The organism is Massiliimicrobium timonense (assembly GCF_002160865.1).
GTDB lineage: Bacteria > Bacillota_I > Bacilli_A > Erysipelotrichales > Coprobacillaceae > Allocoprobacillus.
Window position 1 is genome coordinate 1 of sequence record NZ_NFLJ01000018.1, and the last position, 55,585, is coordinate 55,585.

Here is a 55,585-nt window from a genome sequence, read left to right on the forward strand (position 1 = left end):
ATGAATGCAGATGATTTTGGATTTTCTAGAGGAGTGAATTTGGCTATATTAGAAGGATTTCAACATGGCATTTTGACTTCTACAAGTTTAATGGTTAATATGCCCGGATTTGAACATGCCCGTCTTTAGAAGTTATCACTATATTTTTTAGGGCTTCTTTTTAACCAAATATTAAATTGTGCCGATTTTGTCGGCTTTTTTTGTGTTTTTGTATTTTTTTAAATTATTTTTTATGTTATAATATTAATAGTGATAGTAGTGTTATATATTTTGGAGGTATTTTTATGGCTTATTTTCTTAAAAAAACTACTTTAAAGGGCAGGACTTATCTCTCTATCGTTGAAAGTTTCTATTCTCATGAAAAGCGCGGTGCTGCCCATCGTACCTATAAATCTCTTGCTTCTGTTGAAACATGGAAAGCCAAAGGCATCGAAGATCCTATCGCCCACTTCCAGAAGGAAGTTGATGAACTGAACAGTCAGCGCAAAAATGAAGGTGTTCCTAAAATCTCCACTGTTTCCCCTGAACTTTATCTTGGTTATTTTCCTTTTGTTTCTTTAATGAATAAAATGAATATTAAAAAATATGTTGATTATTTCAATCTTTCCAATTCTTTTGAATTTGATCTGTATGAACTGCTTTCTTCTCTGATCTATGCTCGTCTTGTGAATCCCTGCAGTAAACATAAAACTTTTCATGAAGTTCTTCCTCAATTGAAAGATACCGCTCATTTTTCTTATGACCAGCTTCTAGACGGTCTTGCATTTATGGGCAATGATTATGGCAAGTTTATTGAGATTTTTAATGAACAGATGAAGAAAGTCTATAATATCAATACTTCAAAAACTTATTTTGACTGTACTAATTTCTATTTTGAAATTGACAGAGAAGATGATTTCAGACGTAAAGGTCCTTCAAAAGAAAATAGAAAAGATCCTATTGTTAGTTTGGGTCTATTGCTGGATGCCAATCAGATCCCTATTGGCATGAAGTTGTTTCCTGGCAATGAAAGTGAAAAGCCGATTTTAAGGGACGTGATTCAAGGCCTTAAAAAGAAAAATCAAATCGCAGGAAAAACTATACATGTAGCTGATAAAGGACTGAACTGTACTCAAAACATTGCTTTTTCTAAAGAAAATGGAGATGGTTATTTATTTTCTAAATCCGTCAAGACTCTACCTGAAAAAGAAAAAAAGTGGGTATTATTAGATAATGAAGACTGGAAAGAAATAAAAAATGATGAGGGTGCATTATTATATAAATATAAGTCATGCATTGATAAATTTCCTTATCGTATAGAGATTGACGAAAAAAAGAAGACAATATATTTTACTGAGAAACGAGTAGTGACTTATAATCCAAAACTTGCATCTAAAAAAAGATATGAAATCAATAGACAAGTTGAAAAAGCAAAAAAATTATGTTACAGCCAAGCAAAAAGATCTGAATATGGAGATCTGGGAAAATACGTTAATTTTACTGATGAAAATGGAGAAAAAGCAAAAGCAACAATCAATGAGGACATCATAAAAAAGGAACTTGAACTAGCAGGCTATAATCTATTGATTACATCAGAAACAGATATGAAATCAATAGACATCTATAATACCTATCATAATTTATGGAGAATAGAAGAATCATTTAGAATAATGAAATCCGATTTAGATGCCAGACCAGTATTCCTGCAAAAAGAAAACAGTATAAAAGGACATTTTTTGATATGTTATTTGACAGTGTTACTGGAAAGAATATTCCAGTTCAAAGTCTTGGATAACAAATACAGTACTCAGGAAATCATAAAATTTGTAAAAAGTTTTAAGGCAGTAAAAGGAGAAAGTAAATATATTAACGTGACAGCATCGAGCAAATTCATAAAAGAATTTGAGCAAATGACAAAATTACCACTAACAAATTATTACCTGACAGAAAGACAGATAAAGCAAATATTCAACTATAAAGTATAAAAAAACAGTAGTGATCAATTAAAAGATTACTACTGTTTTCAGTTAAACTATCACTATGTTTTAATGCTGGATACCAAAGTCAGGTATTATACAACGCTTTGCTGATAGTTACGAGAATAAAATGATGTTTTAAAAATAAACCTTTTTTATAAAGATACAAGATGATTTTGTGTTATGATAAAAGAAGAAAGCGAGGAATATCTTATGAAAGTGATTATGAATGCAGATGATTTTGGATTTTCTAGAGGAGTGAATTTGGCTATATTAGAAGGATTTCAACATGGCATTTTGACTTCTACAAGTTTAATGGTTAATATGCCCGGATTTGAACATGCTGTTTCATTAATGAAACAATATCCAGATTTATTGCATGTAGGTATTCATTTGGTGACAACAGTTCAATATTCTGTGGTCAAAGGGTTAAAAACTTTAACGGATGAAAATGATCATTTTTATCGTGATCCAGAAATTATTGAAAAAAGTGATCAAAGTGAATTGGATAAAGAATATCAGGCACAGATGGATAAGTTTTTAGCGACAGGGCTTAAACCTGATCATATTGATTTCCATGTTTGTACGACACCAAAACAACTTAAGGCAGCTATGAAATTAGCTCAAAAATATCATTTACCTATGCGTGCTCAAGATCAGCAGATAGAAGGTATTTTAAAAGAACATGGTATTGTCTATGCACCATGCCATATTCCAGATTTTTATGATCATGGAACAGTTAACACATTATTAAAATTATTTGAGAAAGCTCTTGATGAAAAAAGAGAAATGATTGAATTGGCTTTACATCCTGCTTATGTTGATCAGACTTTATTAGATTTGAGCAGTTATCATGTTCAAAGAGCAAGAGAATTTGCTTCACTCATGAACCCAGAGGTAGCTACATTTATTCAACAACATGATATAGAACTGATTTCTTTTGAAGATTTATAAATATATATGATGAAAAAGTCTATTTTTAAAGATAGACTTTTTCATTATGGCTGATTATTGGATAGCTGGAATATAAATCAGTTGATCATTTTCTATACCAAACTGATAAACAGGCTGGTAATATCCTTTTGAATCTTCTCTATATACAAGTTTGATTGAATGAATAATGATTTCGTTATCTAAAGAGAGCATCCAATCTTGATTGAATTGTCCTTCTTTAATATATTGGAAAGCCTGTTTTTCGGAAATAATTGGATAAGATTTATAAATATCGTAGGAGTTTATTTGATAAGAAAGAGAGGAAAGAGAATGATCTTGATTGATTTGAACGGAAATATAACCTTGAATATATTGTTGACTTGTGTTTGTATTTATTGAAAATTCATAGGTGCCTGTATCTATTTGTGTAAAAGTTGCTTGTTCTGGAATAGAAATGCCTTCCTTTTCAATGATTTTTTTCACTTCTTGCCAAGATAAGTTTTGCGTGTTTGGTTGAAATTCTCCAGGATAGGTAATATCCATAGTGGCTTCTTGTTTATCAATAAAGATGTTTATGTCTTTGTTTTTGGATACAAAAGAAATGTTATGATTGTTTATTTCTGTTTTCTTGTCATCTATGATGTCCTGATGCTTTTGAAAAATAGTCTTTGCGAGAGTGTTATAGTCTTCATCGCTATATGTTTTGATTTTATAAACGGGTTGTGAGCTTGTTTGATGAGAGAGTGGAACATGACTTATGACTTCGATATGTGACATATCTGCTTTTTTATAATAAGCTTGTGTTAAATTGCCTAATTCCTGATATGAATAAGATATAAATATATAAACAAAAGATAGGATTGTTAAAATGAGAGGAAACTGAGAAATAATGACAGGTCTTAATTTGATAGGTTTTTTCTTTGCTTTTTGGTATAAAGTATGACTTAAAATAAACAAACCAAAACCAATCATACATCCCAAAGTATTATTCAAAATATCATCCATTTCAAAAATACCACGATGTGTGATCAGTTGTGTTGTTTCAATTAATAGTGTAAACAATAGTCCTGAAAGATATGTCAGCCACCAATGCCTCATTTTTTCAAATAAACATGGTAATAAGATGCCTAAAGGCACACCCATGATGATATTTAAAATGATATTACGCCATTCACGTAGTTGAAAATGATTGATAGCCATACGATAGGAACTGAATAGTTCGAAACTGAATTTTTGTTCATAAGAAAAATGAGATCTACTGGTCAGTGTAGCCAGAATCACAACAATCACATAACCAATAAGCATACCACTTAAAATCAATTTTTTGATTGAACAATGAATATCTTTACCCTGCTTTTTTTGATAAAGAAGATAAAATCCATATATTCCTCCCACGATCAAAACAATCAATCCTGCTAATCCTATTGAAGGAATGGCTAATCTTAAAAACTCTGTTAATCCCATTTGCATTCTCCTTTTTTATAGTGTCAAAATTATAACATATAATGATTTTATGAGGAAGTTTTAAAATATTGATTGTATTTTTATGATAATGTATGTCTATTAATGGAGATTATGTTACAATAAGGATGGGGAAGGTGAATAATTATGAAGAAAATATTAAAAGTTTTCATGCTTGTATTGACTGTTTTTTTATTAACAGGTTGTATGAAAATGAAAATTAATTTTGAAGTGAATGCAGATAAAAGTGCTACAGGATCAATGGACTTGTTGTTTGAAGAATCTTTATTGTCAATGTCTGGGACATCGGCTGATGAGGCTATTGAAGATTTGAAAAATGAAATGTTGTCATCTGAGGATATGAAAGATGCCAAGATCACAACGATTGAGGAAAGTATTGATGGTAAAGATTGGGCTGGAGTTCATATTGAAGGAGCTGACATGACATCGAGTGAAATGCAGGCGATGATCAGTGAAGAAACAATTGATGGTGAAGAATGCATTGTTTTTAGAATGCCTTTGGATGATTTTAAAAACGAGATGGATGCACAATTGTCTGATGCTGCAGGTTATTCAGTAGATAAAATGAAGGCTTTAGGATTAGAAATGGTGATCAATGTCAAAATGCCAGGCAATGCCAAATCTAACATGGGAACAGTGGATGGACAAAATGTCACTATTGATTTATTGGAATTATCAGCTAATGGACATCAGGATAATGAACTTGTTATTTCATCTCCTAAATCAGTAGGAATGAATATGACATATGTTTATGTAGGTATAGGTATTCTTGTTGTGATTGGAATTATTGCTTTCATACTTAAAAATAAAAAGAAAACAAAACAAACTATGATTGAGGATTATACAGATACTCACCCACAAGATGATATTCAGACTGAAACAATTGTACAAGAGACATCTCAAGAACAGGATGATGAAAATAACGGCTAGGCCGTTATTTTTAATATGCAAAGTGGTAATAAAGAATCATAATGATTAAAGTGAATAAAAAGATGGATAGGATTTGGTTGATTTTTTTAAACATATATTTCATAATGTCACCTTATTTTAATATATGTAATTCGTTTAAAAGACTTTTCATTATATTAAAAAAATGTTAATATATTTCAAAAAGATGAGGTGAAAAACATTGAAATTTACAAAGATGGAAGGCATTGGAAATGATTATATTTATGTTGATGGTATTCATCAGGATGTCATTATGACACCAGCATTTATATCACGTATCAGTGATCGCCATTTTGGAATTGGCAGTGATGGGATGATTGTGATTCTTCCTTCTCAAAATTATGATTTTTTGATGCGTATGTTTAATCGTGATGGCAGTGAAGGAAAGATGTGTGGTAATGGGATTCGCTGTTTTGCGAAATTTGTTTATGACCATCATTTAACTGAGAAGACTTATCTGGAAATTGAAACATTGGCTGGAGTTAAAAGAGTCTGGTTAAAGGTTGAAAATGGAACGGTGCAATCTGTCAGAGTAGATATGGGAAAACCATCATTGGATGTGAAAATGATTCCTTGTCTTTTTGAAAAAACGGAAATGATTAATGAACCATTGCAAATTAATCAAAATATTTATTATTGTACCGCTGTTTCAATGGGAAATCCCCATGTTGTGACTTATGTTGATCAACTTGATTTTGCGATTGAGGACATTGGTCCTTGTTTTGAAAAAAATCAGATGTTTCCCGAATCTGTTAATACAGAATTTGTACAGGTCGTAAGTCCAGAGCGTTTAAAAATGCGTGTCTGGGAAAGAGGTTCAGGAGAAACAATGGCATGTGGAACAGGTGCCTGTGCAGTGATGTATGCCAGTTATGTTAATGGCTTATGTGGAAGGCAGGTTGATGTGGAACTGTTAGGTGGAGTATTACATATTGATTATGAAGATGGTCATATTTTCATGGAAGGACCAGCAAGAACGGTATTTGAAGGAATCATAAATGAGGAGGATTTTAAAAATGTATAGTACAGCACAAGAAATCATTCAATATATCAGAGATGCAAAAAAACAAACACCAGTAAAAGTTTATGTCAATGGACATGACTTACCTTGTGATGAATCTATTCAAGTTTTTGGAACAGGAACAAGTCGTGTTTTAATTGGTGATTTAGAAAATGTTGAAAAATATTTAGAAACATATCAAGATCAAATTACAGATACTTATTTAGAACAGGATCGTCGTAATAGTGCGATTCCAATGTTGGATATGCGAAATATCAATGCACGTATTGAACCGGGTGCATTTATTCGTGAAAATGTGACAATTGAAGATAATGCGGTCATTATGATGGGGGCTGTGATTAATATTGGAGCGAAAATTGGTGAAGGTTCAATGATTGATATGGGTGCTGTTTTAGGTGGACGTGCTGAAGTTGGAAGACATTGTCATGTTGGGGCCGGAGCAGTTTTAGCAGGTGTTATTGAACCACCTAGTGCCAAACCAGTTGTATTGGAAGATGATGTTTTAATTGGTGCGAATGCAGTTGTTGTAGAAGGTGTTCGTATTGGTAAAGGGGCTGTTGTTGGTGCAGGAAGTATTGTATTAAATGATGTGCCAGCTGGAGCTGTTGTTGCAGGAAATCCAGCACGTATCATTAAAGAAGAAAAAACAGATGAAACAAAAGAAAAGACACAATTAATGGATGATTTAAGAAAAATTTAAGGTGAAATTATGGAAGATGTCAAACGTTGGAGGAGAGAGCTTCATCAGATTCCTGAACTGGGATTAAAAGAATATGAAACAGCAAAGTATTTGCGTCATGAATTGGAAAAAATGGGATATCAATGGGAAAGTATTGTGGATACTGGAACAATTGTTTATATTGATAATGGCTGTTTATCGACACTTGCTTTTCGCAGTGATATAGATGGTCTACCGATTGAAGAAAAAAATGAAGTCGATTATGTTTCTAAACATTCTGGATGTATGCATGCCTGTGGGCATGATGGACATATGAGTGCATTATTGGGATTTGCAAAACGTTTAAAAATTATAAAAGAACCATTGAATTATAATATTCTTTTGATTTTTCAACCTGCTGAAGAATCACCGGGAGCTGCTCGTTTTGTCGTTGAATCTGGTATTTTTGAAAAATACAATGTCAAAGCGATTTTTGGTATGCATTTGATGCCATTGATTGAAGAAGGAATGATTGCCTGTAAAAAAGGACCATTGATGGCAATGTGTGGAGAACTGGATGTCACTATTCATGGAAAAGGGGCTCATGCAGGATTACCTCAAGATGGTGTTGATAGTATTATGATAGCCAATCAGGCCTATATGCAATATCAGACAATGGTTTCTCGTCAGATTTCTCCTTTTCAGCCAGTTGTTTTGAATATTGGCCAAATAGAAGGAGGAACAGCCCGTAATAGTGTAGCGACACAAACAGTGATGCATGGAACTTTGCGTTGTTATGATGAATCTCTTTTTCACCAAATGACAAAACATATTCAAGCGATTCATGAAAGCTTAATGCAAAGTTATCAATGTCAAATTGAGTGGAGTTGTCCACCAATGTATCCACCAGTCATTAATTCTTCATCGTTGTATTTACAATGGAAAAAATGTGTTGATTTAGATCATTATATGGAATTAGATGAACCTTTGATGTTAGCGGAAGATTTTGCTTTTTATCAAAAGGCTGTTCCAGGTATTTTCTTCTTTCTTGGAACAAAGTGTGATCGTTATCAAAGTGGACTGCATACGGAAACATTTAACTTTCATGAAGATGTATTAATCAAGGCGATTGATTTATATGAAAGAATTGTCAAAAATATAAAGGGGGTTTAATGATGGAAGGTTGGTATACAAGAGGGGAAGAAGCTTTTTTAAAAGCTTATGGACGTTATGATATTGTTTTAGAAAAAGGTGAAGGTGTTTATCTTTATGATACCAAAGGACGTCGTTATTTAGATTTTTATGCCGGGATTGGTGTCAATTCGTTAGGTTATCGTTATCCAGCCTATGTTGAAGCATTGCAAAAACAAATAGATACTTTAATGCATGTTTCTAATTATTTTTATACACCAGTTGCTGTGGAGGCGGCCGAAGCAGTCAAAAAAGCCACACAGTTAGATGCTGTCTTTTTCTGTAATTCTGGAACTGAAGCCACAGAAGGGGCATTAAAACTGGCAAGAAAGTATTATTATTTAAAACATGGAAAGGCAGATAGTGAAATCATTTCTTTTCATCATTCTTTTCATGGGCGTTCTACCGGTTCAGTGAAGTTGACAGGAAATCCTGCCTATCAAAAAGCCTTTGGACCATTAATTGAAGGAGTTCGATATGCCACTTTGAATGATATTGAAAGTGTTAAGAATCTCATCAATGAACGTACTGCTGCTATTATTGTGGAACCTGTTCAAGGTGAAGGTGGCGTTTATCCTTGTGATCAGGCTTTTATGAAAGCTTTAAGAGCACTTTGTGATGAACATGATATCTGTCTGATTTTAGATGAAGTGCAAAGTGGTATGGGACGTACTGGAACAATCATGACATATTTTCAATATGATATCATGCCTGATATTGTTTGTCTGGCTAAAGGTATTGGTTGTGGGATTCCAGTAGGTGCTTTTGTCGCAAACCAAAAATGGGCACAGGCTATGCAACCTGGTGATCATGGAAGTACTTATGGAGGAAATCCATTAGCTTGTATGGCTGTGAAAACTGTTTTTGAAATTTTGGAAAAAGAACACCTTTTAGACCATGTACAGGAAATTTCACAATACCTGATTCAGCGTTTAGATGAAGTTGTCAATGAATTTGATTGTGTGGTTGAACGTCGAGGTTTAGGTTTGATGCAGGGACTGGTATTGAATCAAGAAGCAAAACCAGTTGTGCATTCTTTATTGGATGATGGTGTGATTGTTGTGACAGCGGGGACAAATGTAATTCGTATGTTACCACCATTTATTATTCAACGTGAACATGTCGATGCATTTATTGATATTTTGAAAAAAAATTTAAAAAAATTGTCATAAAAAGAAGAAAAACCTCTTACTTTTTGCGTATATAAAAGTAAGGGGGTTTTTCTATGTACAAATATCCAATAGAATTACAAGATGAAGAAAAAGCATGTGGTGCTTATTGTATTGCGATGATTTTAAAGTATTATCATTTTCATGATGAAATCAAAAACATTAAAAAGAAAGCCAGATTGAATCAAAATGGTATTTCAATCAAAGGAATGATTGAATGTTTAAAAAGCTATCAGATTGAAGCTAAAGCCTATGAAGCACATTTAGATGATGTGGAAAAAGAAGTAAAATGTCCTTGTATTTTATATATGATTGAAGCAGGACTAGGACATTTTGTTGTTTTGTATGAAATCAAAGATGATGAGTTTATCATAGGTGATCCAGCCAGAGGGTTAATCACTTTGTATCGTGAAGATGTGGAAGACATTTTCGGGCGTTTTGTGATTGTGATTAAACATGTTGGTCGTGTTCCTGAACTACGTTATAAAAGTTATTTTCAGTTTTTAAAGGAAATGTTTTTGTCTTATCAAAAGTATCTGACATCCTTTTTATGGAAAGGTTTATGGATTGCGTTGATTGGTTATGGCAGCAGTTACTTTTTTCAAATTTTAATTGATTATATTGATTTAAAGACACCTTTTTTCTATATGGCTGTGCTTTCTTTAGGTTATTGTTTTTTAGAAATGATGCGTACATATCTTTCTCAGTTAAAAATGAAAGAAATGATTCATTTACAAAAAGCAATGGATGAAGATTATGTTTTTCAGTCTTTTATGAATATGTTGAAACAACCAGAAACTTTTTATCGTCAAGATGATGGTGTTATTCAAAGTCAATTATTAAGTTTATTTGAATTAACAGAAATGAGTTTAGAATGTTTTGAAAAGTTTTTTTTAGATGGTATGTTTTTTGTTGTCTTATGGATAGGAATGTGGTTTTTAAATATTTGGATGACATGTATTGTGAGCGTTGTTTTATTGATTATTGTTTTGATGAGTTATCGTCGTTTAAAGGATTTTCAGACTTTGAATAAAAATTATCTGGAAGCCCATTTTCATTTTGGGCATCATGTCTTGGAATTGATTGAAAACCACCGTTTGATTTGTTATTTTGATTTGTTTCAAAGACAAAGAGAAAGAAGTTATCATATTTATTTGGATGAAGCTTTATTAAAAGAAAAACAGGCATTATTCTTAAATCAATTTCATTCTCTTGTCCAATATATGATTGTTTTGTGTTATGGAATGATTTTATGTTTAGGATTTTATTTCTTTTCTCAAAAAACAATGACAATGGGGCAATTGATGATGTTTTATATGCTTGTATCTTATTGTATTCAACCAGTTTTAAATATCGTGACACTAGCAAGTCAGTATAAACAGGTCAGTTTGATTTATGAAAAATATAAGAATTTTGAAATTGATGAACAACCTTCTTTAGAAACCTTGAATCAGTCTATTACATCTATTCGTTATGATGATGTTAGTTATGCCTATGGGTATCAAATGCCAGTTTTAGAACATATTGATTTAGATATTCATCATCATCTTTGGATTAAAGGGGCAACCGGTAGTGGAAAATCTACACTTTTAAAACTGTTGATGGGACAGGATGATACATATCAGGGAGATATTTATATGAATGGACAGGAATTAAGACAGATTGATTTATCATCTTTACATCAGCATATTGGTTATTTAAATGAAACACCAACTTTTTTACATATGACTTTAAAAGATAATTTTTTATGTCCTGATGAAAAGAAAATTCAATTTTATTTAAAAACTTTCAATCAAGAACAGCTTATAGATATGTTTCATATCGTCTTAAATGAAGATGGAAGTCCTTTGTCTTTAGGGCAAAGACAGGTTGTTGCGTTGATTCGTATGTTGTGTCGTGAATGGGATGTTTTGATTATGGATGAAGCTTTTTCGCATTTAGATACCCGTCTGGCTAATAAGATTTTACGATATTTATTGAAAAATGATGAGGGAAAGATTTATATTATGGTGAACCATCAAACAAAGATAGTGAACAAGGATATGGAATGTGTTATAATTGAAAAAGGAAAAATAAAGAAATAAAGGGTGAGAAAATGAATATTGATTTTGTATATGAAGATGAAAAACATTTATGTCAAGAAAGTTATGAAGATGTTTTTAAACAAATTATTGAAACAACTTTAAAAACTTTACAGTTGGATGATGATGTTGAATTATCTTGTGTGATTGTTGATGATGGGCAGATTCATCAAATCAATCGTGATTATCGTCATATTGATCGTGCGACAGATGTGATTAGTTTTGCCTTAGAAGATAATGAACAATATTATGTAGAAGGAATGCCAAGAAGTTTAGGAGATATTTTTATTTCTTATGATCATGCTTGTGCTCAAGCCAAAGATTATGGACATTCTTTAAAGCGTGAAATGTGTTTTTTGATGACGCATGGTCTTTTGCATTTATTAGGATATGATCATATGAATGAAGATGAAGAAAAAGAAATGTTTAGTTTACAAAAAGAAATTTTAAATCAGTTAGGAATAGAAAGAGGTTAAATATGGATTATCAAAAACTTGTAGATGAAGCGTTTGAAGCTTCTAAGAATGCTTATGTTCCTTATTCACATTTTCGTGTGGGAGCGTGTCTGTTGTTAAAAAATGGACAGAGAATATACGGGACAAATATTGAAAATGCAGCTTATGGTTCAACTATGTGTGCAGAGCGTAATGCGATTTTTCAAGCTTATTGTCAAGGATATCGTCAAGATGATATCGAAGCTTTAGCGATTGTGGGAGATTGTACACCTTTAATCTCTCCATGTGGAGCCTGTCGACAGGTACTGGCAGAATTAATGAATCCTCTCACACCTATTATTTTAGGAAACAAAGATTATTATGAAGTGACAAATATGCAGACGTTATTACCACGTGCATTTACAGGAGAAAGTTTATGACATTTAAATCAGGATTTGTAAGTATTGTTGGTCGTCCCAATGTTGGAAAATCAACGTTATTAAATCATATATTAAAAACAAAATTGGCGATTACATCATCAACAGCTCAAACAACACGTAATACCATTCAAGGGATTTATACGGATGATGAGGCACAGATTATTTTTATGGATACACCGGGTATTCATAAACCACAGGATGGTTTAGGTTCATTTATGAATACTAATGCTTTAAATAGTATTTATGGTGTGGATATTGTTTTATTGATTGCGCCAGCTGATGAAAAGATTGGTAAGGGAGATCGTTTTATTGTCAATCGTTTAAAAGAAGCTGATGGACCTGTTTATCTGATTTTAAATAAAATAGATTTATTGTCTAAAGAACAACTGGTTCAAAAATTGGCACAATGGAAAGAAATGTTTGATTTTAAAGAAATCATTCCTATCAGTGCATTAAATGGAGATAATGTAGAACATTTATTAGAAATTATTAAAAGTGATCTTCATGAAGGTGTGATGTATTATCCTAAAGATCATATTACAGATCATCCAGAACGTTTTATTATGGCTGAATTTATTCGTGAAAAGATTCTTTATTTTACGCATGAAGAAGTTCCACATAGTGTTGCGATTGTGATTGAAAGTATGACAGAAGATGAACAGGGAGTGCATGTCATGGCAGCGATTGTCGTGGATCGCCCAAGTCAAAAAGCCATTCTTATTGGAAAACAAGGCAGCATGATAAAAAAAATCAGACAAAATGCTCGTCGTGAAATGAAACGCTTTTTACAGACACCAGTAACACTGGAATTATTTGTGAAAGTGGAAAAGAACTGGCGTAATAAACAAAAGTATTTAAGAGAGTTTGGTTATGATGAAAACGACTATTCATGAGGAAACAGTCGAAGCGATTATTTTAAAGAAAACACCTTATAAAGAAAATGATATGATTTTACATGTTTATACCCGTGAGTATGGAAAAATCAGTGTTCTGGCACGAGGCATTAGAAAGATGACAAGTAAAAATGCAAGAGGATGTCAGGAAATGATGTTAAGTGAGCTGACGATTCATCTTAAAAAAGGACTCAGTTCATTGATGAAAGCTTCACCCGTGAATTATTTTCGACATATTGAAGAAAACCTTGAAAGTGAGATTGTTGGACAATATATTTTAGAATATTATTATCGTTATGTAGAAGAAAATCAGCCTTTAGAAAAAGAATATGAAATCTTATATGAGGCTTTACATGCTTTAGATGTTGGTTATATGCCTTTGTTGGTTTATCTTGTTTTTAATGTTTTTATCTTAGATCATAATGGTGTTTCTTTAGATGTTGATGGATGTGTCTTTTGTCGTTCTCCACAGGTTGTTTCTATTTCATTAGAAGATGGAGGATTTGTCTGTCGTGAACATCTGGGTCATCACCCATTATATTCTCATGAAGTTCTTAAGGCTTTTCGTCATATCCATAAAATTCCAATGAAAGCTATTGATCATATTCATGTATCTTCATCTGTTATTTCTGTATTGGTTCCTTTAATGGAAACACTGATAGAGGAATATACGGGAATTCAGTTGAAAACATCACGTTTTATTCATCAAATTGTGTAGAATTTCTACACAATTTTATTTTTCTTCAAAACAAATTGGTGTATAATAGGAACAAGTGAAGGGGAAATGATATGGGACAATTTTTACCAGTGACAAGAGAAGAAATGTTAGAAAGAGGTTGGCAACAGCCTGATTTTGTTTATATTAGTGGTGATGCTTATGTAGATCATCCATCCTTTGGTGCAGCGATTATTACACGAATTTTAGAAAGTCGTGGTTTTAAAGTGTGTATGTTAGCCCAGCCAGACTGGCGTCGTTTAGATGATTTTCAGCGTTTTGGTAAACCACGTCTGGGATTTTTGATTTCCAGTGGGAATATTGATTCAATGGTGAATCATTATAGTGTATCGAAAAAAAGAAGAAAGAAAGATAGTTATTCAAATAATGGTGAAATGGGACATCGTCCAGATCGTGCCGTGATTGTTTACAGCCAAAAAGTACGTCAGGCTTATCCCGATGCGACGATTTTAATTGGTGGAATTGAAGCCAGTTTAAGACGTCTGGCACACTATGATTATTGGGATGATAAAGTCAGAAAGTCTATTCTTGTAGATGCAAGGGCAGATTTATTAATGTATGGTATGGGAGAAAACAGCATTATAGAGATTGCAGAAGCATTGGATTCGGGATTAGAGGCACGTTATTTAACATATTTGGATGGAACGGTTTTTAAAGTGAAGGATTTATCTATGATTTCACAAGACTATGTCATGTTACCTTCTTATCATGATATTACTCATGATAAAAGAGAATATGCGAAATCTTTTGGTATTCAATATCGCCATACTGATCATTACAATGCGAAAACATTGGTAGAACCTTATGAAGGGTTTTACATTGTACAAAACCGTCCAAATCGACCATTAACACAGATGGAAATGGATGATACATATGCTTTGCCTTATCAAAGAACATATCATCCAAGTTATGATTATATACCCGCTATTGAAGAAGTTCGTTTTTCATTAATTAGTAATCGTGGTTGTTTTGGAGCCTGTAATTTTTGTGCATTGAATTTTCATCAGGGACGTATCATTCAGTCACGTTCACATGAATCTTTGATTGAAGAAGCGAAAAAGATGATTCAAGAGCCAGATTTCAAAGGATATATCCATGATGTCGGTGGACCAACAGCTAATTTTAGATTTCCTAGCTGTCAAAAACAAACCAGACATGGAGCTTGTCCAACTAGACAATGTCTATGGCCTCAGCCATGTCGTCAATTAAGAGTGGACCACCAAGATTATTTGAAGCTGTTAAGAAAATTAAGAAGCTTAGATGGTGTCAAAAAGGTCTTTATACGTTCGGGAATTCGCTATGATTATTTGATGTATGATCAAGATGACAGCTTTTTTAAGGAACTTGTACAATATCATATCAGTGGACAATTAAAGGTGGCTCCAGAACATATTAGTAATCAAGTGTTAGACAAGATGGGAAAACCTCATCGTGAGTTATATGAAAAATTTGTTCAAAAATATACACAACTCAATAAAGAGATGAATAAGAACCAATATCTTGTACCTTATCTTATGTCTTCACATCCGGGCAGTGATTTAAACAGTGCTATCGAACTGGCAGAGTATTTAAGAGATATTCATCATCAGCCAGAACAGGTTCAAGATTTTTATCCAACTCCTGGTACATTATCAACAGCGATGTATTATACCGAATTAGATCCTCGTGATTTGAGTCCAGTCTATGTTGCGAAAACACCAAAAGAAAAAGCCATGCAAAGAGCTTTGATGCAGTATCGTCGTCCACAAAATTATCATCTTGTTTATGAAGCTTTAGTGTTGGCAAAAAGAACTGATTTAATAGGTTTTCAAAAGAAATGTTTAATTAAGCCTAAAGGACAAAAACGCCCACTTCAAAGGAGGTCATAATATGAAACGTCATGCAGTTTTCACATCATCCATGCATATCAGCATTCATTATTTTATTTATGAACCTCAAGTTGTTTTGCGTGTGAAAGGCATTGTTCAGATTCATCATGGTTTAGGTGAACATGCGGGTCGCTATGAACATTTTGCATCTTTTTTAGCTAGTCATGGCTATGTTGTTGTGGTGAGTGATTTTGCCGGTCATGGACGTTCTTTGATTGATTTTGAACAGGGCTATTTTGGTGAACATGATGGACCTATTCATTTGATTGAAGACATGCATCGTTTACAGATGATTATTAGAGAAAAATATCCAGATTCTCCTTATTTTATGCTAGGAACAGATTTGGGTTCTATTCTCATTCGCCAATATATGAGTGATTTTGGTGATTTTATTGAAGGAGCTTTATTATTAGGAACACTTTCGCAGGTGGATTTCTTTTATTTCAAACGCATCTATTTGTGGTTATTAAAGTTTTGGAAAGGACCTGCTTATAAGGCACAGCAATATTCTCGTTATATACGTCATTATTTGAATAAAAGAGTTCATATGACAAATGATATGGATTGGTTAACAAGTGATGAAGATGAAAGAAAGAAGTTTTTAGATGATCCAATGGCTCATTTTGCTTATACTGTTCAGGGTTATCGTGATATGACTGAGATGATTAAAGATGTCAATAGTGATAAATCCATCATGAAGATTCCTGCTTATTTATCTATTTATATTGGTGTAGGTGAAAATGATCCTATGAATGCTCATATTCAAAAATTGATTCAAAAATATAAAAAAATACCAATTGAAGATTTAACTTTCCATATTTTCAAAGGGCAACGTCATGCATTGCTTTTTGAAAAAGAAAAAAAGAAAGTTTATCAAAGTATTTTAGATTGGCTTGATGAGAGAACGTATTTATAGGGTACACTCATCGTTGGTTGACAAATGACTACTATAAGGGTATAAATACGAAGTAAATATAAAAATAAAAAGACTTGGCTATTGCTAGGTCTTTCCTATTTTATATAGGTATAAAATGAGATAAAAGGGGTATAAATATGGCAAATAAAGATATGGATAAATTAATTGCTCATGCGAAAAATTCAGGTTTTGTCTATCAGGGATCAGAGATTTATGATGGACTTGCAAACACTTGGGATTATGGTCCTTTAGGTGTTGAAATGAAAAATAATATCAAAAAATTATGGTGGAAACGTTTTATTCAAGAGTCACCATATAACGTGGGATTGGATTCGGCTATTTTTATGAATCCACGTGTCTGGGAAGCCAGTGGTCATGTGGGTGGATTTAGTGATCCATTGATTGACTGTAAACAATGTAAAACAAGACATCGTGCTGATAAATTAATTGAAGATTATGATCCTGACATTCATAGTGATGGATGGTCACCAGAAAAAATGATGTCATTTATTAGAGAACATCATATTCAATGTCCAGATTGTGGAAGTGAAGATTTTACAGATATTCGTGAGTTTGAATTGATGTTTAAAACATATATGGGTGTTGTCAAGGATGCAAAAAGTGTTGTTTATTTGCGACCAGAAACAGCTCAGGGAATTTTTGTCAATTTTAAAAATATTCAAAGAACTTCACGTAAAAAAGTGCCTTTTGGAATAGGGCAAATTGGAAAATCTTTTAGAAATGAAATTACACCAGGTAATTTCATCTTTAGAACAAGAGAATTTGAACAGATGGAATTAGAATTCTTTACAAAACCAGATACGGATTTAGAATGGTTCCATTATTGGAAAGAACAATGTATGCAATTTTTGTTGGATTTAGGTTTAAATAAGGATCATTTACGATTTAGAGATCATGAACAGGAAGAATTATCATTCTATTCTAAAGCAACAAGTGATATTGAATATTTATATCCATTTGGATGGGGTGAATTATGGGGAATTGCTGATCGTACAGATTATGATTTAGGAAGACATCAGGAATATTCTAAAAAGAATCTTGAATATTTAGATCCTGAAACGAATCAGAAATACTTACCATATGTTATTGAACCATCAGTAGGAGCAGATCGTTTATTCTTGTCTGTTTTAGCAGATGCCTATGAAGAAGAACAATTAGAAAAAGAAACACGTTTAGTTATGCATTTTCATCCAGCTGTGGCACCTGTGAAAGTGGCTGTTTTACCACTAACAAAAAAACAGAGTGCAAAAGCAACAGAAGTTTATCAGCTTTTAGCTAAAGAATTTAATGTGGAATATGATGTGGCTGGACAAATTGGAAAACGTTATCGTCGTCAAGATGCGATTGGAACACCTTATTGTGTAACTGTTGATTTTGATAGTGAAAATGATCAGTCTGTCACATTAAGAGATCGTGATACAATGGAACAGATTCGTTTACCAATTGATGAATTGGTTGACTATATTGCAAAAAAGATTCGTTTTTAATGAAGGAGGGCATATATGGCACGTCTATCACAAGAGAAAATTAATGAAATTAGACAAAGTGTTGATATTGTTGATGTGATTGGCGAATATCTTTCTTTACAAAAAAAGGGAAGAAACTACGTGGCATTATGCCCTTTTCATGACGATAAAAATCCTTCTATGTCGATTTCACCAGATAAACAGATTTTTATGTGTTTTGTTTGTGGAACAGGGGGTAATGTTTTTACCTTCTTACAGAAATATTTGAAAATATCATACATAGAAGCCGTGAAGAAAGTTGCCGAAATGGGTCATATTGATTTGAGTGATTATCATTTAGATGTCGAAACAAGACCGATTTCTAAAGAAAATGCCACACTCTATCAAATGCACGAGGAGGCACAGAAAATTTATAGTTATTATTTGAATACAAAACTTGGGCTTGAAGCCAAAACATATTTAATGAAACGTCATTTCTCTGATGAATTAATAAAGGAGTTTCAAATTGGTTATGCTCCTTTACAGTCAACATTATATCAAGCTTTTGAAAAACTAGGTTTTCAAGAAATAGATATGGTTAAATCTGGTTTGATTGTAGAATCCTATCAGCATTTTGATCGTTTTCAAGATCGTATTATGTTTCCCCTCTATAATCAGCAAGGACAGGTGGTTGGCTTTAGTGGTCGTATTTATAAACCAACACAGACTGAAAGCAAATATATGAATTCGCCCGAATCAGATATCTTTATCAAAGGGCAGGTTTTATATCATTATCACCAATGTAAAGAAGCTGTTAAAGAAGCAGGGTTTATTTATTTGCTGGAAGGATTTATGGATGTTATTGCGATGTATAAAGCAGGTATTGAAAATACAGTGGCGATTATGGGAACCGCTTTAACAAAAGGTCATATTCAAGCTTTACGTCGTTTAACGCATCATGTTCGTCTTTGTCTGGATGGAGATCAGGCAGGACAGGCAGCAATGGGTAAAGCAGCCAGAGAACTGGAAGAAGCTGGATTTCAAGTTTCCATTGTTGTTTTACCAGATGGACATGATCCCGATGAAATTTATGAAGAACATGGTCAAGAGGGATTACATGAAGCACTTAAAAAGATTTTAAAACCAATAGAGTTTTTAATGGATTTTGAATATCAGAAAATTGATTCACAGAACTATGATGATCGTAAAAATTACTTAGAAAAAATGTGTTATGAAATTGCGAAAATTCATGATCCTATAGATCAAGATTATTATATTCATGTTTTATCGAAACAATCAGGTTTTTCTGTTGATTTGATTCATCAACAAATCAATGGTCTACAACCTCAATTTCATCATGAAGTCAATGTTCCTAAAAAAAAGGTAGTTCATTTAAAAGATAAATATCAACAAGCTGAACATGATTTGTTGTTTTATATGTTAAATCATAAAAGCGTAGCTTTAAAATATGAAGCAAAAGCTGGATTTATGTACAATGATCGATATCGTATCATTGCTTCTTATATTATTGACTATTATCGTCATCATAATCAATTAGAGATTGCTGATTTTATTAATAGTATACAAAAAGAAGAATTGATACAAACTGTGATAGAGATTTCTCAATCACCGTTACCTGCAAAATATGAGGAACAAGCTATAGATGACTATATTCAAATGATAGAACAGAATGCAAAAAGAATGAAAAAAGAACAGTTATTAGAACAATTTCGTTATATTTTGGATCCTCAACAAAAGGCTCAAATATTAAATGAAATTGTAAAATTAGGAGGTCACTAAAAAGGAATATGAAAAAAGATATGAAGAAGAAAGCAACACCTGTTACATTGGATGATTTAAAAAATTTAATCAAAGAAACAGCTGAAGCAATGGGTGGAAAGTTATCACAGGATGATTTGGATGCCTTTTTAACAAAATATGATTTAGATGATGAATCAGCAGAAGATTTACTTGCTTTCATTACAGATAATGATATTTTAATTGAAGATGGTTTTGATGCTTTAGATGATCTTGATGATGAACAGCTTATGAGTGGTATGACAAGTGATTTGGATGATCTGGAAGCTTTAGAAGGTTTAGATGATTTGGATAATTTAGATGATTTGGATTCTGATATTGATAATGATGTCAATGATTTAGATTTTGGTGGAGATTTTGATATGTTAACAGGGGATACTGTTAATATGTATAATAATGAGGAAGAAGATGACTCTAATCAATTAGGAAGCAATGTGAAAATTAATGATCCAGTCAAAATGTATTTAAAAGAAATTGGACGTGTGGAATTATTGAGTCATGATGAAGAAATTTCATTAGCAAAACGTATTTTAGATGGTGATGAAGATGCGAAAAAGAAATTGGCAGCAGCCAATTTACGTCTAGTTGTTTCTATTGCGAAAAGATATGTGGGTAGAGGAATGTTGTTCCTTGATTTGATTCAAGAAGGAAATATGGGGCTTATTAAAGCTGTTGAAAAATTTGATTATACGAAAGGATTTAAATTCTCTACTTATGCAACTTGGTGGATTCGTCAGGCTATTACACGTGCAATTGCTGATCAAGCCAGAACAATTCGTATTCCCGTACATATGGTAGAAACGATTAATAAACTGACAAGAGTTCAAAGACAGTTGATTCAAGAACTTGGTCGTGAACCTTCAGCTGAAGAAATTTCAGAAAAAATGGATGGCATGACACCTGAGAAAGTACGTGAAATTCAAAAGATATCATTAGAACCTGTATCTTTAGAAACACCTATTGGTGAAGAAGATGACTCTCATTTAGGTGATTTTATTGAAGATGAAGGGGCTATGTCACCAGATGATTATGCAGCCAATGAATTATTAAAAGATGAATTAAATGAAGTCTTATTAGAATTAACAGATCGTGAAGAAAAAGTATTACGTTTACGTTTTGGTCTTGATGATGGACGTACCAGAACATTAGAGGAAGTTGGAAAAGAATTTAATGTCACACGTGAACGTATTCGTCAGATTGAAGCGAAAGCTTTAAGAAAGTTAAAACATCCATCACGTTCAAAACGTTTAAAGGATTTCTTAGATCGTTAATATGAAACTATCAAAAAGATTACAAGCCATTGCGGACTTGATTATCAAATATAAACATGGACATATTTTAGGGGATATTGGAACAGATCATGCTTATTTACCTTGTTATTTGGTAAGTCAGCATGACTTTTCAAAGGCTTATGCCTGTGATATTGCAAAAGGACCGATACAGGCATCTATAGAAACGATTCAAAGTTATCATCTAGAAAATAAGGTTATTCCATTATTAGGAAGTGGAATACAGCCACTTCTTGATAAAAAAGTAGATATGATCAGTTTATGTGGTATGGGAGGTAAACTGATTGTTGATATTCTCAATGAATATCCTGATTATATAAAAGATCAGCGATTATTCCTACAGGCGAATGTTGGTTTGGAAGTTTTACGTGAGTATCTGTCTTTACATCATTTTGAAATTCTTGATGAAGATATTGTGAAAGATGCTCATCATATCTATGAAATTATTGTATGTCAAAAGACAACAAAAACATTATCCTATAACGAAAATGATTTCTATTTTGGACCATGTTTAAGACAAAAGAAAAATGCTTTATTTTATCAAAAATGGCAAAGACAATTAGAAATTCATCAAAATATATTGACTTCTTTAGAACCGACACATCCTCGTTATCAGGAAGTATCACATATGATTGAAATGATAGAAGGTGAAATCAATGAAAGCTAAACAGATTATAGAAATCATGGAAAAACATTATCCTTTAGAATTACAGGAAGAATGGGATAAATGTGGATTGCAGATTGGTGATCAAGACACAGAAGTTTCAAAGTTAATGATTGCTTTAAATGCCGATTTACAGACAATCAATGAAGCCATTGAAAAAGGGTGTCAAATGTTAATCACACATCATCCATTTTTATTAGATCCTATTGTGAATATTGATCAGGATGATTTTATGGGTGCATTTATTTTTAAAGCGATTGAACATCATATTGTTGTGTATAGTTCACATACAGCTTTAGATAATGTATCCATGAATCAGTGGTTGATTGAAGCATTAGGGGTTCATGATATCAAACGTGGAGAAGATCAGATTACACGTATAGCCACATTGAATCAACCAATGGCTATGAATGAATTCCTTGATCATGTTCAAGATACATATCATTTAGAGCATTTTCAATATGCTGGGCAGGTAGATCAAGTATCGCGCATAGCCATATGTGGTGGCAGTGGAGCTGATTTTATGCATCAGTTCTATGGAAAAGTGGATGCTTATTTAACAGGTGATACAAAATATCGCCATGCGAAAAATGCGATTGATTATCATCTTTTACTCGTTGATATTCATCATCATGCTGAAAAAATAATGGTTAAAAAATTAAAAGAAGTTTTAGAAAAGGAAGTGAATGTAGAGATAATAGAGGGAAGTTCTCCTGATTATTATCACTACCGTTAAATGATTTTAACAACAATGTGCTATATCCAAAAAGGAAATCAGACATTAATGCTTCATCGTAATAAAAAAGAAAATGATATTAATGGTGGAAAATGGATAGGTGTTGGTGGTAAATTTGAGGCTGGTGAAAGCGTGGAAGAATGTATGAAAAGAGAAATTTATGAAGAAACGGGTTTAACTGCGCTAAAGCTTCAGCTTCATGGCTTTGTTGTGTTTCCACAATTGTATCATGGACAAGATGAGGGCATGTTTGTTTATACGTGTTCTGAATTTAGTGGCGAACTTCATGAGTGTGATGAAGGTGATCTTCAATGGGTTGATAATGAGAAAATTCCTCATTTACCAATGTGGGAAGGAGATTATCATTTCTTTGAATGGATTCAAGATGATCGTTTTCATAGTGCTAAAATTTATTATCAAAATGATCATGTTATAGAATATCAGGAAAGCTGTTATTAAGGTTTAAAGATGAAGAAAATAATGATTGGTTTGATTGCTGCCTTTTTTTTATCATTGCTTATTTTTATTTGTCAAGTCAAAAAATTTCACCATTAGAAAAAGAAATAGCCACAGATATTTTTCGTGGAATTTAAGAATCAAAAGAACCATTAGAAGATATTTTCAATCAGAATATGACTGAAGAATCGGTAGATCAAGTCTGGTTAAGAATATCTGAACTTTGTGATTATGGCTATGATTTGGATCGGTTAAATGAATATCAAAGGAATTTTTGGCTGATGTTTCATTTTCTTGGAGAAACAGGGAATGGTGGTATTGAACAATTTTTTATAATGGTTATGAATTTGTTGAATCTACACTTCATACTTTACAAACTTTAAAGTTGAATGATAGCTATCAATACTTAAAGAACGCACAGGAGATTTATCCTCGTGAGATTGTAGAAATGTATAGTGACTCGAAAATGTCTGAGCAGTTAAATAAAATAGATGCGTACTACTACAATGATGTAGAAGAAGAATGTTATCATTTTCTTATTCAATATCTTCAAGAATATAAAGATGAATTTATAGAAAAATGAATTGATGAAATAACAATTTGAATTTTAACACTCTTAGGAGTGTTTTTCTTTATAGTGTCGTTTGTCTTGAGTGTGGTCAAGGTTTCATCTATAATATTTATGGAGGTATGGAATATGAAAGATTTATATTTAATGAGGCATGGTGAAACATTATTTAATCAAAGAAGAAAGATACAGGGATGGTGTGATTCTCCATTAACTAAAAAGGGTATAGAACAAGCTAAAAAAGCAAGAGAATTATTAAAAGATATTCATTTTGATCATTGTTATAGCTCTACGGCTGAAAGATGTTGTGATACACTTGAACTTGTGACTCATCAACCTTATCAAAGATTAAAGGGAATTAAAGAAAGATATTTTGGTGTGTTTGAAGGTGAAAGTGAAGATTTAAATCCTCCTGTTGATAAATATGATGATTTCTTTCCTATTTATGGAGGAGAAACAAGATTACAGGTTATGGAAAGAATGGTAACAACGCTAAAGGATATTATGGAACAGGATGCATGTCAAACTGTTTTAGCTGTATCACATGCTGGAGCTTGTCGCTGTTTTTTATCACATTTAGGGAAACCTGAACAATTATTGAATGGTCAAAAATTAGGGAATTGTAGTATTTTACATTTTCATTATGATCAAGGTCAATTTACATTTGTTGAAATGCTGAATATTTAAGAAGGTAATCTAAAATAACACGGGGTTGTGGGGTTTTGGATTATAAGAAATTGTGGGAAGGCTGTTCTTCCCACAATTTTAAAACTGTATAGGAGAATCATGATCTGATGATGGGTCATGGTTCTTTTTTTCTGCTTTTTCTATCAGTTTATCTAACTTCAGATTGATTTCCTGAGTCAAGTCATCCAGTTCATCTGCATATTCGTATATCATATTGAGTCTGTATAGTATGTCTTCCAGCAGACGTTGTCTGCTGATAATGCTTACATCATGATTGTCCACAATCAGTGTATAAATCTTTTTTCTTGTCATCATTCTGTAAAATCCCCCTTGTTTTTGATTGGATACAGGTGATATGTTGAGTCTTTATTGAGACTGTACATGATTCTTGTCTTGAAACGATGCCAGTTGAGGTATCCGTTTGAACTGTGTTTCAGCAGCTTGATGGATTTGTTTCTGTTTTCAATCAGGCCGTTTGATATGCGTCTTCCATTTGCCGGCACAAATGAATTCACAATCTCATATTTCCATTTGACCAGTGTATTCCCAAAATCCATCATTTCCTTGATCTGGGAATTCCTGAAGGATATGATCAGCTCTTCTATGTTCTTCAATGCGTTTTTTTCATTGGATCTGCTGTAAAATTCATCCAGCTCATATTTAAGATCATAGGCTAGATCCAGTACAGAGTCATGTCTGACCATGAACTCAAGGATATCATAATAGTTGTAATACCCCTCAAGGGTATGATTGTATATCTTCTTTTCGTTAGGGTCGAATATTCTATTGTCATTGGAGAAGAACATCCAGTTGCATTTCTTTAATGCATAGTAATGCTTGGATGCTTCCTTTAACTCAAGCTTTTCAGTCTTGGTTTTTTCTTTTTTCTTCTCAAGATATTTTTTTCTGGAATAATACTTATTCATGACATCGATTCTCACTCTGTCAATTTTTCTTCCAAATTCCTGCTTCACATGAAAATGGTCGGTTGCACATATTGCATTTGGAAACATGATTTTCGATACGATTCTGTATGTTTCCCACATGTCAAAGGAAACAATTTTGACATTCTTCCTTTCCTCAAGAGGAATGGAGAAGAAATAATCCATGAGTGTTTGCTTTCTTCTTGACGGAAGGACATCGACTATATTTTGTGTTTCGAAGTCGACAAGAACGCATACGTACTTACTGTGAGCAGACTTGAATGCATAGACCTCATCTATCAGCAGATACTCAGGCAGAGGTCTTCTTGATATGGAGACAAATGAGTCAAATACATGTGCAGCTGTTGTCTGGGATATGTGGTATCGTTCGGCCACATCCCTGAATGTCATGTTTGGCTTTCTCAAATCCTCCAGGATATTATATACAGTCGCCAGAGAGATTCTTGAGCCAGCAACGGTAAAGGGATTGGACTCCATAAATGTCTTATGGCATTTTGGACATCTATATCTGCGAGCTCTGTAATTGATGATGCATTTCTTGTTTGTCAGTATGGAATGGTTGATATGCTTGACACTATAGTCCTTGACTCTGTCTGTCATGTTGAGGCAGACAGGACACTGGTGGGGCTTCTTCTTCAGTGTCACATCAATATAGATACCATCCTTTTGATGATGGATATCGAATGTTTCGATATCCTTGTCCTCGATATTGAAGAAAACAAGGAAATCATTCTGGGAAATGATGCAGCTGGACATGGTCGTGGTATTATCACACATCGTCATCACCATCCAAAGCCAATAGAATCTGTAATTTCATAAAACATCCCGTCCTTTCTTTTTCTACATCTTCATGATAGAGGAAATGGAAGCAGAAAGACATAAAGGTCATGTGGTTTGAAAAGAGAAATACAGTTTTCTGGAAAATTTCTTATAGATGAGCAGTTCATCTATTGGGCAGTTGCCAAGCTTAACGATGAAATAGTATATGTGAGACAGTTCGATAATAAGATGATCTGTTGAATCAGAAAGAATGGAAACAATATCATCGAAGGAGACAGCAGATAGGAAAGGAATCATGGGAAAAAGAAGCAGCGCATGAGTTTTGCCGCAATGAGGGCATATGACTCTCTGGATGTTGATGGAGCTGTCCTTGAAGTTTCTTTTATAGTAGCCATGAACAGACAAGCCTCTATGAGAGCATTTTGGACATGACAGAAGAGACAAATCCAGTGAAAAGATAACATTGGAATAATTTTTTTGATTAATGGTATTGATTTTTCTGCTGGTTTTTAATATTATCATATTGTCGTTAGGACAAGATGAGACTCAACTTTGGTCGGGAGGGTTTCATCTTTTTTTCTTTCTATAGATTTCAGAAGATATATCCTGATAATACCATTATAGAATTTCCCGTGATTTTAAACCAGCATAAGAGAAAACAAAAAAAGAGATTTCCCGTAAAACTTATTCGTTTTGGGAAACCCCGTGACTTCTTAGACTATCTTTAAGAAATGAAGCACTCTTAGAAGTGCTTTTTATTGTGAAATGATTTTTGGTAATGATTCAAAAGCGATTCCATTATATCAATCATTAAGTATTGATTTTCAAAAAAATATACAGTCTTATTTAGTGGGATTACGCACTTTATCTATTTATGAAAGATGGATTGAACATCATGAAAAAGAAGCTTTAATGATTGATCAAAAATTAGAAGCACATCAATCATCTTATCCATATAGTGTTGAAATAGAAATGCAACAAGCTCTTATCCAAAATATAAATTCTTTAAGAACCATAGATTTTGTAGATTTATAGTATTGTAAAAATAAAAAACAGGAGTACAATAATTGATTGTATAGGGAAAGGGGAGAAAAGGATGGATCAGAGTCGAAAATCTACAGATTTAATTTATGGGAGTATAGCAAAATCTATATTCTGGTTTTCTATTCCTTTGTTGATAGGAAATTTATTTCAACAATTATACAATACCGTTGATGCATATGTTGTAGGAAATTATGTTTCTAAACAGGCATTAGCTGCTGTGGGGGCATCTTCACCCATTACCAATATGTTAATTGGTTTCTTTATGGGTCTAGCAACAGGAGCAGGTGTTGTTATTGCACAATATTATGGTGCTAACGATAAAAAAAGATTAAAGCAGTCAATTCACAGTTCAGCAGCTTTAACCCTCGTGATGGCTATATTTTTAACGATATTAGGTGTACTTTTGACAAATCCACTTTTACATCTCATTGGTATACCTGCTGATGTTTTTCCAGAATCATCCACATATTTAACGATTTATTTTGGAGGTATAACTTTTGCATTGATTTATAATATGGGAGCTGGAGTCTTACGTGCAATCGGTGATTCCAAAAGACCACTTTATTTTTTAGTTGTTGCCTGTTTAACAAATATTGTTTTAGATTTATTATTTGTAAGAGTCTTTCATATGGGTGTTGCCGGAGCAGCCATTGCGACAGATATTTCTCAAGCATTAAGTGCATTGCTTGTTTGTATTGTTTTGATGAAAAGTGATGAAGTTTATGCTTTAAAAGTCAAAGATATACGTTTTCACTTACCTATTTTAAAACGTATTATCACTATTGGTTTACCAACCGCATTACAACAAAGTATTGTGTCTTTATCCAATGTTGTGGTTCAATCCTATGTCAATGCCTTTGGTTCAGATGTTGTCGCAGGATATTCAGCAACTATTCGTATTGATGGTTTTGTGAATTTACCTTTACAAAGTTTCAATATGGCGATTACAACATTTGTTGGACAAAATATTGGTGCTAAACGTTTTGATCGTGTCAAACGTGGTTCAAAGATTGCATTGTGGATGACATTTGCAGTTGTTGGAGCGATGGCTATTTTCTTATTCTTCTTTGGTAAAAACGTTATTAGTATTTTTAATAGTGATCCAGCTGTTGTTGAGGCAGGATGGAAGATGTTATTTGCCTTTATCACTTGTTATATTGTTTTACCAATTGTCCAAATTTATAATGGTGTTTTAAGAGGAGCAGGAAAATCATCAATTCCAATGTATATTATGGTTTTTAACTTTGTGATATTACGTCAAATTTATTTAGCCATTATCACCTCTATAACAAATGATGTGTTTTTTGTATTCTTTGGATGGCCTGTCACATGGATCAGTGCAGCTATTATGTTTATGATTTATTATCACAAAGTCAAATGGTTACCTGAACAATAAAAAATGCATGTTTCCATGCATTTAATCAAGAATTTTTGTAAAGTCAATAGGTTGCTTATCAAAAGTCTGAGAGTTCGATTCATCAAACTGTTTTAAAAAATCAATGACCTGATTAGTCAGATAGGTTGGTGTTGATGCTCCTGATGATACAGCAGCCTTTTTTTTGCCTTTTAACCATTCAATATTCAAATCATCCAGACATTCAATCATATGAACTTCTTTGTTTTGACTGGCAATACTTGCCAGTTTTTGTGTATTGTTAGAATGAGGATCACCAACAATAAAAACAATATCAATATCCTCATCCATATTCTTAATCGCTTCCTGTCTAATTTGTGTTGCTTTACAAGTTTCTTTTTCAATCTGGACATGAGGAAGAATGGTTTTGGCATATTCACATAAATCATAGACATCATATAATGACATTGTTGTCTGATTGGTTATGACATATTTTTGATTGGCAGGTATCTTCTGTAAATCTTCTTTCTTTGTGATAAGATGCACTTTTTTCTCATTAATAGAAATAGCTCCTTCGGCTTCAGGATGACCTTTTTTTCCAATATATAAGATTTCATATCCTTCATCAAGTCTTGCTTTTATCAAATCATGCGTTTTAATGACGTCTAAACATGATGCATCAATAATATTTAAACCTTTTTCTTTGGCTTTTTGAAAAACCTTTTCACTTGCTCCATGAGCGGTAATAATAACAGTACCTTCATGGACATGATCTAAAAGTTCTAGACGTGTCAAATGAGGGATATCAATTGTTTGAATACCTCTTTTCTTTAGTGCATCAACAATATATTGGTTATGAACAATCATACCTAAAATATAGATAGGTTGTTTTTCATTTTGAGCATTTTTAGCCATTTGGATGGCACGAACAACGCCTTTGCAGTAACCTCTAGGCGTAATTGCTTTCACTTGCATGTTTTTCACCTCATCAACATTGTAACATAATTTCTTGTGATGATGAAGAAATCTTTATATAATGGAATGAGGTGATAAAAATGCATATACAACAAGTTTCTCAACAACTCAATTTATCTAAAAAAGCAATAATGCTTTATGAACAAAAAGGATTAATTCAGTCTCAAAAAGATCAATATGGTTATCGTGTTTATCAAGACAAAGATATTGAAAGATTAATACAGATTAAATGTTTAAGACAACTTGATTTTTCTATTTCTCAAATCAAAGATATCCTTTTTCATCATCAATATGATATCTTTGATTTTAAAAAAGAAGAATATGAAAAAAAGATTTTTGAGATGGAAACATCTTTACAATATATTGATGAGGTCAAAGAAAATCTCATGCAAAAACAGTCATTAGAATATTTAAGTCATCACTTAGAACAAGCTAAGCAATTGAAAGAAATCAATTCTTCTACCCAAACAATTCTCCCCTTTGAAAAAATAGTGGTGGGGTTATCACTTTTGATTTATGCTTTATTTTTATTTGTTGATGATTCTTTTTTATCTCTTTTTGCTTCTTTCGCTATACTTTTGATTTTAGCAATCCACTTTTCTTCTAGATTGAGATTGCTTTTATATGAAATCTATCAAAAGTATAAAAAGGAGTTGCTTTACCCTAAGGGCAGGGATATATAATTAAGATGAGGTGAAATGATATGTGGATTTTTTGGACAGTTGTTATTTTGATGATTTTAAGTGTTATGATTTTAAAAGGGTTATGGAATCTTTGGATGCATCAAAGATTATTGCATCTTTTCCGTTATCAGATGGCAAAAAATGATGTAGAGTGGAATCAGGAATATGCGAAAAAACTGAATCAATATGCTTTGACACAACAAGAAATTGATGATTTTCAGTTGTGCCAAGTTTTACAAAAATGTGATTATACTTATACGAATATTGGTAGAGAATATATGTATGGACGTATGGTTTCAGGAAAATATGAATATCAGCTTTTAGAAACTATGATTGAACGTTATAAAGATCAAAAGATTTTATCACATACTTTATATGAATTATATCAGTTAAGCAAAGAATATGATCGTTGTTTAGGATTGTTTGATCATCATGATGTTTTTACATTATGGGAAAAAAGATTGATTCAAGTTTTAAGTTTTGGTCCACTTTTATTTCTTTTAGCATTTTTTGTGTTTGGTCACAATATTTGGCTCCCTTTTTCTTTATATCTTGGGATAATGGTTGCTTTACATACTTATTTTAGTCAGCGTATACAAACAATAATGAGTGAAACCATGAGTTATTGTTGTATGGTTGAAACATTTTCACGTCTTATCAATCATCATGTTTTTCCAGAGTCTATCATTCAAGATGCCCTTTGTTTTATAAAAAAAGAAAAAAGATATACTTTTTTGACACGCATGATTTCTAAAGTTTCAAAAATTGATGTCTTTTATTTCACCCAAACTATCCAAAGTTTTCTTTTTATATCTTTACACCAGTATTTTACGCTTTTAAAACATCGCCAAGATATAGAAAAACATATGATGTTGATTTATGAGTATATTGGTATCGCTGATTTAGCTTTAAGTGTCTTGTTGTTACGTGAACATGAACAGACATGTTTACCAGTATTTGTTGATGAGAAAAAAATATCGTTTGTCGAAGCATATCATCCATTGATTAAAAATCCTGTGAAAAATAGTTTTACAACATCTCATTCATGCATGATTACAGGCTCAAATGCTTCGGGGAAATCAACGTTTTTAAAAGTGATAGGTGTCAACATGGTTATGGCAAAAACTTTACATACTTGTTTTGCTGATGAATGGATATGTTATGATTTTACGATTCATAGTGCTATCCATATGAAGGATGATTTAACATCAGGAGATAGTTATTATGTCAAAGAAATTAAAACATTAAAAACGATGATTGATGATGTGAAAGTGAAAGATTGTCTTATTTTTATTGATGAAATACTAAGGGGAACAAATGAAACAGAACGTGTCATGATTTCACAGGCTATTTTAAATTATTTATTTCAATCATCATCCATTGTTTTGGTAACAACCCATGATTTATCATTAGTTGAAAAATTTCAAGATATTGATCAATACTGTTTCCGTGATGCAATTATCAATCAACAGCTGTCTTGTGACTATAAAATTCATAAAGGACGTTGTACAGTAGGGAACGCTATCGCATTATTGGAAATTTATGGTTATCATCAAGATATATTGTGTCATTTAAAAAAGCCTAACTAGGCTTTTTTGTTGGATACATATTTTCAAATGGCTGTGTTTCCACATGTACATTTTTATCAATATCTTCATCTATATCATCAAATTGCATACTTTTCACAGCTTTGACAACACGAAAAGCTGTTTTGGCATTGTGTAAAACAGGCTGCAACTGATGAATGATTGGAATGAGTTGATTAGCTGTATATAATGTTTTTTGAGCAGTTTGAATTGTTGAAGCTAAATTCATTTGATGAAGTGAATATCGCATAGATTGTAAAAGAGATGGTTTTTGATACATCATAGGATAATATGGATAAAAATCATAGGGTGGATATTGTGGATACATAGTGAACACCTCCTATGTTAAGATATGCCAAAAGAAAAAAGATGATACTTGTGTCTTCATAAAGAAAATTATGATTTTTTATACCTTTAGTTTGTCAATTAAAAGATTGATACTACTGCCTAACATGATATAAATAATTCAATATACAAGACAAAATAATGTTACAGAAATAATATTATCATTTTTACATGTTGATATCATTTGAAAAGAAAGCAGAAATATTGTATATAATCGCGTTGTCATGATTGATATCTTTTCTTTGATAGATTCGTTAAAGAAAAGATAAGATTGTATCAAAGTTTTTTGCATTTTTATTTATTTTAGTGTATAATCATATGGCTTAAAGGAGGCGATATTATATGAAATTATTTGAACAGTATCAATTTCAACCTTTTATCAAGGAAACATTACAAAAACTACAGTTTCAAGAACCAACAAAAATTCAAAAAGCTGTTATTCCTCTTGTGTATAAACATCGTGATGTCATTGGTATTTCGCAGACAGGAACAGGAAAAACACATGCTTTTTTAATACCTATCATGGATATGATTGAAACATCAATGGATTGTGTTCAAGCAGTTATTACTGCACCAACAAGAGAACTGGCACAACAAATCTATGAACAAGCCAAAATATTTATTGAGTTTAATAAAGATTTACGAGTTTCTTTAATTATTGGTGGGAAAGATAAACAAAAAACCATTTCAAAGTTAAATGTTCAACCTCATTTAGTTATTGGAACACCGGGTAGAATTAAAGACTTATCTTTAGATGAACAGGCTTTAAAGATTACAACAGCAGATATATTCGTTGTTGATGAAGCAGATATGACTTTAGAATATGGTTATTTAGAAGATATTGATGCAGTACTGGGAAAGATGAAAGACAATTTGCAGATGCTTGTCTTTTCAGCAACCATTCCTCAAATGTTAAGACCTTTCCTTAAAAAATATATGGATGCACCAAAAATCATTGAAATAGATGAACATCTTTCTACATCACGAAATATTTCCCACTATTTATTACCAACAAAACATCGTGATCGTTATGATGTGTTAAAGCGTCTTATTGATGTGATTGATCCTTATATTTGTATTATTTTCTGCAATAAACGTGAAGAAGTTGAGAAACTTAGTCATCAGTTACGTGAAGATGGTTATAAAGTTGGAGAAATTCATGGAAATCTGGAACCAAGAGAAAGACGTCAAATGATGCGACGTATTCAAAACATGGAATATCAATATATCGTGGCGACAGATATTGCCGCAAGAGGTATTGATATTGATGGAGTCAGTCATATTATCAATATGGAATTTCCAACTGAACTTGATTTTTATATTCATCGTAGTGGTCGTTGTGGTCGAGGAAAATATACAGGTGAATGTTATAATATGTATGATACATCTAATCAATCTATTGTTGAAGAATTGGAAAAGAAAGGGATTCATTTTGAAGTTAAGGAATTAAAGGGACAACAATTTGTTCAAACAAAAGAACGTCAAAAACGTAAAAATCGTGTGAAACATCAAACGGAACTGGAAAAGAAGATTTCAGCTATTGTAAGAAAGCCAGTGAAAGTCAAACCGGGATATAAGAAGAAACGTAAAAGACAAATTGAAGAAATGGTTCATAAAGAAAAAAGAGCTATTATTAAACAGGATATCAGAAGACAGAAAAAAGAACGTGCAAAACAGGCACAAAGAGAAAAAAGAGAAAGAGAGGCACAATAATGTTGAAAATTGGAAGTCATGTTTCCATGAGTGGAAAAGAGATGTTATTGGGTTCTGTTAAAGAAGCTGTATCTTATGGTGCAAATACTTTTATGTTTTATACTGGAGCACCACAAAATACTGCTCGTAAGCCTGTTAGTCAATTGCGTGTTGAAGAAGCAAAAGAATATATGAAAGAACATCATATATCAATTGATGATGTGGTTGTTCATGCACCTTATATTATTAATCTAGCTAATACTGTTAAACCTGAAACATATGAACTTGCCGTGCGCTTTTTAAAAGAAGAAATTGCCCGATGTGAAGAAATCGGTGTCAGTCGTCTTGTTTTGCATCCGGGTTCTCATGTCAAAGCTGGAGATGAAGCAGGATTAAAGCAGATTGTTAAGGGATTAAATGAGGTTTTACGTGAAGATCAAAAAGTTCATATTGCTTTAGAAACAATGGCTGGTAAAGGCAGTGAAATGGGAAGAACGTTTGATCAGATTCAATATATGATTGAAAATACAAAGCATAGTTCATTATTAGGTGTTTGTCTGGATACATGTCATATTCATGATGCGGGTTATGATTTGACACATTTTGATGATATTTTAGAGGAATTTGATCAGAAGATAGGATTGGATCGTTTACTTGTTGTTCATGTGAATGATTCTAAAAATGAGCGTGGTGCTCATAAAGATCGTCATGAGAATATTGGTTATGGTTATATCGGATTTGAAACATTGAATCAAATTGTCCATCATCCTAAATTAAAAGATGTTCCAAAGATTCTTGAAACACCTTATATTGATGGAAAAGCACCTTATCGTGAAGAAATAGAGATGTTTATGCATCAGACATTTAATAGTGGTTTAAAATAACTATTGAGTAATACAAATATTTTTTGACAAGTGAATTCACTTGTCAATTTTTTTATATAGTTTTCTAGAATAAAATGATATTGTTCATGTGCTAAAGCATATTGATTGTTTTTGATCATATTGAGAATGCTTTGTTGTGTAGATTGGTCTAGTTCAATATCAAATTCTTTTAAAAGAACTTGAAAATCATCTAATTGTAGTCTTGATATATACTCGTTATTTTGATTTCTCATATTTGCCCCCTTAAATATATCCTATGTTGACTCCAGAAAAAAAGAACACTTTTTTGAAATAAGCTTGAAGTGATGATAAAAAATATGATAGAATATGGACGTTTTTAAAAGAAAGGATTCAGATTATGAGTAAAGTTAATCAATTAGGTAATTATAAAGGGATTGAAGTGACAATTTCTTCACGTCAAGTCAATCAAGAAGATGTAGAAAGAGAAATTCAACAGTTATTGTCACAAAGAAGTCAACTTGTTGAAAAAGATGGAACAGTTGAAAATGGTGATGTCACAACAATTGATTTTAAAGGATTAAAAGATGGCGTTGCTTTTGATGGAGGGACAGCTGAAGGATATCAGTTAGAAATTGGTTCTGGTTCTTTCATTCCTGGTTTTGAAGAACAAATGATTGGTATGGCCAAAGGAGAAACAAGAGATTTAAATCTGACTTTCCCAGAAAATTATGGGGCAAAAGATTTGGCTGGAGCAGATGTTGTTTTTCAAGTGACAGTTCATCATATTGCTTCAAAAGTCAAAGCACAGCTTGATGAGGAATTTGTAAAATCATTACAAATTCCAGATGTGGAAACAGTAGATGATTTGAAGATGAAAATTCGTGAAGGTTTAGAAAATCAAAATATTCAAGCTTTAAATGCTGAAAAAGAAAATAAAGTTTTAGGTGTATTAATTGAAAATAGTGATGTAGAAGTAGAAGATGAAGATATTCAAAGAGCTTTAGATCAACATGTTCAGTATGTAACAAATGAATTAGCAAAACAAGGAATGGCTTTAGAACAATATCTTCAAATGATGTCAATGGATCAAGATGCTTTACATGCTCAATTAATGCCAGCTGCAAAACAACAAGCTATTTTTGAAGCAATTATTGATGAAATTGTTAAAGTTGAAAACTTGATGACAAGTGATGAAGATGTTGATCGTCAAGTTGATTTAATGGCACAACAATATCAAATGGATAAAAAAGATATTTTAGAAAAAATTGATTTAGAAGGATTAAGACGTGATTTAAATCGTATTCAAGCAAGTCAATTGATTTTAAACAGTGCAAAATTTATAGTAGAGTAAGATTGTCTAAGGGCAATCTTTTTTAATAAGAGTTTCATTTAAAAATGATATTTTCTGTGTATATCGTTTAATAGAATCTATTTCTCAAACAATTGGACTTCAAAAAAGTTAGACTGTTGATACATTGGCAGGAAAAAATGAAATCATCTGTATAAATTTGTAGAAAGATGAGATATTTTTATGAAATTCGTCAATATTTGACTTCTTTAATATGACAGAAATCGGATGATTATAAGTTTTGGGTGAATCAAGATTCTGTCATTTATGATTGTAATATATTCTCGTAAGCATAAACCATTCATTGAGTTTTAGCAAGATTCATGACATCTTACATGATATGATTACTTTGCAACAAAAGTTTGATATGTTTATTATTTTGAGATATTTAAATATCCACAAAAAATTCACTTTTTCTCCACAAAATATACAAATTTATTTGCATAATTATGAATGTGGAGGAATGATATATATGAAAAAATACTTTGTATTTTTAATGACTATTATCATGTTATGTGGATGTACACATAATAAACAATACGACAAGGATTTTCAGGTTGGATTTATTATAACAACTGAAAAGAAAAAAGATTCTGATATTGTTTATTTGGACAATGATCTTAATGAGATTTATAGACAAAATGAAAAATTGCCGACTTTAGGTGATTCTATGAATATTCCAATGATTAAAGATGGTAAAATGACTCTTGTTCCTAATGGATTGTATCTTGATAATAATGAACAAAAAGTTACATCGTTAGATTTTAAAACTGGGAAATTGGAAACGTATGACGTTCCAAAATTTAATATATTAAATGCAATAATTAAAAATGATTATATACATTAAATAATAGTAATGGTATAGAATATCTAACATTATCAGATAAAAAAGGTCATATAATAAAAGAAATAACGGATAAAGATTATATTATGACTGAAATTCTTGATTATAATGATAAAATATTAGTATTTAAGAGCATAAATAATGAAGAACATATTAAATCATATATATGTGTTTATGAGTTGAATCTTCATTTGATAAAAGAAATCAATATTTCTGATTATGGTTATAGTCAATCAAAAGCAATAATACATAATCATAAATTATACTTTGTTAATTCTTCAGATAATAATCATTCAATTGGAATCCTTGATTCAGACAATGAGCAATTAGAAAAAATAGAACTAGATATGATTCCTAATGAAATAGCCATTTTTAAAAATAAATTATATGTATCTTCTGGCATTCACAGTCAACCGGGTAATAAAATTTGTATTATACAACTCGATGATAGAAAAATGAAAATCGTAGAGGTTAATACATTTATTGATAAAATGATTTCTAACCAAGATGGTATATATACAATGTATTCAGAAGATGGAAAAATAGATATTAGAAAATATGATTTGGATTCATGTAAAGAATTATACAAAGCAACATTTCAATATGATAGCAATACACCATATTATCCATCAGTGTTATTTTCTAACCAATAAAATAAATTAAGCTGTATCAACGAAAATAAAGTATATTTTCGAAGGTACAGCTTTTTAATGACAATGAAAAAGGTGTATCAAATCATAATTAAATATCCATAGCAAACTAAGAAATTTTAAAAATAATAGTATCTATCTTTATTAAAATGAAAATATTTTTAAACAAAATATAGAACTTACACATTATTGTGCTAAAACTGTTTATAAAATAGCTAAAGCTTTGGATTTAACAGTAGAGTATTTAATAGAAGATACTTTAAGATGTGATTTTGAGTTATTTAAAAGTAATGTTTGTCATAAATTCAAGGAATAACAGATACAAACTTTGTTGTAGAGCTTTTAGAAAGTAATCAGATTAGAATTGATTATGAAAAAAATGGTATCCTGATTTTTTTATTTATTAGCGACTTTGGATTATATTTCTAGAATAAATAATATTCCTCTTTGCAAAGAATATAACGATATAAAACAGAATAAGCTTAAAGTCGTACTTTATCCAAGTAGTATTATTGCTATGTCTTTAGCAATGCAAGATGAAAGTTTCAAAGAAAAAGCAATGATTTTTTTCATCATTGCTTCTCAACCATTTTTAATATTTCTTCTTTTAAAACTGAAACCATATCTTCTTGTTTTACTTTTTTAATAATTTCTCCTTTTTTAATAAGCAGTCCTTCTTTAACACCACCAGCAATACCAATATCTGCATGTTTGGCTTCACCTGGACCATTGACAGCACATCCCATAATCGCAACCGTAATATCGCTATGAATGTTATTTAAGAAATCTTCAATTTCATTAGCGACAGGAATGAGGTCGTATTGAATACGTCCGCATGTTGGGCATGATACCAGTGTAGGCACATGATCAATCAGTTCTAATTCTTTGAGTAATGTTTTGGCAACTTTGATTTCTTCAACGGGATCGGCACTTAAAGAAACACGAATTGTATTTCCAATTCCCTGATAAAGTAATGTTCCAATACCTAAGCTTGATTTAATCGTTCCGCCAAGCTTTGTTCCTGCTTCCGTAACTCCTATATGTAATGGACAATCAAAAGTTTGACTGGCAAGAGTATAAGCTTCTATTGTGAGTAAAGTGTTAGATGATTTTAATGAAATCGCATAATCATGAAAATTGAGTGACTCCAAAATATCAACGTGCTTTTGAGCACTTTCAATCATCCCTTGTGCAGTTGGTTTGCCATATTTTTCTAAAATATCTTTTTCCAAAGAACCACCATTGACACCAATGCGAATAGGAATATGATGTTTTTGACATGCTTCCACCACAGCTTTGATTTTATCCATAGAACCAATATTACCCGGATTAATACGAATTTTATCAATACCATTTTCAATAGCTAATAAAGCTAAACGATAATCAAAGTGAATATCGGCAATTAATGGGATATGAATTTGTTTTTTAATGTCTTGAATAGCATAAGCATCTTCTTGATCAAAGATAGCAACTCTTACCATTTCACAACCTGCTTTTTCTAATGCATGAATCTGTTGAACTGTTGCTTGAATATCTTTTGTTTTGGTATTGCACATAGACTGGATAATGACATGATTATTTCCACCCATTGTGATATGACCGACTTGAAATGATCTTGTTTGTGTTCTTAACATAATCTTACCTCGTTTCTTTTTTTATTATACACGAACTTCTTTAAAAAATAAATGAGTTGTAATGGAATCTTACTAAGTGCAGATTTTGACATCAAATTATCTAATAATGATTACGTTCAGTATTTTATGAATAAATATGATATAGTGTAAAAATAGGAGAGGATAATTGTGGTAGATTTAAAAGAAATATTGGATTTTAAAGATCAACATCTTGTGGATGAATTATATAAAAGATTAAAGGAAACAGAAGAATATGAGCATTTAGAAGAAGTTTATGTTGACATCACTCACAAAAATAAGACAAAAATGCAGATGTTTCAATATCAATATGCAAAGATTATTCAAAGAGTATGGGATGTATTGAATATTATTGGGTGGATCTTTTTTGCATGTCTTTTTATTATATGTGGTGCATTTATTAGTGCTACTTTTGTGAATTCTATTTTAACTACAAGTCATGTTTTTGATGGAATTTATCAGTTTTGTTTTGATTTAGGTGTTTCGTTACAAAAAACTGTTTTTCCTGCATTATCAAATCTTTTTAATTATACAGAGCAATCAACATCATTTTTGTTTTGTGTTTTAGGTTTAACAATCCTTTTGATTTTGTTTTATACATCATTATATATATGGAGTCTTTTTAAAAAGAACGATACTAAGAAAAAGAAAAGAGAACTAAGTTTAAAAGATAGCTATCATTATCTCAATTGTTGTGAAGATGATACATGGTTATATATCAAATCATCATTTGAAAAAATGATTCATAAAAGACATCGTAAGGATTTTTTTGAATTTTATTATCAAGCTTATCTTTTGATTGCAAAACATCATGAAGATATGAAAGGAACAATCAAAGATTTAACAAAACATGAACAGATGATTTTATGTTTAAGAACATGCACCAATACGATCAAAAATATCTTAGGAAGTATGGCTATGCCAATGTATATTTCATTTGCTTTGCTGATCTTTTATCAGCAAAATTTTAATGCAGTCAGTAACTTGAAACTTAAAACAGTTTTAGAGATGATTCCATTCGGAAATATTTTCTATAGTTGTTTAGATATATGTTATCATATTATGTCATACTTTCCTGTTTCTAAGTATTTTGCAGCGATTGATTTAGAATTAGCAATGGTTATTTCTTTTTGTATATGTATGATTGTTGTTTGGAGTTTATATACAATTTTAAAGACTCGTCTTCAAGAAATCAAAAGACAATATTTACGACGTATTCAATTTTATTTGAAACAACATCAAGGTATTTATAAACCAAAACAGAAATATCCATCTGAATATTTATATGGGGTGCAGTTTACTTTCTTCTTGTTTTTTGTAGGAATAATGATAGGGATATCTCAGTTTTTTATTGCATCTCTACCTTATCCTTTAGAGGATATACGTATTATTATGGAACATCGACAAAACGTTTTAAGACAAATTCAACCCTATGTTGAAAAAGAAAATCATATTTTAGGAAATTGGAATGAGTATTTTTCAGATACATATGCAACAATTGATTCACTGACAGATATACAAGTGACAGGTACACATAATCGACCATATTTAAAAATATATACTTATTATACACAAGAGGATGCTAAAAAAGCTTTTATGAGTGAACAAAATCAATATACACATCATGGAAAAGATCATGAAGTTCAATATGTTTATTCATCTAAAGGATTTATGATTTTAGATCATACATCACTTATGAAGATGAAAAATGATCAAGATCTTATTGGAAAAAGATTAAGTCAAAAAGAAATCAAAGCATTGATGAAACAGATGGGGTATGTCGTTAATGAATAAAAAAATATAGAAAGCATACAATACATTGGTGATTATTATGGCTGTTTTATTGTCTTTTTTAGAGTTTTTAGTAGGAACACTTTTACATTTTCTTTATGATTTTTTTCCTTATCCTTTTATAGCTATTTTTTCAGCAACGAATGAAAGTGTTTTTGAACATTTAAAACTATTTGTTTACCCAATGTTATTAGGTTATTTATGGATTTATATTTTCAAGGATATTGATATCAAAAAATATATGAAAGCTATGTTTTATGGCCTTTTGAGTGGTTTACTCTCTTTGTTATTCATTTATTATTTTGTTCGTTATGGTTTAGGGATAGAGAGTCTTGTTTTTGATATTTTATTGTTGTTGACTTCAATCATTGTAGGAAATAGTCTATCTTATTATGTCTATTTCTATGTTGATACATCATCATGGATTATTTATGTTGCCGCTTTTGTTTTATTGATGATTTTACTTGTTTTAGGGACTTTTTATCCTTTGGATATACCGTTATTTCAAGAAGAAAAAGCAGTGGAAACACTGCTTCAGTCATTAATAGAATAATATAAAAAGAGCATATAATTCAATAAGAAAGCCTAAAATACGTCCAATTTGAGTGCTTTTAAGATAACCCAATTTTTGATAAGTTTCAGGTGTACAAAAGGGAAATAAAATGAGTGTCATTCCAAGACATAACATGCCACATCCAGTTGTAATATTCTTTTGAAAAGGTAAAAGAGATAAAGCACTTGTGAATAAAAGAAGGTGGAGTCTGATAAATATGACTTCATTCATAAGAAAGAGATATAAAGAAAATAACACAAATTTATCTAAGTGCATAAAAAGAAGTGGTAGATTAAAAAGTCTACCACTTTATGATAAAGTGCTTGATGAATCATCTAAGACAATGTTTTCAAATTCATTAAGAATTGTTTCAAAATAATGGAAAGCATCATCATATAGCTGATCTTCTAATGGATTGACTAAAGCATCTTTTAAAAGATCCACAGGGTCCTTGCTGCCACCAGATTTTAAGAAGCGAAGATAAGCTTCTTTTTGTTTTTCATCACCATTTAATAAACGTGACACAATCGCTAATGCGACAGTCATACCAAGAGTATACTTATAAACATAATAATTATAATAGAAATGTGGAATATAATAACAAGAATAACCCACATATTCATCCATTGTGATTTCTGGCCCATAATACTCAGCATTCTTTTTGTCATACAAATCTGTTATCATTTGTGATGACATTGGTTTTCCTTCTTTGGCCCATGTGTGTAAAATATGTTCAAAATCAGCATACATAGGTTGTCTAAAAATTAAACCAACACAGTTTTCTAAAAGTTCATATAGGAAATAGGCTTTTTCTTGAGGTGATGAAGCATGTTCTAGCATATAGTTGATTAATAGTGTTTCATTCACTGTAGAAGCCACTTCCGCCACAAAGATACGATAATCACAATTGACAGGTGATTGATTGTGACATGATAAATAAGTATGTGCACTATGTCCTAATTCATGAATCATGGTAGAGAGTGAATTATAATCTCCAATAAAGTTCATTAGAATATAAGGATTTGTATCATAACATCCACTTGAATAAGCACCAATGCGTTTACCTGAGTGTGGATAATAATCTATCCATCTTTCTTCTTTGGCTTTTTTGATGATATTGACATAGTCTTCTCCAAAGATTTTAACAACATCTAAAATAATATCGAAACATTCATCAATTGTATATTTCTTTGTTTTGTATTGAACCAAAGGAATATTGAGATCGTAATTATACATTGTTTCTAATTTTAAAACTTTCTTTTTTAAAGCATTATAACGATGAAATAAAGGACGATATTGATTGTTTGCTTTATCTAAAATCTTAAAGAATAATGATGTTGGAACATTATCATCAAATAGACTGGCTTCTAATGGTCCATCGAATTTTTTCACATCTGCATAGAAAGCATCTTTTTTCATGACTCCAGAAAGTGTAGCAGCATAAACATTTTCAAATTTCTTATATTCTTTAAAGAAGTTATGATAAGCTTCTTTTCTGACTTCAGGGTTCTTATTTTTAAGAAATTCAGTTAAAGTTGCACTATTCAATGTTTTTTCTTGACCATCAATATGAACAGGGTCATAGTCTAGTCTTAAAGCATCAAAAACTTGTGATGATATATCTGCAATCGTAGATGTTTTTGATACCAATGTTTCTAATTCCTGTGATAAAACATGTTTCTTTTGACGTAAAATTTCTTGAATTGTATAACGATAATCACTTAATTGTTCGTCTTGTAAATACTGTGTCACTTTTTCACTGTTTTCAATCATCATGACAGTATAGAAATCTAATGACGAAGAAACTTGATCATAGAATGACAAAATTGCAGCATACATTGTCTGGTATTCTTGATTGTTTGGTTCAACATCACAATGAAGATGTGCAAAACAATGTAATTTCTGGATATAACGTGATAACATTGTTTCTTCTTGATGAAATTTTAAGAATTGATTCACATCTTTTAAGAATAAATCTTTTTGTTGTAGTAGTGAAGTGAGCAATTCTTTTGCTTTATCTAAATCTTTATAAAAATCTTGATGATGAGCATAAATAGGGGATAAATCCCATGTATATTGGATATCTATATTTTGACGTTCCATAATTTCCTCCTTTTCAATATACATCTATGATAAAATGAACGGATTGAAAAGTCAAACTGATAACTCAAAATAAAACATATCTTCAAATTTTTGATCTAAGGCAATACATAAAATTAAGGCAAGTTTTGCGGTAGGGTTAAATTGACCATTTTCAATGGAAGAAATAGTTTGTCTGGAAACACCAACAATCTGAGCTAATTCACTTTGAGAAAGTCCTTTTTCATTTCTCATTTCTCATTTCTCTTAAACGATTTTTAAATATTAATTTTTTATTCATATTAAACTCCGACCATGATAGATATATATTGATAACCATTGATAAGACACAGAACAATTAAACTAAGACCGCATAAAAGATAGAGTTTATTTTTATCATACCATCCACGCATACTTAATGATAGTCCAGCCATTGGCATAATTAAAATGTAAATAGTATAGTACACTGCAGGAATTTCTTGAAATTCAAATGAAAAGAATATAAATGTAAAAGCCACAATCATAATAAAAGACATTCCTTTCAATAATGCTTTTCTTTGACATTGGATTTGTCTTTCATCTCTTTCGTGACGATATAAATCAAGAATTTTATTTTTATCCATATGTTTCACCCACCAAATTAATAACCAAAGATAACTTATAGAAAATATAAAGAGAATAAGAAAAATAAGTCCAATATATAAGTACTTAGATAAATGTAGATAATAGTAGTAAGCTAGAAAATATGATGAAAGAAAACTGAGTAGAAGAGTCGTTGTTGTATAAAAGATTTCTTGTTGAAAAGATGTAAAAAAGGATAATATCATTATTAAGAAGCATAAAATGATAAAAACTGATATTAAAATGGGAATTGTTTTTTGGTCAAGAAAAAAATCATATTCTTTATTTATTGTTTTTTGATTTTTTTTAAAATATCTTCTTTATTCATTTTATCACCTCTGACAAGTTTTCTTTACACTTTTATTTTAGAACATAAATGAAAGTGTGTCAGGAAAACTTGACATATTAAACAAATAAAAAACTCTATCTCATTAAGCGATAGAGTTTACTAATTTAGCTAATTTAGATTTTTGTCTACTAGCATAGTTTTTATGATGAATTCCTTTGCTGACAGAAGCATCTAATTTAGATGCAGCTACATTATATGCAGCAACTGCAGCTTCTTTATTTCCAGCTTCAACTTCAGCTCTTACATTTTTAATTGCTGTTTTTAAAGCACTTTTATAAGAATTGTTGATTAAACGTTTTTTGTTGTCGTTTTTATAACGTTTGATTTGTTGTTTCATGTTTGCCATTCTTTTTCACCTCGCTTTGACTTATGCTTTGTTATTCTATCAAAAATAGATGATAAATGCAATGTTTTATTGATAATTGATTAGATTTTTTTTGTTTTGGTAATGCTTATTATGGTGAGAATATGAACAAATATTATACACGCAGTGATTTAGCGATTGAATCATTAGCCTATGCAACAAAAGATAAGGATTATAAACATAATCAAAAAAAGGATGGAAATGTCACAATTGAAATCTTTGAGATTTTACAGACAAGTTCACTTTATCCTCATGATATTGGAAAATATATCGAAATTAGTTTTCCAGACTATCAAGAATATGAAACAGTGTCTAAACATTTTCAAAAACAGTTATCACAACTTATTAAGGATAAAGTCAAGAAAATTGATCCACTGATTTTATGGATAGGATTGGGTAATCCAACATTAACGAGTGATGCGATTGGACCACGAACATTACATCAAATACGTGCCACACATCATTATCCTATTGAAGAAAGGCATCGTCATCAATATTATGATACTATGTGTATTGCACCCGGAGTGATGGCACACACAGGAATGGAAACAGCTAATATTTTACTTTCTTTGATTGAAGAATTTCAACCTGATCTTGTGATTGCGATTGACGCTTTATGTGCGCAAAGTTATGAAAAAATCTGTCGTGTCATTCAAATGAATAATGTGGGTATATATCCAGGAAGTGGAATTGGCAATCATCGTAAAAATATAAGTGAAGCCACAATGGGTATACCAGTTCTTGCGATTGGTGTACCAACAGTTATTCATGTTTCAAGTCTTGTCAGTGATGTTTATAATTTATTGGAGGGCTATTTTAAAGAGTCTTTAGACCCGTCTACAGCTTTAAAGGTAGGAAAAAGAAAAAGGTATGAGGGACGACTTAATGAAGTGCAAAGGCGTTTAATTTTAGGTGAGATAGGACAACTGAGTGAACAAAAGCGAATACAATTATTAAATGAAGTTTTAAATCCTATTGAAGATCAGTTTATTATGAGTGATAAACAGATTGATTTTGATATTGAAATGTTAGCAAAACTATTATCAACAAGCATCAATGAGTTAACTTATTAGGAAATTCAAAATGAATTTCCTTTTTATGTACTAAAAAGAACTTTTTTTGCATATATTTCATTGTATAGTTAAAAGGAGGGAAGGATTCATGAATAAGAATATGAAAATTGTTTTAAAGCTGATTGTGGTGATTGTTATTTTATTGAATCTTCCTTTTCAAAATATTTATAGTGAGAGTGTCGAAAATGTTGTTTCATCATTAACAACAACAAATGTCAAAAAACAGCTTAATGGAAAATCAATTTATATTTATAATACGCATCAAGGTGAGAAATATGCGACAAAGTCGGTTAAGGAAGGGAGTCGTTATTTAATGCAATTATTGGAAAACAAAGGATATGAGGTAGATTATGAAACAACGGATTTTGAGTTGTATAAAACTAAAAATCATATAGATTATGCAAAATCATATACAGTATCACAAAAATATTTATCACAGGCTGTCAAGGAACATGGTGAATACGATTTGGTTATTGACTTTCATAGAGATTCTATTAAAAAAAGTTTATCTACTATAACAGTAGATAATAAAAGTTATGCTAAACTCATGTTTGTAGTAGGAAAAGGAAGTTCTCATTATAGTGAAGTTAATAAGCGTTGTGAAAAACTGGCTGATATGTTGAATGAAAAAATTCCTAAAATATGTCGAGGTGTTTATCTTAAACAAAGTCATTATAATCAAGGTGTCACTGATAATATGATGTTAATAGAAGTGGGAGCAAATGAAAACACATATGAAGAAGTACAAAACTCATTAAATATTTTAGCAATGGTTTTAGATGAATATTTGAGTGCATGAAACAGTTTTGGATTGATTTATGTTGTGTCTTACTTCTAATATGTGTCATCAGTCTGTTTTTTGGTGATCATCAAGTTTCGCAGACATTGTTTGAAAGAGAAATTCAGCAGTTTGAAGAAGATGTCGCTTCACAAAAAGAAATTCAATCACCGATGACTTTACAAGATACAAGCGATAATCAAATTTCTTCTTTAATGAAAACAACAAGTCAGTTTTGTGTCAATGTGATTGAATTTTTTGCCAAAATATTTTCTGATTTTATAAGTTTGTTTTTATTGAAAATAATTTATATTCTTTAATGGTTATAGATGGAATCCTTTATTTTGAATGAAAGGATTCTTTTTTTATAAGGATATTAAAAAGTGTTTATTCTTGAAAGATAGAGTTGCCAATAAACTCAGCTAAAATGGATATTTGAGGAACATCAACTTTGGCAGCTATAAAATAATCTAAGAGTTTATAAAGACGATGTGCTTCTATATATTCTTTTTCCTTTGGTGATACTTGTAATAATAATTTTTGAACAATAGGTTTTAAGATGGCTAATTCATAGACCATAGATGTATTAAAAATAACATCTGCCTGTTCCTGATAAGGGTAAATGTACTGTTCTTCACCTTTTTGAACATTTTTCCAGCGACGGATTGTTTCTGTCGCATCAGCATTTCTAAACTGATAATCTCTTGCTATACGGCGAATGAGGCGATAATCTGATGTCGGGATACGATTATGATTATCATAATTGAGATGAGTTAAAGCATTAATATATATTTTCATTTTCATATTTTCGGGAATATAGTATGACGTACGAGGATTCAGTCCATGAATGCCTTCGATAATAAGAATTTGACGTGGAGATAATACAGTAGGCTGCTGGTTGTATTCTCTTAATCCTGTTTGAAAATGATAATGTGGTAAGTAAACGGGTTTATGATGTATCAGTTGAAGCATTGTTTCATTGAATAATTTTAAATCTATAGCTTCAATGTTTTCAAAATCATAACTACCATCTAGGAGGCGTGGAGTCTGTGTTCTGTTTAAATAAAAATCGTCCATAGAAATTGTGATAGGATCCATTCCTAAGATTTTTAAATGAATACCTAAACGTTTAGAAAATGTTGTTTTACCAGCAGAGCTGGGACCAGCAATTAAAATCATTTTTAAATGTTCTTTTTCTTTCGCAATATATGATGCCAGTTCAGATAACTTCTTTTCAATCATCGCTTCTGACATTAACATCAATTCATTGGTTTGACCATTCATAATCTTTTCATTCATTTTCGCAACATTAGCCACATCAATAAGTTTACCCCATTCTTCATATTCTTTCATGACTTGAAAGAGTTTATAATGTTGAAATGTGACATCATAACGTCCTAAGCGTAATCCTGGAGCAAAGAATTGAAGTGAAATATCGTGAAGATAAGAAGCATCTGGCAGCATGAAACCATAAAAATAGTCATAGATACCTTCCATTTCATAAATGCTGCATATATCTTTTGAACGATATTGTAATAAATCGGCTTTATCTTCTAAATGATTCTTTTTCAAAAAATCAATGGCTTGATTTTTTGGTAATATATGACGAGTTATTTTTGCTTTTTTATGAATGATTTCTAACATTTTTTGTTTGATCTTATTGACATCCTGTGGTGTCAAACTTTCATTTTTTTGAATAGAACAATATAATCCATCTTGAAATGTAAATTCAATATGTATATTTGCATTTTTAAAGAGATGTTTGACTGCAACAATAAATACAAAAGTCAAAGTTCTTTCATAGATTTGTTTACCGATCATACTATCTTTTTTAACCCATTCAATGGATGCATTTTTTTCAATCCTATATGTGAGTTCACATAGTTTTCCATCAACAATTCCTGCATAAATTGACTGATTAGAATCATATGTTTTGATAATGTCTTCTAAACGCATGGGTTTTTCTATTTCAATCTGTTGATTTTGAATATTTAATAACATAGTTTCACTTCCTTATTCATATCTTAACATGTTTTGATATCTATTGACATCTTTCTTTTGATGGTTAATACGTTTATTTTCAATAGGGATGAATTATAGTTGATGATAAAATATATTTTCAATAAAACTATTTTTTTTGTATAATAGAATACGTTAGAAAAGAAGGAGGAAAAAATATGTCAAAACCATTAATATTACAGACGGATTTTGGTTTAGTTGATGGAGCTGTCAGTGCTATGTATGGTGTTGCATTTAGTGTCGATGAGAATTTAAAGATATTTGATTTAACACATGATATACAACCTTATAATGTATGGGAAGCTTCTTATCGTCTGATTCAAACTGTGAATTATTGGAAAGAAGGGAGTGTTTTTGTTTCGGTTGTTGATCCTGGTGTTGGGTCTTCAAGAAGAAGCATTGCGGTTAAAACAAAAGGTGGGCAATATGTGATTACACCTGATAATGGAACATTAACACATATTAAAAAAATAATTGGAATTGAAGAAGCAAGAGAAATTGATGAAACTAAAAATAGATTACCTCATTCAGGGGAAAGCTATACTTTTCATGGGAGAGATATTTATGCCTATACTTCTGCTAAGTTAGCAGCTGGTATTATTTCTTTTGAAGATATTGGTTCAAAAGTGGATGTGGCTTCTATTGTTGAGTTAACGACAATTCCAGCAACGATGGATCATGATATCATCAATGGAACGATTGATGTTTTAGATGTTCGTTTTGGTAGTCTATGGACAAATATTCCTAGAGAGATGTTTAAAAAGTTACATGTGTCTTTTGGTGAACGTGTTGAGATTTGTATTGAACATGAACATCGCATTGTTTATAAAAATATTTTAGTTTATGCAAAAAGCTTTGCTGATGTATCAACAGGAGAAACATTGTTATACACAAATAGTTTAGATCATATGGCAGTCGCTATTAATCAAGGAAGCTTTGCAAAAGCTTATAACATTGGGACGGGTATTCATTGGAAAATCAGCATTCGTCGTGCACCTAAAGTAATTTATGAATAACAATGAGGCTTGTTAGAGATAAATTTATTGACAAAAAAATGAGAAAGATTTACTATTTTGTTGTATTTTAAAAATAATTAAAAAGAGAGGGGCGTGTCTTATGAGTAAGAAGACAACTTTAGAAAAATTTATAGGTGTTTGGAATACAAAAACAATTGTAGGGGTTGCCATTGGGGCAGCATTATTTGGTGTATTGATGAATTTTGGTTCAATTAGAATCTTTACAAATACCAGTTTAACAACAGCTATGGTTGTTCCTGTTATTGTTGGGGGATTATTTGGACCACTTCCAGCTGCAGTCGCTGCGGGAGTAGGAAATGTAATTGCTGATTTAATCAGTGGTTCAGGTTTCTGGTTTGACTGGTCTATTGGAAATGCATTTTTAGGATTGTTTATTGGAGCACTTCCATTATATGGGGCATATATTGAAGATGGTATTTTTGAAGTCAAACATATGATTATTTATGCTATTCTTTGTGTGATTGGATGTGGTATTAGTTTTGGATTGGTGACACCATTCTTTACATATTTATGGTATGGTGGAGAATTAACAATTACTTTATATCAATCTGTTGTTGGGTCTATTTCTAATATTATTGTTTTATTGGTTATTGGTATTCCAGTTTTAAAAGTTTTAGCTAGTAGAAATTCTCGTGGTCGAAACTTAAAAGCTGAATAATGAAAAAACCTGTCATTGAATTTAAAGACTTTAGTTTTCGATATAAATCTCAAACTGAAGATACTTTAAAGCATATTAATCTAACGATTTATGAAGGAGAAAAAGTGTTGTTACTTGGACCAAGTGGTTGTGGGAAATCAACACTTGCTCATTGTATCAATGGATTAATTCCGTTTTCATATGATGGGGAATGTCAGGGATCTTGTAAAATTGCTAGTTTGGAAGTTGTTCAATCTAGCATTTTTCAGTTAAGTAGTCAAGTTGGAACAGTTTTACAGGATTCTGATGCTCAGTTCGTTGGATTGTCTGTTGGTGAAGATATTGCATATGCACTGGAAAATGAGAATATGCCACGAGAAGAAATGATTCCACGTGTATATCAATCAGCCAAAATGGTAGACATGCATGAATTCTTAAATCATGTTCCTTATGATTTAAGTGGTGGACAAAAACAGCGTGTTGCTTTAGCTGGTATCATGCATGATGATGTGAAAATATTACTGTTCGATGAACCTTTGGCGGCTTTGGACCCTATGATGGGAAATGATGCTATTGATTTGATTGACCGTATTTATAGAGAACAAAAGAAAACAGTTGTGATTATTGAGCATCGTTTAGAAGATGTTTTATATCGTCATGTTGATCGTGTCATTTTACTGCAGGAAGGAAAAATTATTGCTGATATGACACCTGATGAACTTTTATTAAGTCCATTGTTAAAAGAAAATGGTATTAGAGAACCTTTATATATTACAGCATTAAAAAATGCCGGATGTCAATTACAGCCTGATCATATTAGTCATATCCAGGATATTGATCTTGAGCCTTATCGTCAACAGCTTATTGATGATTTTCATCAGTCAATACCATCAAAACCTCAAGAGCCACAAGATGTGATTATTGAGGTAAAAGATTTATCTTTTGCATATCAGTCTGATCATCAGATCCTTGACAATGTTTCTTTTGAGATAAGAAAAGGTGAAAAAATTGCCATTGTTGGAAAAAATGGTGCTGGTAAAAGTACAATCGCTAAACTCTTATGTGGTATTTTAAGACCAACAAAGGGACAAATTTTGTTGAAAGGTCAAGATTATATGCAATATTCCATTAAAGAAATAGGTGGAATGATTGGATATGTGATGCAAAATCCTAATCAGATGATTGTCAAAGATATGATTAAAGATGAAGTGGCTTTAGGTTTGACATTGCATGATTATTCAAAAGAAGATATTGAAAAGAATGTTGAAGAAGCGTTGAAAATGTGTAATCTCTATGCGATGAGAAATTGGCCTGTTTCTGCTTTGAGTTATGGACAGAAAAAGCGTATGACAATAGCTTCTATTTTAGCAATGAAACCAGATGTGATGATTTTAGATGAACCAACGGCAGGGCAGGATTATCGTGTCTATACGGAAATTATGACGTTTTTAGATTATTTAAATAAAGAATATGGAATCACAATATTATTCATTACTCATGATATGCATTTGGCAATTGAATATACAGACAGAGCGATTGTCTTTAGTGAAGGAACTTGCATTGGTGATGATAGTGTCTTTAAAATATTAAGTGATGAGGATATTATTCAAAGAGCTCATTTGAAACAGACATCTTTATTTACTCTAGCAAAACGCATAGGTCTTCCTTGTGATGCATTTACACAACATTTTATTGAACATGAAAGGATGAACCGTCATGAATAATTTCATCATTAATCTGATTCCCGGTAAAACTTTTTTACATCAGTTGTCCGGAACAACAAAAGTTCGTTTATTCTTTGTTCTCATTGTATATTTAATTATGTCTTTTGATTTAAGATTAATTCTACCGGTTTTTATTTTAGGTATCATTGGATTGATTTCATTAAGACCTAAGTTAAAATCAGTACGATATATTATTATCTTTGTTGTTGTGATGAATTTGGTGAATATTCTTTTATATTATTTAGCGAATCCTCATTTAGGTATGCTTTATTTTGGTCATGAAACTATCTGGTTTCAATTTAATGATTATTATATTGTGACTTATGAAGAAGTCTGGTTTTTATTATCAAGATTTTTAAAAATGATTGCGTCTTTCTTGATTTCTTTAGATTTTATTTTAGCGATTACACCAAGTGAATTTGCAGCTGGCCTTTACTCATGCAAAGTTCCATATAAAATTTGTACAATTGTAGAAATGGCTTTTCGTTATATTCCTGATATTGCCAGAGATTATCAGAATATTAAAGTTTCTATGCAGGCACGAGGAGTCGAACTGGATCCTAAGAAAACAGGACTACTGAAACGTATTAAACAAAATATTTTGATTTTAATCCCTTTAGTCATCACTTCTTTTGATCGTATTGGTAATATTTCTAATGCTATGGATTTAAGAGGATTTGGTAAAGGAAAGAAACGTAGTTATTATGCAGAACATGAAGAAACACCAAATGATAAAAAAGTGAAAATTGTTTATATTTTATTAGGATTATTTGTTGTAGGATATATTATTGGGAGAATATTTTTTAATGTATCTGAAGTTTGGTATCCATTTTAACAAGGAGGAAGAAAATGAAACCATGTATTGTATGGCAAACTGATTTTAGTTTGGATTGGCCTTTTGTCGCAACAATGAAAGGTGTTTGTAAGCAAGTAGATGCTTCTTTAGAATGTGTTGACAGTACACATACGATTGAAAAATTTAATGTTTTAGAAGCAAGTCAACAATTAAATTATGTAGAGCCATTTTGGCCAAAAGGAACAGTTTTTGTTTCTGTTGTTGATCCAGGTGTTGGAACACCTAGAAAAGCCAGTGTTGCTTTATTAAAAGATGGGAATTATGTAGTCACACCAGATAATGGAACATTAACACATATGTATTATAATATTGGTATTGAGGCAATAAGAGAAATTGATGAAACAAAGAATCGTTATCAGGGAACAGAAAGTGTATCTGTTTTCCATGGTCGAGACTTATTTGCTTATACAGCTGCAAAACTAGCGAGTGGACAAATCACATTTGAAGAAGTGGGGGAAAGTTATTCTCTTGATGATATTGTTTTATTGGATTATGAATATTTAAAAGCTGATGTGAAAAATGAAGATATTCAAGGCATTGTTTCTAATGTTTCTGATCCATTTGGAAGTATTGTTTTTAATGTTTTGACTGAAGACTTTAATCGTGTTGGTTATCATGAAGGAGATTATATTCATGTTGTTTTAGAAAATGAACAAGGTGTTTATTTTGATGAAACGGTTCCTTATGCGAAATCCTTTGGATTTGTAGATATTGGACAACCTGTTATCTTTAATTCTTCATCTAATTATATTTCGATAGGATTAAATCAAGGAAGCTTTAAAGATGTTTATCAGGTGAAAGCTGGACTTCAGTGGAAAGTTCAATTTCATAAAGTTGATTAATAAAAATAAATTTTAAAGCTGCATTCTGAGATTTGTTGATAAAGGAATGCAGTTTTCTTATGTCTATGATTATTTGAATTTGTTATTTCATCATAAGCTATTATGTATAATATGGACTTGTCAAAATGTTTTGACAAGGTCAAAAACAGGATGTCAAAGAAATTAGATAGAATGAAAAGCCTCAATGGATTATTATGAAGTTGTCAAGGAGGGAATTGAATGCAAGTTGGAAATCAAATTAAAAAATATCGTGATCAATTACATTTGTCACAGGAACAGTTAGCTGAGAAAATTTATGTAACGCGACAGACAATATCCAATTGGGAAACAAATAAAAGTTATCCAGATATTCATAGTTTGGTTTTACTAAGTCAGATTTTCAATGTCTCTATTGATCAATTAGTGAAAGGAGATTTAGAAATGATGAAATATCAAATTGAAAAAGAAGAAGTGAATAAGTTCAATAAAAATGCTGTTATTTATGGAGCTTTATTACTTATCGCTGTTTTATCACTTGTCCCATTATGGACTTATTTACAAGCTGCAGGTATCTTTATTTGGATACTGATTTATGGAGTTGCTATTTATTATGCATTTCAATTAGAAAAGCAAAAGAAGAAATATGATATTCATACCTATAAAGAAATCCTGGCATTTACGGAAGGAAAAACATTAGATGAAATTCAAAAAAATCAGGAAATAGGGAAAAGACATTATCAAACATTTTTGTTAGTAGTGGGTGTTGGGGTAGCGTCATTTTTTATCACTTATATGATTGCATATCTTTTGCAAATTTAAAAAGACCAAAAGGTCTTTTTTGTTATAGGCTTTAATTTTCATGAATATAAATTTGACTAACAACACTATTAACTCTTTATTTTACTTTTCATTTAAAAAATGAGTTATAATATATAGATAATTATCATATCTATAAGAAATGAAAAATAGATTTCAAAAATCAAGAATTGGAGTATAATGTTCTTATGTGAATGAAAAAGGATGTGATAATCTTATGGTATTAATGAAAGGAAGACCGATAGATATAGAGAATAGATTAAAAAAAGAAATCAAGGTTTATGATTTATTAGATTCTCTTTCTATAGAATATATGCGTGTTGATCATGAGAGTGCTATGACCATGGAAGACTGTGTGAAAATTGAAGAGGAATTAGATGCAGCAATATGCAAAAATTTATTTTTAGTCAATTCTAATAAGAGTCAATATTATTTATTGATGTTATTAGGACATAAAAAGTTTAAAACAAAAGATATATCAAAACAGATTCATAGTTCAAGGTTAAGCTTTGCGAGTGATGATAAAATGCTTGAATATCTTGATATAACGCCTGGCTCAGTGAGTGTCATAGGATTAATCAATGATACGGATTGTCATGTACAACTCATTGTAGATGAGGATATTCTCAAAGAGGAATATATTGGTTTTCATCCTTGTATCAATACAACAAGTATGAAAATAAAGACAAAAGATTTATTTGAGAAAGTCCTGCCTTCTATTAAGCATGATTATTATATCATTCAATGTTAAAAGATGTTGTGAAAAAATGAGGAAGATAGAGTTTTTATTTATCTTTCTCATTTTTTATTGATATAATATTACCTATGAATATGTGCTATATTTTAACAACAAATATGATATTCTTTTTATTTATTTTCTTGATTTTTATTGGCATATTTTCTTGAGTCTTTTTGT

The 55,585-nt window shown here is 31.3% G+C and carries 57 protein-coding genes; 44 read left to right on the forward strand and 13 right to left on the reverse strand.

What is annotated here, in order from left to right; genetic code table 11:
• From B5E75_RS07130 to B5E75_RS07140, 3 genes are all read left to right on the forward strand, one after another.
• On the forward strand, nt 1-129 hold the full coding sequence (locus tag B5E75_RS07130) for a ChbG/HpnK family deacetylase (RefSeq protein WP_087358066.1): 129 nt from the start codon (nt 1-3) through the stop codon (nt 127-129).
• 155 nt (nt 130-284) lie between these two features.
• Nucleotides 285-1,964 (forward strand): IS1634 family transposase, encoded by a 1,680-nt coding sequence (locus B5E75_RS07135; RefSeq protein WP_164483539.1) that lies wholly within the window; start codon nt 285-287, stop codon nt 1,962-1,964.
• A 174-nt stretch (nt 1,965-2,138) separates the two neighbouring features.
• On the forward strand, nt 2,139-2,909 hold the full coding sequence (locus tag B5E75_RS07140; RefSeq protein ID WP_087358067.1) for a ChbG/HpnK family deacetylase: 771 nt from the start codon (nt 2,139-2,141) through the stop codon (nt 2,907-2,909).
• A gap of 54 nt (nt 2,910-2,963) precedes the next feature.
• Here B5E75_RS07140 and B5E75_RS07145 read toward each other — a convergent pair whose 3' ends face one another.
• Nucleotides 2,964-4,352 (reverse strand): VanZ family protein, encoded by a 1,389-nt coding sequence (locus B5E75_RS07145; RefSeq protein WP_162607650.1) that lies wholly within the window; start codon nt 4,350-4,352, stop codon nt 2,964-2,966.
• Between the two features lie 144 nt (nt 4,353-4,496).
• On the opposite strand from B5E75_RS07145, the gene B5E75_RS07150 reads away from it, so the two are divergent.
• From B5E75_RS07150 to B5E75_RS07245, 20 genes are all read left to right on the forward strand, one after another.
• Complete coding sequence (locus tag B5E75_RS07150) at nt 4,497-5,300, forward strand: LppM family (lipo)protein (protein ID WP_087358069.1); 804 nt, start codon at nt 4,497-4,499, stop codon at nt 5,298-5,300.
• Nucleotides 5,301-5,499: 199 nt separating this feature from the next.
• The gene (dapF, locus tag B5E75_RS07155; RefSeq protein ID WP_338037067.1) at nt 5,500-6,342 is read left to right on the forward strand and encodes a diaminopimelate epimerase; all 843 of its coding nucleotides are present in this window, start codon (nt 5,500-5,502) and stop codon (nt 6,340-6,342) included.
• Complete coding sequence (gene dapD / locus B5E75_RS07160) at nt 6,335-7,039, forward strand: 2,3,4,5-tetrahydropyridine-2,6-dicarboxylate N-acetyltransferase (protein WP_087358070.1); 705 nt, start codon at nt 6,335-6,337, stop codon at nt 7,037-7,039. The genes dapF and dapD overlap by 8 nt, the downstream gene beginning before the upstream one ends.
• Nucleotides 7,040-7,048: 9 nt before the next feature.
• Nucleotides 7,049-8,170 carry a M20 metallopeptidase family protein gene (locus tag B5E75_RS07165; protein WP_087358071.1) on the forward strand — a complete coding sequence of 374 codons (1,122 nt, stop codon included), beginning with the start codon at nt 7,049-7,051 and terminating at the stop codon, nt 8,168-8,170.
• Between the two features lie 2 nt (nt 8,171-8,172).
• Nucleotides 8,173-9,360 carry an aspartate aminotransferase family protein gene (locus tag B5E75_RS07170; protein ID WP_087358072.1) on the forward strand — a complete coding sequence of 396 codons (1,188 nt, stop codon included), beginning with the start codon at nt 8,173-8,175 and terminating at the stop codon, nt 9,358-9,360.
• Between the two features lie 53 nt (nt 9,361-9,413).
• Nucleotides 9,414-11,441, forward strand: a complete 2,028-nt coding sequence (locus tag B5E75_RS07175; RefSeq protein WP_087358073.1) for a cysteine peptidase family C39 domain-containing protein — start codon at nt 9,414-9,416, stop codon at nt 11,439-11,441.
• A gap of 11 nt (nt 11,442-11,452) precedes the next feature.
• Complete coding sequence (gene ybeY / locus B5E75_RS07180) at nt 11,453-11,914, forward strand: rRNA maturation RNase YbeY (protein ID WP_087358074.1); 462 nt, start codon at nt 11,453-11,455, stop codon at nt 11,912-11,914.
• 2 nt (nt 11,915-11,916) lie between these two features.
• Nucleotides 11,917-12,312 (forward strand): cytidine deaminase, encoded by a 396-nt coding sequence (gene cdd / locus B5E75_RS07185; protein ID WP_087358075.1) that lies wholly within the window; start codon nt 11,917-11,919, stop codon nt 12,310-12,312.
• Entirely contained in the window at nt 12,309-13,205 is an 897-nt protein-coding gene (gene era, locus B5E75_RS07190; protein ID WP_087358076.1) for a GTPase Era, read from the forward strand. Before cdd ends, era begins: the two co-directional genes overlap by 4 nt.
• Nucleotides 13,183-13,923: a DNA repair protein RecO gene (gene recO, locus B5E75_RS07195; protein ID WP_241146641.1), complete on the forward strand. Its 741-nt coding sequence runs from the start codon at nt 13,183-13,185 to the stop codon at nt 13,921-13,923. The genes era and recO overlap by 23 nt, the downstream gene beginning before the upstream one ends.
• 71 nt (nt 13,924-13,994) lie before the next feature.
• Complete coding sequence (locus B5E75_RS07200) at nt 13,995-15,809, forward strand: YgiQ family radical SAM protein (RefSeq protein ID WP_087358077.1); 1,815 nt, start codon at nt 13,995-13,997, stop codon at nt 15,807-15,809.
• A 1-nt stretch (nt 15,810) separates the two neighbouring features.
• On the forward strand, nt 15,811-16,725 hold the full coding sequence (locus tag B5E75_RS07205) for an alpha/beta fold hydrolase (RefSeq protein WP_087358078.1): 915 nt from the start codon (nt 15,811-15,813) through the stop codon (nt 16,723-16,725).
• Between the two features lie 137 nt (nt 16,726-16,862).
• Nucleotides 16,863-18,233 carry a glycine--tRNA ligase gene (locus tag B5E75_RS07210; RefSeq protein WP_087358079.1) on the forward strand — a complete coding sequence of 457 codons (1,371 nt, stop codon included), beginning with the start codon at nt 16,863-16,865 and terminating at the stop codon, nt 18,231-18,233.
• Nucleotides 18,234-18,248: 15 nt separating this feature from the next.
• A complete protein-coding gene (gene dnaG, locus B5E75_RS07215) occupies nt 18,249-19,991 on the forward strand; it encodes a DNA primase (protein WP_087358080.1) in 1,743 nt (580 codons plus the stop codon).
• 8 nt (nt 19,992-19,999) lie between these two features.
• Complete coding sequence (gene rpoD, locus B5E75_RS07220) at nt 20,000-21,280, forward strand: RNA polymerase sigma factor RpoD (RefSeq protein ID WP_087358081.1); 1,281 nt, start codon at nt 20,000-20,002, stop codon at nt 21,278-21,280.
• A gap of 1 nt (nt 21,281) precedes the next feature.
• Nucleotides 21,282-21,965 carry a tRNA (adenine(22)-N(1))-methyltransferase gene (locus B5E75_RS07225; RefSeq protein ID WP_087358082.1) on the forward strand — a complete coding sequence of 228 codons (684 nt, stop codon included), beginning with the start codon at nt 21,282-21,284 and terminating at the stop codon, nt 21,963-21,965.
• Entirely contained in the window at nt 21,955-22,698 is a 744-nt protein-coding gene (locus tag B5E75_RS07230) for a Nif3-like dinuclear metal center hexameric protein (RefSeq protein ID WP_087358083.1), read from the forward strand. Before B5E75_RS07225 ends, B5E75_RS07230 begins: the two co-directional genes overlap by 11 nt.
• Nucleotides 22,699-23,157 carry an NUDIX hydrolase gene (locus B5E75_RS07235; RefSeq protein ID WP_087358084.1) on the forward strand — a complete coding sequence of 153 codons (459 nt, stop codon included), beginning with the start codon at nt 22,699-22,701 and terminating at the stop codon, nt 23,155-23,157.
• Between the two features lie 322 nt (nt 23,158-23,479).
• Nucleotides 23,480-23,737: a DMP19 family protein gene (locus B5E75_RS15050; RefSeq protein ID WP_420866393.1), complete on the forward strand. Its 258-nt coding sequence runs from the start codon at nt 23,480-23,482 to the stop codon at nt 23,735-23,737.
• A 114-nt stretch (nt 23,738-23,851) separates the two neighbouring features.
• Nucleotides 23,852-24,409, forward strand: a complete 558-nt coding sequence (locus B5E75_RS07245; RefSeq protein ID WP_087358086.1) for a histidine phosphatase family protein — start codon at nt 23,852-23,854, stop codon at nt 24,407-24,409.
• 78 nt (nt 24,410-24,487) lie between these two features.
• Here the strand turns inward: B5E75_RS07245 and B5E75_RS07250 are convergent, their stop codons facing one another.
• From B5E75_RS07250 to B5E75_RS15055, 3 genes are all read right to left on the reverse strand, one after another.
• Nucleotides 24,488-24,724: a hypothetical protein gene (locus tag B5E75_RS07250; RefSeq protein WP_087358087.1), complete on the reverse strand. Its 237-nt coding sequence runs from the start codon at nt 24,722-24,724 to the stop codon at nt 24,488-24,490.
• The gene (locus tag B5E75_RS07255; protein WP_143746945.1) at nt 24,721-26,130 is read right to left on the reverse strand and encodes an ISL3 family transposase; all 1,410 of its coding nucleotides are present in this window, start codon (nt 26,128-26,130) and stop codon (nt 24,721-24,723) included. The genes B5E75_RS07250 and B5E75_RS07255 overlap by 4 nt, the downstream gene beginning before the upstream one ends.
• A gap of 108 nt (nt 26,131-26,238) precedes the next feature.
• Nucleotides 26,239-26,655: a DUF6431 domain-containing protein gene (locus tag B5E75_RS15055; RefSeq protein WP_353477938.1), complete on the reverse strand. Its 417-nt coding sequence runs from the start codon at nt 26,653-26,655 to the stop codon at nt 26,239-26,241.
• 243 nt (nt 26,656-26,898) lie between these two features.
• Here B5E75_RS15055 and B5E75_RS07260 point away from each other — a divergent pair, with 243 nt between their 5' ends.
• Nucleotides 26,899-27,168, forward strand: a complete 270-nt coding sequence (locus B5E75_RS07260) for a hypothetical protein (protein ID WP_087358088.1) — start codon at nt 26,899-26,901, stop codon at nt 27,166-27,168.
• Nucleotides 27,169-27,229: 61 nt separating this feature from the next.
• Nucleotides 27,230-28,573 carry an MATE family efflux transporter gene (locus tag B5E75_RS07265; protein ID WP_087358089.1) on the forward strand — a complete coding sequence of 448 codons (1,344 nt, stop codon included), beginning with the start codon at nt 27,230-27,232 and terminating at the stop codon, nt 28,571-28,573.
• Nucleotides 28,574-28,594: 21 nt separating this feature from the next.
• Here B5E75_RS07265 and B5E75_RS07270 read toward each other — a convergent pair whose 3' ends face one another.
• Entirely contained in the window at nt 28,595-29,506 is a 912-nt protein-coding gene (locus B5E75_RS07270) for a 4-hydroxy-3-methylbut-2-enyl diphosphate reductase (RefSeq protein WP_087358090.1), read from the reverse strand.
• 80 nt (nt 29,507-29,586) lie between these two features.
• Between B5E75_RS07270 and B5E75_RS07275 the strand changes: the two genes are divergently transcribed.
• Both B5E75_RS07275 and B5E75_RS07280 read left to right on the forward strand, forming a co-directional pair.
• Nucleotides 29,587-30,189: a MerR family transcriptional regulator gene (locus B5E75_RS07275; RefSeq protein ID WP_087358091.1), complete on the forward strand. Its 603-nt coding sequence runs from the start codon at nt 29,587-29,589 to the stop codon at nt 30,187-30,189.
• A gap of 20 nt (nt 30,190-30,209) precedes the next feature.
• Entirely contained in the window at nt 30,210-31,778 is a 1,569-nt protein-coding gene (locus tag B5E75_RS07280) for a MutS-related protein (protein WP_087358092.1), read from the forward strand.
• Here the strand turns inward: B5E75_RS07280 and B5E75_RS07285 are convergent.
• Nucleotides 31,771-32,103, reverse strand: a complete 333-nt coding sequence (locus tag B5E75_RS07285) for a hypothetical protein (protein ID WP_087358093.1) — start codon at nt 32,101-32,103, stop codon at nt 31,771-31,773. The two genes, B5E75_RS07280 and B5E75_RS07285, sit on opposite strands and share 8 nt — an antisense overlap.
• 359 nt (nt 32,104-32,462) lie before the next feature.
• On the opposite strand from B5E75_RS07285, the gene B5E75_RS07290 reads away from it, so the two are divergent.
• Both B5E75_RS07290 and B5E75_RS07295 read left to right on the forward strand, forming a co-directional pair.
• Complete coding sequence (locus B5E75_RS07290; protein ID WP_087358094.1) at nt 32,463-33,833, forward strand: DEAD/DEAH box helicase; 1,371 nt, start codon at nt 32,463-32,465, stop codon at nt 33,831-33,833.
• Nucleotides 33,833-34,696 carry a deoxyribonuclease IV gene (locus tag B5E75_RS07295; RefSeq protein ID WP_087358095.1) on the forward strand — a complete coding sequence of 288 codons (864 nt, stop codon included), beginning with the start codon at nt 33,833-33,835 and terminating at the stop codon, nt 34,694-34,696. The genes B5E75_RS07290 and B5E75_RS07295 overlap by 1 nt, the downstream gene beginning before the upstream one ends.
• Here the strand turns inward: B5E75_RS07295 and B5E75_RS07300 are convergent.
• Nucleotides 34,669-34,929 (reverse strand): hypothetical protein, encoded by a 261-nt coding sequence (locus B5E75_RS07300; RefSeq protein WP_087358096.1) that lies wholly within the window; start codon nt 34,927-34,929, stop codon nt 34,669-34,671. The genes B5E75_RS07295 and B5E75_RS07300 overlap by 28 nt on opposite strands.
• A 125-nt stretch (nt 34,930-35,054) precedes the next feature.
• On the opposite strand from B5E75_RS07300, the gene tig reads away from it, so the two are divergent.
• From tig to B5E75_RS07315, 3 genes are all read left to right on the forward strand, one after another.
• Complete coding sequence (gene tig / locus B5E75_RS07305) at nt 35,055-36,008, forward strand: trigger factor (RefSeq protein WP_087358097.1); 954 nt, start codon at nt 35,055-35,057, stop codon at nt 36,006-36,008.
• Nucleotides 36,009-36,477: 469 nt separating this feature from the next.
• The gene (locus tag B5E75_RS07310) at nt 36,478-36,852 is read left to right on the forward strand and encodes a hypothetical protein (protein ID WP_087358098.1); all 375 of its coding nucleotides are present in this window, start codon (nt 36,478-36,480) and stop codon (nt 36,850-36,852) included.
• An 83-nt stretch (nt 36,853-36,935) separates the two neighbouring features.
• On the forward strand, nt 36,936-37,502 hold the full coding sequence (locus tag B5E75_RS07315) for a hypothetical protein (RefSeq protein ID WP_087358099.1): 567 nt from the start codon (nt 36,936-36,938) through the stop codon (nt 37,500-37,502).
• A gap of 569 nt (nt 37,503-38,071) precedes the next feature.
• Here the strand turns inward: B5E75_RS07315 and ispG are convergent.
• A complete protein-coding gene (gene ispG, locus B5E75_RS07320; protein WP_087358100.1) occupies nt 38,072-39,133 on the reverse strand; it encodes a flavodoxin-dependent (E)-4-hydroxy-3-methylbut-2-enyl-diphosphate synthase in 1,062 nt (353 codons plus the stop codon).
• A gap of 168 nt (nt 39,134-39,301) precedes the next feature.
• On the opposite strand from ispG, the gene B5E75_RS07325 reads away from it, so the two are divergent.
• Together B5E75_RS07325 and B5E75_RS07330 are read left to right on the forward strand one after the other, a co-directional pair.
• A complete protein-coding gene (locus tag B5E75_RS07325) occupies nt 39,302-40,945 on the forward strand; it encodes a hypothetical protein (RefSeq protein ID WP_087358101.1) in 1,644 nt (547 codons plus the stop codon).
• Between the two features lie 37 nt (nt 40,946-40,982).
• Nucleotides 40,983-41,495, forward strand: a complete 513-nt coding sequence (locus B5E75_RS07330; protein ID WP_087358102.1) for a DUF6512 family protein — start codon at nt 40,983-40,985, stop codon at nt 41,493-41,495.
• 309 nt (nt 41,496-41,804) lie between these two features.
• Here the strand turns inward: B5E75_RS07330 and pepF are convergent, their stop codons facing one another.
• The 4 genes from pepF to rpsT form a co-directional block, all read right to left on the reverse strand.
• Nucleotides 41,805-43,598, reverse strand: a complete 1,794-nt coding sequence (gene pepF, locus B5E75_RS07340) for an oligoendopeptidase F (RefSeq protein ID WP_087358104.1) — start codon at nt 43,596-43,598, stop codon at nt 41,805-41,807.
• Nucleotides 43,599-43,649: 51 nt separating this feature from the next.
• Nucleotides 43,650-43,829, reverse strand: a complete 180-nt coding sequence (locus B5E75_RS07345) for a helix-turn-helix transcriptional regulator (protein WP_087358105.1) — start codon at nt 43,827-43,829, stop codon at nt 43,650-43,652.
• A 47-nt stretch (nt 43,830-43,876) separates the two neighbouring features.
• Nucleotides 43,877-44,197 (reverse strand): DUF6442 family protein, encoded by a 321-nt coding sequence (locus B5E75_RS07350; protein WP_087358106.1) that lies wholly within the window; start codon nt 44,195-44,197, stop codon nt 43,877-43,879.
• Between the two features lie 429 nt (nt 44,198-44,626).
• On the reverse strand, nt 44,627-44,890 hold the full coding sequence (rpsT, locus tag B5E75_RS07355; protein ID WP_087358107.1) for a 30S ribosomal protein S20: 264 nt from the start codon (nt 44,888-44,890) through the stop codon (nt 44,627-44,629).
• A 122-nt stretch (nt 44,891-45,012) separates the two neighbouring features.
• On the opposite strand from rpsT, the gene gpr reads away from it, so the two are divergent.
• The 3 genes from gpr to B5E75_RS07370 all read left to right on the forward strand — a co-directional run bounded on the left by gpr (nt 45,013) and on the right by B5E75_RS07370 (nt 47,079).
• On the forward strand, nt 45,013-45,981 hold the full coding sequence (gene gpr / locus B5E75_RS07360; protein WP_087358108.1) for a GPR endopeptidase: 969 nt from the start codon (nt 45,013-45,015) through the stop codon (nt 45,979-45,981).
• A gap of 88 nt (nt 45,982-46,069) precedes the next feature.
• Nucleotides 46,070-46,780: a stage II sporulation protein P gene (gene spoIIP, locus B5E75_RS07365; protein WP_087358109.1), complete on the forward strand. Its 711-nt coding sequence runs from the start codon at nt 46,070-46,072 to the stop codon at nt 46,778-46,780.
• Nucleotides 46,777-47,079: a hypothetical protein gene (locus B5E75_RS07370; RefSeq protein ID WP_087358110.1), complete on the forward strand. Its 303-nt coding sequence runs from the start codon at nt 46,777-46,779 to the stop codon at nt 47,077-47,079. The genes spoIIP and B5E75_RS07370 overlap by 4 nt, the downstream gene beginning before the upstream one ends.
• Nucleotides 47,080-47,146: 67 nt before the next feature.
• Here the strand turns inward: B5E75_RS07370 and B5E75_RS07375 are convergent, their stop codons facing one another.
• Complete coding sequence (locus B5E75_RS07375) at nt 47,147-48,760, reverse strand: nucleoside kinase (protein ID WP_087358111.1); 1,614 nt, start codon at nt 48,758-48,760, stop codon at nt 47,147-47,149.
• Nucleotides 48,761-48,936: 176 nt separating this feature from the next.
• Between B5E75_RS07375 and B5E75_RS07380 the strand changes: the two genes are divergently transcribed.
• The 7 genes from B5E75_RS07380 to B5E75_RS07410 all read left to right on the forward strand — a co-directional run bounded on the left by B5E75_RS07380 (nt 48,937) and on the right by B5E75_RS07410 (nt 55,420).
• On the forward strand, nt 48,937-49,794 hold the full coding sequence (locus B5E75_RS07380) for an SAM hydrolase/SAM-dependent halogenase family protein (protein ID WP_087358112.1): 858 nt from the start codon (nt 48,937-48,939) through the stop codon (nt 49,792-49,794).
• A 100-nt stretch (nt 49,795-49,894) separates the two neighbouring features.
• A complete protein-coding gene (locus tag B5E75_RS07385) occupies nt 49,895-50,473 on the forward strand; it encodes an ECF-type riboflavin transporter substrate-binding protein (protein ID WP_087358113.1) in 579 nt (192 codons plus the stop codon).
• Entirely contained in the window at nt 50,473-52,176 is a 1,704-nt protein-coding gene (locus B5E75_RS07390; RefSeq protein ID WP_087358114.1) for an ABC transporter ATP-binding protein, read from the forward strand. Before B5E75_RS07385 ends, B5E75_RS07390 begins: the two co-directional genes overlap by 1 nt.
• Nucleotides 52,169-53,011 (forward strand): energy-coupling factor transporter transmembrane component T family protein, encoded by an 843-nt coding sequence (locus B5E75_RS07395; RefSeq protein WP_087358115.1) that lies wholly within the window; start codon nt 52,169-52,171, stop codon nt 53,009-53,011. The genes B5E75_RS07390 and B5E75_RS07395 overlap by 8 nt, the downstream gene beginning before the upstream one ends.
• 14 nt (nt 53,012-53,025) lie before the next feature.
• The gene (locus B5E75_RS07400) at nt 53,026-53,874 is read left to right on the forward strand and encodes an SAM hydrolase/SAM-dependent halogenase family protein (protein WP_087358116.1); all 849 of its coding nucleotides are present in this window, start codon (nt 53,026-53,028) and stop codon (nt 53,872-53,874) included.
• 219 nt (nt 53,875-54,093) lie between these two features.
• Nucleotides 54,094-54,672 carry a helix-turn-helix domain-containing protein gene (locus B5E75_RS07405; RefSeq protein WP_087358117.1) on the forward strand — a complete coding sequence of 193 codons (579 nt, stop codon included), beginning with the start codon at nt 54,094-54,096 and terminating at the stop codon, nt 54,670-54,672.
• A 214-nt stretch (nt 54,673-54,886) separates the two neighbouring features.
• Nucleotides 54,887-55,420 carry a prolyl-tRNA synthetase associated domain-containing protein gene (locus B5E75_RS07410; protein WP_087358121.1) on the forward strand — a complete coding sequence of 178 codons (534 nt, stop codon included), beginning with the start codon at nt 54,887-54,889 and terminating at the stop codon, nt 55,418-55,420.
• Nucleotides 55,421-55,585 lie beyond the last annotated feature (165 nt).

Coding starts and splice junctions, on each gene's coding strand:
- B5E75_RS07130 (WP_087358066.1), top strand. CDS start 1: ATGAATGCAGATGATTTTGGATTTTCTAGAGGAGTGAATTTGGCTATA.
- B5E75_RS07135 (WP_164483539.1), top strand. CDS start 285: ATGGCTTATTTTCTTAAAAAAACTACTTTAAAGGGCAGGACTTATCTC.
- B5E75_RS07140 (WP_087358067.1), top strand. CDS start 2,139: ATGATAAAAGAAGAAAGCGAGGAATATCTTATGAAAGTGATTATGAAT.
- B5E75_RS07145 (WP_162607650.1), bottom strand. CDS start 4,352: ATGGGATTAACAGAGTTTTTAAGATTAGCCATTCCTTCAATAGGATTA.
- B5E75_RS07150 (WP_087358069.1), top strand. CDS start 4,497: ATGAAGAAAATATTAAAAGTTTTCATGCTTGTATTGACTGTTTTTTTA.
- dapD (WP_087358070.1), top strand. CDS start 6,335: ATGTATAGTACAGCACAAGAAATCATTCAATATATCAGAGATGCAAAA.
- B5E75_RS07165 (WP_087358071.1), top strand. CDS start 7,049: ATGGAAGATGTCAAACGTTGGAGGAGAGAGCTTCATCAGATTCCTGAA.
- B5E75_RS07170 (WP_087358072.1), top strand. CDS start 8,173: ATGGAAGGTTGGTATACAAGAGGGGAAGAAGCTTTTTTAAAAGCTTAT.
- B5E75_RS07175 (WP_087358073.1), top strand. CDS start 9,414: ATGTACAAATATCCAATAGAATTACAAGATGAAGAAAAAGCATGTGGT.
- ybeY (WP_087358074.1), top strand. CDS start 11,453: ATGAATATTGATTTTGTATATGAAGATGAAAAACATTTATGTCAAGAA.
- cdd (WP_087358075.1), top strand. CDS start 11,917: ATGGATTATCAAAAACTTGTAGATGAAGCGTTTGAAGCTTCTAAGAAT.
- era (WP_087358076.1), top strand. CDS start 12,309: ATGACATTTAAATCAGGATTTGTAAGTATTGTTGGTCGTCCCAATGTT.
- recO (WP_241146641.1), top strand. CDS start 13,183: ATGATGAAAACGACTATTCATGAGGAAACAGTCGAAGCGATTATTTTA.
- B5E75_RS07200 (WP_087358077.1), top strand. CDS start 13,995: ATGGGACAATTTTTACCAGTGACAAGAGAAGAAATGTTAGAAAGAGGT.
- B5E75_RS07205 (WP_087358078.1), top strand. CDS start 15,811: ATGAAACGTCATGCAGTTTTCACATCATCCATGCATATCAGCATTCAT.
- B5E75_RS07210 (WP_087358079.1), top strand. CDS start 16,863: ATGGCAAATAAAGATATGGATAAATTAATTGCTCATGCGAAAAATTCA.
- dnaG (WP_087358080.1), top strand. CDS start 18,249: ATGGCACGTCTATCACAAGAGAAAATTAATGAAATTAGACAAAGTGTT.
- rpoD (WP_087358081.1), top strand. CDS start 20,000: ATGAAAAAAGATATGAAGAAGAAAGCAACACCTGTTACATTGGATGAT.
- B5E75_RS07225 (WP_087358082.1), top strand. CDS start 21,282: ATGAAACTATCAAAAAGATTACAAGCCATTGCGGACTTGATTATCAAA.
- B5E75_RS07230 (WP_087358083.1), top strand. CDS start 21,955: ATGAAAGCTAAACAGATTATAGAAATCATGGAAAAACATTATCCTTTA.
- B5E75_RS07235 (WP_087358084.1), top strand. CDS start 22,699: ATGATTTTAACAACAATGTGCTATATCCAAAAAGGAAATCAGACATTA.
- B5E75_RS07245 (WP_087358086.1), top strand. CDS start 23,852: ATGAAAGATTTATATTTAATGAGGCATGGTGAAACATTATTTAATCAA.
- B5E75_RS07250 (WP_087358087.1), bottom strand. CDS start 24,724: ATGATGACAAGAAAAAAGATTTATACACTGATTGTGGACAATCATGAT.
- B5E75_RS07255 (WP_143746945.1), bottom strand. CDS start 26,130: ATGTGTGATAATACCACGACCATGTCCAGCTGCATCATTTCCCAGAAT.
- B5E75_RS15055 (WP_353477938.1), bottom strand. CDS start 26,655: ATGATAATATTAAAAACCAGCAGAAAAATCAATACCATTAATCAAAAA.
- B5E75_RS07260 (WP_087358088.1), top strand. CDS start 26,899: ATGATTTTTGGTAATGATTCAAAAGCGATTCCATTATATCAATCATTA.
- B5E75_RS07265 (WP_087358089.1), top strand. CDS start 27,230: ATGGATCAGAGTCGAAAATCTACAGATTTAATTTATGGGAGTATAGCA.
- B5E75_RS07270 (WP_087358090.1), bottom strand. CDS start 29,506: ATGCAAGTGAAAGCAATTACGCCTAGAGGTTACTGCAAAGGCGTTGTT.
- B5E75_RS07275 (WP_087358091.1), top strand. CDS start 29,587: ATGCATATACAACAAGTTTCTCAACAACTCAATTTATCTAAAAAAGCA.
- B5E75_RS07280 (WP_087358092.1), top strand. CDS start 30,210: ATGTGGATTTTTTGGACAGTTGTTATTTTGATGATTTTAAGTGTTATG.
- B5E75_RS07285 (WP_087358093.1), bottom strand. CDS start 32,103: ATGTATCCACAATATCCACCCTATGATTTTTATCCATATTATCCTATG.
- B5E75_RS07290 (WP_087358094.1), top strand. CDS start 32,463: ATGAAATTATTTGAACAGTATCAATTTCAACCTTTTATCAAGGAAACA.
- B5E75_RS07295 (WP_087358095.1), top strand. CDS start 33,833: ATGTTGAAAATTGGAAGTCATGTTTCCATGAGTGGAAAAGAGATGTTA.
- B5E75_RS07300 (WP_087358096.1), bottom strand. CDS start 34,929: ATGAGAAATCAAAATAACGAGTATATATCAAGACTACAATTAGATGAT.
- tig (WP_087358097.1), top strand. CDS start 35,055: ATGAGTAAAGTTAATCAATTAGGTAATTATAAAGGGATTGAAGTGACA.
- B5E75_RS07310 (WP_087358098.1), top strand. CDS start 36,478: ATGAAAAAATACTTTGTATTTTTAATGACTATTATCATGTTATGTGGA.
- B5E75_RS07315 (WP_087358099.1), top strand. CDS start 36,936: ATGACTGAAATTCTTGATTATAATGATAAAATATTAGTATTTAAGAGC.
- ispG (WP_087358100.1), bottom strand. CDS start 39,133: ATGTTAAGAACACAAACAAGATCATTTCAAGTCGGTCATATCACAATG.
- B5E75_RS07330 (WP_087358102.1), top strand. CDS start 40,983: ATGGCTGTTTTATTGTCTTTTTTAGAGTTTTTAGTAGGAACACTTTTA.
- pepF (WP_087358104.1), bottom strand. CDS start 43,598: ATGGAACGTCAAAATATAGATATCCAATATACATGGGATTTATCCCCT.
- B5E75_RS07345 (WP_087358105.1), bottom strand. CDS start 43,829: ATGAGAAATGAAAAAGGACTTTCTCAAAGTGAATTAGCTCAGATTGTT.
- B5E75_RS07350 (WP_087358106.1), bottom strand. CDS start 44,197: ATGGATAAAAATAAAATTCTTGATTTATATCGTCACGAAAGAGATGAA.
- rpsT (WP_087358107.1), bottom strand. CDS start 44,890: ATGGCAAACATGAAACAACAAATCAAACGTTATAAAAACGACAACAAA.
- gpr (WP_087358108.1), top strand. CDS start 45,013: ATGAACAAATATTATACACGCAGTGATTTAGCGATTGAATCATTAGCC.
- spoIIP (WP_087358109.1), top strand. CDS start 46,070: ATGAATAAGAATATGAAAATTGTTTTAAAGCTGATTGTGGTGATTGTT.
- B5E75_RS07370 (WP_087358110.1), top strand. CDS start 46,777: ATGAAACAGTTTTGGATTGATTTATGTTGTGTCTTACTTCTAATATGT.
- B5E75_RS07375 (WP_087358111.1), bottom strand. CDS start 48,760: ATGTTATTAAATATTCAAAATCAACAGATTGAAATAGAAAAACCCATG.
- B5E75_RS07380 (WP_087358112.1), top strand. CDS start 48,937: ATGTCAAAACCATTAATATTACAGACGGATTTTGGTTTAGTTGATGGA.
- B5E75_RS07385 (WP_087358113.1), top strand. CDS start 49,895: ATGAGTAAGAAGACAACTTTAGAAAAATTTATAGGTGTTTGGAATACA.
- B5E75_RS07390 (WP_087358114.1), top strand. CDS start 50,473: ATGAAAAAACCTGTCATTGAATTTAAAGACTTTAGTTTTCGATATAAA.
- B5E75_RS07395 (WP_087358115.1), top strand. CDS start 52,169: ATGAATAATTTCATCATTAATCTGATTCCCGGTAAAACTTTTTTACAT.
- B5E75_RS07400 (WP_087358116.1), top strand. CDS start 53,026: ATGAAACCATGTATTGTATGGCAAACTGATTTTAGTTTGGATTGGCCT.
- B5E75_RS07405 (WP_087358117.1), top strand. CDS start 54,094: ATGCAAGTTGGAAATCAAATTAAAAAATATCGTGATCAATTACATTTG.
- B5E75_RS07410 (WP_087358121.1), top strand. CDS start 54,887: ATGGTATTAATGAAAGGAAGACCGATAGATATAGAGAATAGATTAAAA.